Origin of the sequence: Cognatishimia sp. F0-27, from assembly GCF_020667845.1 — a bacterium.
GTDB lineage: Bacteria > Pseudomonadota > Alphaproteobacteria > Rhodobacterales > Rhodobacteraceae > JAFMPQ01.
Genome location: NZ_JAFMPQ010000002.1, coordinates 56,596 through 112,903 on the forward strand (window position 1 = coordinate 56,596; position 56,308 = coordinate 112,903).

Consider the following 56,308-nt stretch of genomic DNA (forward strand, 5'->3'; position numbering starts at 1 on the left):
AGGCGATTGGCATGTTCCAGCAGCCTGATGCGGTCCGCAACGGCGTGGTGGACATGGTCTATACCCCGGGCAGCTTCTATGCAGGCACCCTGCCCGAGAAGGATGCGCTTGTGGGGTCCAACCTCACCGCTGTGGAAACGCGCGAAAACGGCGGTATTGCCCTGATCGACGAAATTCACCAGTCCAAGATGGGTGTGAAATACCTTGGCTGGTTTGACAGCAATGTCTCCTACAACCTGTGGTCCGTGGAAGAGCCGCAAACGGATGAGAATGGCAACCTGCTGATCGAAGACTGGAAACTGCGCGGCAACGCGGTCTACAACGCATTCTTCACCGAGTATCTCGGCGCGCAGGTCATCGATTTGCCGACCACCGACGTGTATTCCGGCCTTGAGCGCGGTGTGGTCAATGCCACGGGCTGGACGCAGATCGGCCTGATCGACCTGAAGTGGAACGAGTTCCTGAACTGGCGCATCGAACCCAACTTCTTCTCGACCGACCTTGGCGTGATCGTGAATCTCGATACGTGGAACGGTTTGTCCGAAGAGGCCCGCACCATCCTGCAGGACGTGGCGATCGAGCACGAAGCGTCTTCGGCTGCCAAGCTTGGCGCGATGCGTGACGAACAATTCGCGGCGCTCGAAGAGGGCGGCATGCAGGTCTTCGAACTCGAAGGCGAGGCGCGCGACAATTATCTCGCCGCCGCACGCGAAAAAACGTTCGAGCGGATGCGCACGCAGATGGAAGCGCATCCGGACGGTCTGGCCAACTATGACCGTCTGATCGAACTCTTTTACGCGGACTGATCGCATAATGGGCAGGTGTCCGGAAGGTCGGTCATCCGCCGAAAGGGGTGGGGGCGCTGCCCCCGTCCCGTTGGGACTCCCCCGGGATATTTGAAGCCCAAAGAAACGCGCGGGCTCTCGGGCCTCGGAAGGCACGAGAATCTGCCTCCTGTTCGAGAGACCATGCGCGTCGAGGAAGGTGGAATGCAGGTATGAAAGCCGCGATCCGGATCTATGATGGGCTCATTCTTGCCATGGCGCTTGTCGCCGCCTTGATGCTTGTGTGGCTCATGGTGTCGATCGTGCTGTCGGTCACGATGCGAAACCTTGGTGTCCAGCCGTTTGCCTGGCTCTTCACCTCGTCTGAATATGCCTTGCTGTACATGACGATGCTGGGATCGCCATGGTTGGTCCGGGAAAAGGGCCATGTGCATATCGAGCTTGTCACGGCGGCGTTGCCGGGCCCGGCGCGGCGGGTGGTGAGCCGCTCGGTTTCCGCGCTTTGCGTTCTGGTCTGCGTGATCCTCGCATGGAAGGGCGGGGAGCTCTTTATGACCAATGTCGAGCGCAGGGATTTTGACGTGCGGGCCTATTTCACACCGAAATGGATCCTGACTATCGCCTTTCCGATCAGCTTTGGCCTGATGGCGGTCGAGTTCGGCCGCTATGTCTTTGGCCGGGAACTGCTGCATTCGGGTGAAGCGGGTATCCACGATTGAGACAGGATCGAAAACGCGCGTTCTGCGCCTGCGCAGCTGACGAGGGGTCATCGCATGGAGTGGTTTGAGGCGCTGGCTCTGCTTTTGGGCAGTATCGTGGTGCTCATGGCGATCGGGATGCCGGTCGCGCTTGCCTTTTTGGCGGCAAACATCATGGGCGCCTGGGTTTTCATGGGCGGTGCGGTTGGCATCACGCAGTTGCTCAACAACGGGTTCGGCTCGCTCACGACCTTTGCGCTTGTTCCGATCCCGCTCTTTCTCCTGATGGGAGAGATCTTCTTTCACACCGGGCTCGGGGCGCGGATGTTCAACGCCATTGACCGGTTGCTCGGGCGCCTGCCGGGGCGGTTGTCTTACGTGACGGTTCTGGGTGGCACGGGCTTTTCCACCCTGTCGGGGTCATCCATGGGATCCACGGCCTTGCTTGGCAGCCTGATGGTGCCGGAGATGACCAAGCGCGGCTACAAGAAGCACATGTCGATCGGGCCCATACTCGGCACCGGCGGGCTTGCGATCATCATTCCGCCCTCTGCCCTTGCGGTGCTTCTGGCGACGCTGGCCCAGATCGATGTGGGCGCGCTTCTGATTGCAGGGGTTGTCCCGGGTCTGATCCTCGCGGGGTTTTACATCGGGACGATCTGGCTGCAGACGCGGATCGATCCGGACGCGGCGCCCGCCTATGACGTGGACCCGATGACGCTCGCCGCCCGGTTGGGGCTTTTCCTGCGCGACGTGGTGCCGATGGTCGGGTTGATGATCGTGATCGTCATCATGATGATCGGGGGGATTGTCACGCCGTCGGAAGCTGCGGCCTTCGGCGCGCTCGGGGTGCTCATCCTCGCGCTTGTCTTTCGCTGCCTGACCTGGGAGGCGATAAAGCGCTCCGTCACCGGAGCGCTCAAGGTCACGCTGATGGCCTATCTCATCGTTTTCGGCTCGGCGACCTTCAGTCAGCTGCTCGCGTTCTCGGGCGCATCGCGCGGGCTGATTTCCTGGGCCACGGGCTTTGAGCTCGACCCTGTCATGATGCTCCTCGTGATGTTCGCGGTGCTGCTTGTGCTGGGCATGTTCATGGAGCAGATCTCCATCATGTTGCTCACCGTTCCGATTTTCTTCCCCTTGGCGGTGCAGCTTGGATTTGATCCGGTTTGGTTCGGGCTGATCATGCTGCTTGCGCTGGAGATCAGCTTCACGACACCGCCCTTCGGTTTGTTGCTTTTCGTGATGAAAGGGGTCGCGCCAAAGGAGACCACGATGCGCGACATTTATCTGTCCGCGATCCCGTTTATCCTGTGCTCGCTTTGTGTTGTCGCGCTGTTGATCCTGTTTCCGTCATTGGCGCTCTGGTTGCCGGGGCGCTAGGCGCGGCCCATGACGCGCGCCCGGCAGTCTTCGCAGAGCAAGGGCAGTCCGAAGCGGGAGGCCGTGGTCAGAAGCGGCAGCAACGCGGAGGGGCGGACAAGGAACGCGGCTTCGGACAACGCGACATCGCGCTGTTGTTCGGTCGCAGCCATGACAAAGCGCGCAACCGAGAGCTCATCTTCTGACCAGCCCTCCGCTGTTTCCGGCAGGATTGTCAGACAGCGCCAACCGTGACGGTCCATCAGCGCCAGCATCTCCTCGAAGGCGCGCAGGCAGCCGCGTGCGCGGGCGACTCCGAGGCTTTTGCACAGATCTTTCCACGCGGCGGCTTGGTGCGCTTCCCCGGCGTGCCAGGCGCGCAGCAGCGCGATCACCCGGCGCTCCGGTCCGCGCAAGGACGACGCGGTCGCGGTGATGGATGTCTGATGCACGGCGGACCTCCCTCAAGGGTTGGCCCTATCTGACTAAAACACTCAGAAATATGCAAGCCGTTTCTCGACACGCCGCGCGGCGCGGCGCTTGAGGGCATCGATCGCAGCGTCTCAGGAAGACAGGCCCGCTTCGGCTTCTATGGCGCGGCGCGATTTGCGCGCGCGTTCGGTTGCGGATTTGAGCTGCCCACAGGCGGCCATGATATCCTCGCCTCGCGGTGTGCGGATCGGCGACGCATAGCCCGCCTTGTGCACGATATCGGCAAAGGCTTCGATCCGGGACCAGTCGGACCGCTCATAGGGGGCACCGGGCCATTCGTTGAACGGGATCAGGTTTATCTTGGCCGGGATACCCTGGATCAGCTTCACGAGGCGGCGGGCATCGGCATCGCTGTCATTGACATCCTTGAGCATCACATATTCGAAGGTGATCCGCTCCGAGTTCGACAAGCGCGGATAGGCCCGCAGCGCGTCGAGCAGGCTTTCGATATTCCACCGCTTGTTGATCGGAACAAGCTTGTCCCGTACCGCGTCGGTCGTTGCATGGAAGCTGACCGCCATCAGGCAGCCGATCTCCTCGGCACAGCGCGCAATCTCCGGCACGACGCCGGATGTCGACAGGGTGATCCGACGCCGCGACAGCGCAATGCCTTCACCGTCCATCGCGATATTCATCGCGTCGCGCACATTGTCGAAGTTATAGAGCGGCTCGCCCATCCCCATGAGGACGATATTGCTCAGAAGCCGGGTCTCGTCTTTTGGCGCGCCGGGGGTCGGCCATTCGTCGAGGTCGTCGCGTGCGAGCATGATCTGGCCCACGATCTCGCCGGCCGTGAGGTTGCGCACCAGCTTCTGGGTGCCTGTATGACAGAAGGAGCAGGTCAGCGTGCAACCAACCTGGCTCGAAATACAAAGCGTGCCACGGTCGGTCTCGGGGATATAGACAACCTCGACCTCATGCCCGCCGGCAATCCGGACAAGGTATTTGCGCGTTCCATCGGCAGAAACCTGGCGCGAGACAACCTCGGGCAGGCTGATCTCGAAGCGATCCGCCAGAAGGGCGCGGTAATCCTTGGAAAGATTGGTCATCTGCGCAAAGTCACGCACGCCCCAGTGATAGACCCATTGCCAGACCTGGTTCAGCCGCATCTTGATCTGCTTTTCGGGCGTGCCCGCTTCCAGAAGGGCCGTGCGCATGCCGTCACGGGTCAACCCGACAAGGTTGGTCTTGTCGCTGTCCGGCAGTTTGCGCGGAATCGTCATCACGTCCTGTGTGATCGGTGCTGAGCTCGACATGGCAACTCTCTCGTCTGGGAAGCCTCGCCCATACAGGATTCGGCAGAAAAGACAAAGGGCGCGGCAATGACGCGCCCCGACCCTGTTTGGTGATGTATGGCGCGGCGACGGGGCCGCAAGGCCCGCGTGGTGGGCCTTTGCCATAGAAGCCTCGCCTGCGCCACGTCCGCACCATGCGATAAGCCTGATGGCAAATGCGCCTCCCGGCCTCAATCGCCAAGGGACAGGATCAGAACGGCAGCACGCCGCTGCTCCGCATGCCGCCTTGTGCTGGGATCAGCTCGAGCAGCGCCGTTCGGCGTCTTCTATCGCGGCGGTGAAGCCGAGCAGGGAGAACGTGTCCTTTGTCGTGGTGCCGCGCGACGATACCGCGGTCAGCACTGCATTCGCCCCGCGCTTCATGGCGGTCACGAGCTTGGCGTCATCCTGCGCTGTCGGCGGCCAGGCCCATTCGCCCTCGGTATAGAGCTCGAATTCCGTGCCACCGATATCCACGTTCACGGTAGACCCGTTTGCGAAGGGATACCCCCCGGTAAAGGCGACCTGCCCGCTCACGTTATCGCCCGGACGATAGAACACCATGAGAAGGATGTCGCCCCGGGTCACGGCAACGACCCGGCCATCCTTGGTGTTCACGCTTTCCTTGTAGGTCGTCACGGCCCAGCACTCGCGGGGGTTTTGCTCTTCGAAAACCGACCAGTCCGTCATGGCATCCACGCGCGATGTGCTCTCTTCCTGAGCCATTGCCACGCCGGCCATACACGCCAAACCAATCAGACCCGCGCCGATCGTCCGCCCAAGTCCTGTTGTCATTCCTGCAGCCTCCAGCTGTCCATGCCCCAAAAACATGCATCAATCCGTGACCCCGTTCCGAGCCTTATCAGGATCGATGTGTCATTTATCCTCGACGCGGGTAGAATACGCTGAAAAAACGGTGCTCTGAAAGCCCTGTTGGCAGATTATCGCTCAGACGTGAGGTATCCAATGACCCAGAGAGCCGCTCCCATGGTCGAGATCCACCGTGGCCCCTTCGTGGAAAGCCTGCATTGCGGTCATGCCGTCCTTTGGGACAGGTCTGCCGGGATGGTTGAAGCCTGGGGTGATCCGGGGGCGATCTGTCTGCCGCGAAGCGCGATCAAGATGATTCAGGCCCTGCCACTCGTGGCATCCGGGGCGGCGGACGCTGCGGGGCTGACATTGCGACACCTTGCGCTGGCCTGTGCCTCGCATGAGGGTGCCCCAATGCATGTCGGGCTGGTGCGCGAGTGGCTCGCGGATCAGGAGCTCGATGAAAGGGCGCTGGTCTGTGGGCCGCAGATGTCACGCGACAGGGATCTGAAGCTTCAGATGATCCGGGCCGGTGAAAGCGGTGAGCGGGTGCATAACAATTGCTCGGGCAAGCATGTGGGCTTTCTCACGCTGGCGCGGCACCTCGGGGCGGACCTGGACTATTGCGATCCGTCGCACCCGGTGCAGGTGGGGGTGCTTGAGATGTTCAATGCCCTGACCGACGAAACCAGCCCGGGATTCGGGATCGACGGGTGTTCCGCGCCGAACCACGCGGCCTCGATCGCGGGGATCGCCCGCGCGATGGCGTTCTTTGCCAGCGCGCACAAGCGCGACAACAAGCGCAGCCTTGGCGCAGCGCTTCTTGTGAAGGCAATGGCCACACATCCGGAGCTTGTGGCAGGCAAGGGCCGTGCCTGCACGCTTCTGATGCGGGCGGCGCGAGAGCCGCTGGTGGTCAAGACCGGCGCGGAGGGCTTCTTTATCGCGATCCTGCCGAAGCGGCAGCAGGGCATTGCCCTCAAGATCGCCGACGGCGCAACGCGCGCGTCCAATTGCGCAATCGCGGCGCTGCTTGTGCGCATGGGAGCGCTGGAGGCGGACCATCCGGATGTGGCCCGCTTCCTGAAACCGGAGATCCGCAATTGGGATGGCAAGGTAACCGGACACATGGCTCCCGTCGCGGGGCTGATCTGACCCCGGTTTGGCGGCCGCTGCGGTTCGGGTCGTTCAGCTCTGGAAATCCGCGCGGGCGTAGCCCTGAAGATAGAGCAGCGCGGTCAGATCGCCGTGGTTCACGCGCAAATCACATTGCGCCTGCACGGTCGGCTTGGCGTGCAGCGCGACGCCCAGCCCGGCGAGCCCCAACATCCCCAGATCGTTCGCCCCGTCGCCGACTGCGATGGCATCGTCGGGCGTCTTTCCCAGGCTGGCCGTGATCTCCTCGAGGGCGCTGACCTTGGCATCGCGCCCGAGGATCGGCATCCCGACCTGTCCGGTGAGAACACCGTCATCCGTCAGAAGCGTATTGGCGCGGTTCTCGTCAAACCCGAGCATGTCGGCAATCCGGCTGGTGAACGCGGTGAAGCCGCCCGATACAAGCGCGGCGTGGGCGCCATTGGCCTTCATGGTGGACACCAACGCCCGCCCGCCGGGCATCAGCGTGATCCGGGTGTCGATCACGCGCTGGATCACCGTTTCGGGCTGGTCCTTGAGCAGTGCCACGCGCTCCGTCAGCGCGCCTTCGAAATCCAGTTCCCCGTTCATGGCACGCGCGGTGATGTCCTTCACATGCGCGCCGACACCGGCTTCTTCGGCCAGCTCGTCGATGCATTCCTGCTCGATCATGGTGCTGTCCATGTCCGCGATAAGCAGCGCCTTGCGCCGGTTCTGTGCGGGCACGATGTTGAGATCCGCCTGTTCGGCTATGGAGCGGCGGATGTCTTCGATATTGCCCGGCAGCGTCTGGAGCGGAAACTCCGCCGCTTCATCAGGAGACAGCCAGTCGGCGGTGCCACCGCCAAGCGCGTTGCGCAGGGCTTCCACGAGCGCCGGATCGAGATGGCCGGGGCGAGCGATGAGCGAGGCGATATGCATGGATGTCTCCGCTGGGTCAGTTTGGCGGGCTTGTGGCATGTGAGGGGTTAAATGGCCAGAGGGGCATCCCGCGCCGGGATAGGCTGGAAGCCGCGATCACACGCGCCGGATGGCATGCTGGCTTGGGAGGGCGTTTGCCCGGCTGGCAAGTCCGCCGGGCTGGTGATGTGTTGGACAGTCTGTGCGCGGCAGGCCCTGCCGGGTCATGGATGGCGCAGCGCCGGTCTCTGGCGCACCCAGATCTGGGGCCGTTCCGGCGGTCATAGCGCAGTCCCCGGTGCCTCGCGCTTGCGGCGCCCGGTGTCGGGCGGGCGCGCGGCGGCGCCGGGTGACATGCAGGTAGTCCTGTAGAGCCGTGCGAGGCTTTCGGGGCGGTGGGGCCGGTTGTGGCCGTCCAAGGTCCGGTGGTGCCGCCTTTGTGGGACGGCAGCCCGATCCGGTGCGCGCCGACGGCACGGGAAAGAGCCGGGCCAGCGCGCTCAGGCGAAGAGGCCATGGCAGAACCAGCCCTCGGAGATCGCCGCGCCATGGGCGTAATAGAGCCAAAGCCGGTCACCCCGGTCGGTTTCCACCTGCCAGTAATCGCGCGCGCCCGAGCGCCAGTTGGGATCGTCGAGCCACCATTCCGGCGCGATGCGCTCGGGCCCTGTGGCATTCAGGCAGCGGAAATCCCGCCCGCGCCAGCGAAACCGTATTGGCGGGCATGTGCCACTTTCGGCAGTGACCGGTTCGGGCGTCCAGAGTGTCAGCGGGCGCGGGGCAACGGGGGCCGGCCAGTGCTCTGCGGGCTCTGACCAGGCCGCTGCCAACGTGAGGGCGGTTTTTTCGGGGATATGGCTTTGCCCCGGGTGACGGCGGGTGATGGCCTCCATGCCGATCCGGGCGCCGAGGCGGCCGATCAGATCCTCCATCGCGGCGCCTCTTGTGGCCCGGCTCTGTCCTCGTGCCGCGGCCTCAGCATGGCCGGCGCGGGTGCGTTGGTGCAGCGGTTCGTGCCCGGTGGCTTCAAGACGCAGCATGTCGATCCCGGGTCCTGCGTCGATCTCATCGATCTTCATGGCCAACAAGGGCAGCCAACGTTCCGGGTCGTGATGTGCCGTGGCGGCCGTCACGGTGAGCCATTGCATGCTGTGATCGCAGCGGTGGGCCTCGATGCGCAGGGTGCGTGCGCCGCGGGCGCGTGTCTCAAGCCGGGCGCAGAGCCGGTCTGTCATGCGCGCCAGCGCGGCTTCGGTATCTCCCGCGAGGCCAATCGGATCGGGGAAGGACAGCCGCACGGCGAAGCGGTCCGGTGGGGGTGTCGGGCTGATTGGCTCCGGCGCACTGCCTGTGGCTTGGTCGAGCCGGTCCACCAACCCCCGCCCGAACCGCCGCGCGAGCCCGGCCCGGGGCTGGCCCAGAAGATCGCCCACGCGGCGCAACCCGAGCCGGCCCAGCTGTGCCAGCGTGTCGGCGTCGAGCCGCAGGGCGGCAATGGGCAGATCGCTCAGCGCGTTGTAACTCTTGCCGATTGGCGCGATGTGATGCGCCACGGCCGGACCCGTGACCGTCAGCGGCGCCGCGCCACCGCGTTCCCAATGCCGGCGCTTGCCTGCCCGGGAGCGGGTTGCAGGCGCCTCGCTGTCGATTGCGTCCCCGCTGCGATGGGAGGCGATGCCCTGTTCGGTGTAGCGTGCCAGCGCCCAGGCGGTGCCCAGCGTGTCGGCGATTCCCAGCCGCGCTGTCAGGCCGAGATCGCTGCAATCCTCTATGACCTGACGACACAGCGCCTCTTCGCCGCCAAAGAGATGGGCACAGCCGGTCAGGTCAATCACCAGCCCGTCCGGCGGCTCTGCGGATACCCAGGGAGAAAATTTGCCGGCCCAGCGATGCAGCGCGCCGAGAAACGCCGCCTCGTGATGCGCCACACGCGGGCGTGTGACCAGATCGGCGCAGAGCGCATGGGCGTCGCGCAGCGGCTGGCCCAATGTCAACCCGGCGGCGGAGGCGGCCCGGCTCAATGAGGACAGGGTTTGTGCGGGCCCGTCACTGTCGACCACGGCAAAAGGGCGCTCGCCCAGAAGCGGGTCGATGCGGATCAGGCGTTCGGCGCCAAGGCGGGGAAACCAGAGCGAGAGGATTCGACGGTGGGGCATGGTTGGCAGCAGTTTGTTCACTTTATGTTCTAGTTTTTGCCGCGGGCGGAGTCGAGTCCCTCGCGCTGTCTGTGGATTTATTGCCGTGACGCTCTCTTGCGAGGACAGGTGGTTTGGCGCAGTGTTCGGCAAAAGAACATGTTCTACGGGGAGGAAACGGCGATGCGAACACGGGCTGCGGTAGCGCTGGAGGCGGGCAAGCCTCTTGAGGTGATGGAGGTCAATCTCGACGGGCCAAAGGAGGGGGAGGTCCTGGTGGAAATCAAGGCCACCGGGATTTGCCACACGGACGAATTCACGCTGTCCGGGGCTGATCCGGAGGGGCTTTTCCCCGCGATTCTGGGCCATGAGGGCGCTGGCATCGTGGTCGAGTGCGGGCCGGGCGTGACCAGCCTCAAACCCGGCGATCACGTGATCCCGCTCTACACGCCGGAATGCCGGGAATGCGAATACTGTCTGCATCCCAAGACCAACCTGTGCCAGGCGATCCGCACGACCCAGGGTCAGGGCGTGATGCCGGACGGCACTTCGCGCTTCTCGATGCTCGATGGCACGCCGATCCTGCATTACATGGGCTGTTCGACCTTTTCGAACCACACGGTGTTGCCGGAGATCGCGCTGGCCAAGATCAATCCGGACGCGCCTTTCGACAAGGTTTGCTATATCGGCTGCGGCGTCACGACGGGCATCGGCGCGGTGATCAACACCGCCAAGGTGGAAATCGGCAGCCGGGCAATTGTCTTTGGACTGGGCGGGATCGGCCTCAATGTCATTCAGGGCCTGCGCCTTGCGGGCGCGGACCAGATTGTTGGCGTTGATCTCAATGCAGACAAGAAGGCCATGGCGGAGCGCTTTGGCATGACCGACTTCGTGAACCCCAAGGAGGTCGAGGGCGATCTGGTGCCTTACCTTGTTGAGCTGACAAAGGGTGGCGCGGATTACACGTTTGACGCGACGGGTAATGTGCAGGTGATGCGCGACGCGCTGGAGTCGGCGCACAAGGGCTGGGGCGAATCGATCATCATCGGCGTGGCCCCGGCGGGTGCCGAAATCTCCACCCGTCCCTTCCAGCTCGTCACGGGCCGAAGCTGGCGCGGCACGGCCTTTGGCGGCGCGCGCGGGCGCACGGATGTTCCGAAAATCGTGGACTGGTACATGGAGGGCAAAATCGAGATTGATCCGATGATCACCCACACCATGAGCCTTGATGAGATCAACACCGGCTTCGACCTCATGCACAAGGGCGAGTCGATCCGGTCGGTTGTCTTGTTCTGAACTCCTGACCGGCAAGCAAACGGACGGGGTGAGGCGGTGCCTTGCCCCGATCGGCGGCACCGCGGCCGGAGCCCGTCGCGCAGAACGGGCCCGAACTTGATGAGGCACGGCGCAGCCATGCAGACAGAAATCACCATCAGACCCTATGCCGCGTCGGACGCGCAAGCCGTGACGGATATGCTGATTGCCGTGTTCCGCGCAGGCGACACCTATACCATCGACCCCGATATCACGCCGGATGATGCGCTGCGCTACTGGACCGGCGCAGAGCGCCGCGTGTTTGTTGCTGAGAGCGGCGGCGTCGTTCTGGGAACCTATTATATCGTGCGAAATCAGAAGGGTGGCGGATCGCATGTCTGCAATTGCGGATACGTGACCGCAGAATCGGCGCGTGGGCGCGGCATCGCAAGAGCGATGCTGGCGCATTCACTGGACATCGCGCCGACGCTGGGATTCCGGGCGATGCAATACAACTTTGTCGTGGCGACGAATACACGGGCCGTGGCCACCTGGGAACGCGCTGGGTTCGCCATTGTGGGGCGTTTGCCGAAGGCGTTCAGGCACCCGCAGGCGGGTTATGTCGACGCGCTGGTGATGTATCGGGATCTGATCACGGAGTAGAGCGTGGCAAATCCCGCGCCGCCCGACGGGCGGGATACCGGATTTGCGCGGCAGTCCCCGGAGCATTGGACCTTTCGTGGCATACAGACACGATGCAGGCTTGGCCGATGCCGCTCAACAGACAGACGCGCGCGCTGCGCTGCGGGGCTGTGGCGAGGCACCTGTTTCAGAGCGTCAAACGCCCCGCCTGATACGGATCAGAACGGGGCGTTTCGCTACCGCGAGAGTGGACGCAAGCGGTGACGATTCCAGAAAAAGGATCAGGCCTGTTTCGAGACCGGAGTGCCGGTATAGGCCGTGTTCCCCACCTTCACGACAATCCGCCCGTCAGGCAGATGACGCTCAAGAAGGCCTTGAACAGAAACGCAAGTTCCGAGTGAGATGGTACGAAGCATGAGTGAACTCCCCAATAAAGCTCACTATGAAGCTAGGGGCGAACCGTTAACAAATCGAGAAAAAAAACATCAATTATAGATAATTTTCGATCAAATTCGCGCCGTTTCACGAAACCTTTGCACAATGCCTCATCAAAGCCAGTCGCGCAGGATGGGAATCAGCGGGATATCGGCCGGTGGCATGTCGTAATTCCGAATCTCTTTGGCCCGCACCCATTTCAGCGTCTGGCCCTCGCGGGACCGCGGCACGCCTTGCCATTTCCGACAGGCAAAAAGCGGCATGAGCAGGTGGAAATCATCGTAGCTGTGGGAGGCAAAGGTCAACGGCGCAAGGCAGGAGGCCCAAGTGTCGATGCCAAGCTCTTCCTGCAATTCGCGGATCAGCGCGGCTTCGGGAGTCTCGCCGGGTTCGACCTTGCCACCGGGGAATTCCCAGAGCCCGGCCATGGATTTGCCTTCTGGGCGCTGGGCAAGCAGCACGCGGCCATCGACATCGATCAAGGCGACGGCGGAGACGAGGACGATCTTCATGGCGGGGCCTTTCGAAGGGATTTGCGCCGTTATTGAACGATGCACATTCCATGCACAACCCATGCACATTCCATGCGCATGCCATGCTGCCGCCGGCCCGCGGCGTGTGCGCCGGTCCCACTGCACCGTTGCCCGTCTCCGGACTGCGCAGAGGCTTATGGTAAGAGCGGAGCAAGGCGACGCCGGAGGCGCGCTCCGGCCCGGTCGCGCGCGGAGCGGTGACGGACAGGAACGGGGGGCAGGATCGGGAGAGTGGCGGCCGGACCCGGGTGTGGGCAGCAGAACCGGGCAGACGCAGGACGGGGAAGGGCGGCACTGGGAAGGGCAGGCTCGGGGAGAAGGCGGACGGGGAAGGCAGGACCGCGGAGGAGCAGGACGGGGAGGAGCGGCACGGGGATGGGTGGCACACGGAACGGCAGGCGCGATGATCGCAGAGCGGTCGCGCGCCCCCGTGGCCACGCAGATCGGCGGCCACGGGCAGGACGACGCGGCGCGATGCCGTCAGGAGCGATAATCGGCGTTGATCGAGATATAGCCGTGCGTCAGATCACAGGTCCAGACGGTGGCGCTGCCGCTGCCCAGCCCGAGATCCACGGTGATGTCGATCTCCTCCGCCTTCATCTGTGCGGCGCCCTGTTCCTCGCGATATTGCGGCGAGACCCAGCCCTGCTCGGCCACCAGCACGTCACCGAAGCGGATCGACAGCCGGTCGCGATCGGCCTGCGCGCCGGATTTGCCGATGGCCATGACGATGCGGCCCCAATTCGGGTCCTCTCCGGCGATCGCGGTCTTGACCAGCGGCGAGTTGGCGATGGAGAGCGCATGGGTACGCGCGTCGTCGTCGCTGGCGGCACCGGTCACGTTGATGGTGACGAATTTGGTTGCGCCCTCGCCATCGCGCACGACCTGATGCGCCAGGTCGCGCATGACGCCGTGCAACGCCTCTTCGAAAGCCATATCGCCGGTCACATCCACGCCGGAAGCGCCGGTGGCGGCACAGAGCAGCGTGTCGGAGGTGGAGGTGTCGCTGTCGACGGTGATGCAGTTGAAGGTGCGCGCATTGAGGCGCGAGACCATGGCTTGCAGATCGTCGCCGGCAATCCGTGCGTCGGTGAAGATATAGACCAGCATCGTGGCCATATCCGGCGCGATCATGCCCGAGCCCTTGGCGATCCCGGCAATCTGGACGGTGCCTTCGTCACGGGTGAGCGTGGCGTGCGCGCCTTTCGAGAAGGTGTCCGTGGTGCGAATCGCATCCGCGGCCTGCGCCAGCCCGTCGGGCGAAAGCGTGGCGGTCAGCGCGTCGATGTGGCGCGTGATGCTTTCGGGCGGCAGCGGCTGGCCGATGACCCCCGTAGACGCGGTGAAGACGCGGGTTTCGGGCAACCCGGTGGCGCGGGCCACGGCGGCGCAGACCGCTTCGACCGTGCCGGTGCCATGCGCGCCGGTAAAGGCGTTGGCATTGCCCGCGTTCACGAGGATCGCCGCGCCCGCATCGGAGTGATGACCGATCTTGGCCTGACAATCGAGCACCGGCGCGGAGCGCGTGGCCGACCGGGTGAACACCCCGGCAAGGACGCTGCCGGGATCGAGCACGGCGAGCATCACATCGGGCCGGCCGCGATACCTGATCCCGGTCTCGGCACAGGCAAAGCGGACGCCTGCCACCGTCGGCAGGTCGGGGAAGCGCGCAGGCGCAAGCGGAGAGCGGGTCGGCGCGGTTCCCATGGCTCAGTCGTCCAGAAGGTCGACGTTGGAGATCGCCGACATGTCGATATCGTCAGGATTGATCCGCGTGACAGCAGCATTTTCCGCAGCGGCTGCGATATAGCCTTCGACCACCTGCTGTTCGAGCTCGCCGCGCAGCGTGTCACGGACCTCTTCGAACTCCGGAGCGGATTGCTGGCGGGTTTCGTTGAGCCGGATCACGTGCCAGCCGAATTGTGTCTGGACTGGATCGGACACTTCGCCGACCGCCATCGCGGCCACGGCTTCCTGAAAGCTGGGCACCATCATGCCTTCGGCGAACCAGCCAAGCGCGCCACCATTGGGGCCGGACGGGCCGGTGGAGTGTTCGCGCGCGAGCTCTGCAAAATCGACCCCGGTATTGGCCTCATCGGACAGGCGCTGGGCCTCTTCCTCGGTTTCCACGAGGATGTGAGAGGCATTGTATTCAAGCGGCGCATCCTCGCCCGCCGTGGCATAGCGTTCCGCGTAAAGCGCTTCGACAGCGGCCTCGGTGACGTCGCGCATGATGATCTGGCGGATCACCTCGGAGGCCATGAGCGAGCGGCGTTCATTTGCCATCGCGGTTTCAACGCGGCGTGTCTCGGTTGCGAGCGGATCGTTGTTGAGGGCCTGTTGCTGGATCAGCTGATCGAGGATGCCGGTGAACAGCACGTCATCGGGCAATTGCTGATACTGTTCGGGCAAAGAGGCGCGGATCATGATCATGTGGCCAAGCGTGATATCGGTGCCGTTGACCGTGGCGACCACGGTATCGGCCGTGAGCGTCTCCTGCGCCAGAAGCGGCGTGGCGGTCGCGAGAGTGGCAGCGGTGATCAGGCCTGTGGCCAGTCGTTGAAACATGAATTTGTCCTTTTTGTCTGCATCCGGAGGGCCGGACGCGCGAATTTGAAAGCCCGCCGGCAGGGCGGTGGCGTTGACACTGTTGGGCCCGACCCTTACCTACCCGCAAAGGCTCTGCAAGGCCGATCGTTCCTTCCGACATATGGGCAGCGTGCGACACGGGCAAGCAGGAGCCCCGATTTTTGAACGCCGACATTTGCGCCGGGCGCTTGCCCTGCCGCATGATGGAGGCGAGCCGTCATCAGGCCCCGGGGATCGACCACCACCCCCCGCGCGGCGAGAGGAAAGAGATAAGGCAGGCCATGCTTGGAAAAATTGCACGCAAGGTGTTTGGCACGCCCAATGACCGCAAGGTCAAGGCTACGCGCAAGACCATTGAGGCGATCAACGCGCTGGAGCCGGAATTCGAGAAACTCGACGATGCCGGGTTGATTGCCAAGACCGAGGAATTCCGCAAGCGCGTGAAGGATGGCGAGAGCCTCGACGCGCTCCTGCCCGAAGCCTTTGCCAATTGCCGCGAGGCGGCGCGGCGGGCTTTGGGGCTGCGCGCCTTTGATGTGCAGCTCATGGGCGGGATTTTCCTGCATCAGGGCAACATCTCCGAGATGAAGACCGGCGAGGGCAAGACGCTTGTCGCCACCTTCCCCGCCTATCTCAATGCGCTGACCGGGCGCGGCGTGCATATCGTGACGGTGAATGACTACCTCGCCAAGCGCGACAGCGAGTGGATGGGCAAGGTCTACAACGCGCTGGGCATGACCTGCGGCGTGGTCTACCCGCGCCAGCCCGAAGACGAGAAGAAGGCGGCTTACGAGGGTGACATCACCTATGCCACCAACAACGAGCTCGGCTTTGATTACCTGCGCGACAACATGAAGTCTGACCTGAGCCAGATCAATCAGCGCGACCATTACTTTGCCATCGTGGATGAGGTGGACAGCATCCTCGTGGACGAGGCGCGCACGCCTTTGATCATCTCGGGCCCGGCGCAGGACCGCAGCGAGCTCTATGTCGGGATCGACAAGGTGATCCCGGAGCTGACCGAAGAGCATTACAGCATCGACGAGAAGACCCGCAACGTGACCTTCACCGACGAGGGCAACGAGTTTCTCGAAGAGGTGTTGCACAAGGCCGGGCTGCTGCCGGAAGAGCAGACGCTCTACGACCCGGAGAGCACCACCGTGGTGCACCACGTCAACCAGGCGCTGCGCGCGCACAAGCTCTTCCAGAAGGACAAGGACTACATCGTGCGCGACGGTGAGGTCGTGCTGATCGACGAGTTCACCGGCCGGATGATGGCAGGGCGGCGCTTGTCCGAGGGGTTGCACCAGGCGATCGAGGCGAAGGAAGGCTGCAAGATCCAGCCGGAGAACGTCACGTTGGCGAGCGTCACCTTCCAGAACTATTTCCGACTGTATGAAAAGCTTGGCGGCATGACCGGGACGGCGGCGACCGAGGCGGAGGAATTTGCGGAGATTTACGGGCTTGGCGTGGTGGAAGTCCCCACCAACCGCCCGATTTCGCGGATCGACGAAGACGACCGCGTCTATCGCACCGCGAAGGAAAAATACGAAGCCATCGTTGCAGAGATCAAGGAAGCCCATGAAAAGGGGCAGCCGGTGCTTGTGGGCACGACCTCGATCGAGAAATCCGAGATGCTGAGCCAGATGCTCACCCAGGCCGGGCTGACGCACAACGTCCTGAACGCGCGCCAGCACGAGCAGGAAGCGCAGATTGTCGCCGATGCGGGCAAGCTTGGCGCGATCACAATCGCGACGAACATGGCCGGGCGCGGCACCGACATCAAACTTGGCGGCAACCTCGAATTCCAGATCATGGAAGCCATCGCGGCCGATCCGGAGGCCCATCCCGACGAGATTCGCGCGCGGATGGAGAAGGAGCACGCCGCCGCCGAGGCGAAGGTCAAGGATGCCGGAGGCTTGTTCGTTCTGGCCACGGAGCGGCATGAAAGCCGCCGGATCGACAACCAGTTGCGCGGCCGGTCCGGCCGTCAGGGCGATCCGGGACGGTCGTCTTTCTTCCTGTCACTGGATGATGACCTGATGCGGATCTTTGGCTCCGAGCGGCTCGACAACGTGCTTGGCAAGCTGGGCATGAAGGAAGGCGAGGCCATTGTTCACCCGTGGGTCAACAAGTCTCTCGAACGCGCGCAAGCCAAGGTCGAAGGCCGCAATTTCGACATCCGCAAGCAACTGCTGAAGTTCGATGACGTGATGAACGACCAGCGCAAGGTGATCTTTGCGCAGCGGCGCGAGATCATGGAGGCCGAGGATCTGTCCGAGATCGTGCAGGACATGCGCTATCAGGTGGTCGAGGATCTGGTGGACACCTACGCGCCGCCAAAGGCCTATGCCGAGCAATGGGACATGCACGGGCTCTACGCCGCCTGTCTCGAAAAGCTGGGCTTTGACGAGCCGATCATCGGCTGGGCCGATGAGGACGGTGTCGATCAGGAGGTAATCCGCGAGCGGCTCGAAGCGGCGTCTGACAAGCTGATGGCCGAGAAGGCCGAGGCGTTCGGCCCGGAGACCATGCGGCAGGTGGAAAAGCAGATCCTGCTTCAGACCATTGACGGCAAGTGGCGCGAGCATCTGCTCACGCTCGAACATCTGCGGTCGGTCGTCGGGTTCCGGGGTTACGCGCAGCGTGATCCGCTCAATGAATACAAGTCCGAGGCCTTCCAGCTTTTCGAAGGGTTGCTTGACGGGCTGCGCGAAGAGGTGACGCAGAAACTGAGTCAGGTGCGTCCGATTTCCGAAGAGGAACAGCGCGCGATGATGCAGCAGATGCTCGCGCAGCAGCAGGCCGCCGCCGCTGCCGCAGGCGCGGCACGTCCCGCGCAACAACCGGCAGCCCCGGCGCCACAGGCACAGACCCCCGCACCCGCCTCACCACAGGCCGACATGGCCGCCGCACCCGGCGCGTCCGATGGGGATGTGCTTGAGGCCGAGGCATTTGAACCCTTGGTCGCGGGGTTCGACGAGACCGACCAGAGCACATGGGGCAATCCCGGGCGCAACGATCCGTGCCCCTGCGGGTCGGGCAAGAAGTTCAAACATTGCCACGGGCGCCTGTCCTGATCCTGACGGGCGCCTGACGGCGCCGCGCAGGCAGAACCAGGCGTTCCGCCGCCCGCAGCCCGCAGCCCGCAGCCCGCTGCCCGCTGCCACGCGGGCGGTGAGGCGACTGTATGCAGCCTGTTGCGTGGCTTTGCGCGGGTGCAAGTGCCGCAAAGGTTTCGCGGTCGCGTCGCACCGATGCCATGATTGCGGGGCATCACCGTGCCTGAACAAACAGGATCGGAGACAGCCATGCCCCGTCTCACACTGCCCAAATTTGATGTCTCGCGCCTTGCGGCCCTTCGGGATCTATTGCCGAAACGCGACGGATCGGACACGACCTCCGCAGTGCCGCCGAAAGGCAAGACCGGTGCAGGGTTTCACTCCACGGCGCTTGCGGCGCTGACGGTTTCGGTCGCGCTGGGCACCGGCTATGTCATGCAGTTTGGCTTCAGCCTGCCGGGCAGTGGCTCGGACCTGCGCGGCCCGATCGAAGTGACCGACATCCGGTTGACGTCGTCCTCGGTGATTGTGCCGCGCTTTGCGCCGGACGCGGCGCCCGAAGCGGTTGTCACACCGGCCGCGCTGGTCGATGAGGGAGGCGCGGAGACGCTTGTGCCTGAACCGGAAGCGCCCGCTCAGGCCAAGGATTGCCGTGTGACCATGCAGGCCGATACCACGGCCGGAGCCCTCGTGAACCTGCGGATTGCGGCGCCCTGTCACGGCGGCGATCGCGTAACCCTGCATCATCAGGGCGTCCGGATCACCGAAACGATGGATGCGGAGGGCCGGTTGCGGACCACGTTCCCTGCATTGGCGGAGACCGCGTTCTTCATGGCGTCCTTCCCGGACGGGACAGGGGCCACCGCGGTCACGGATGTGCCGGCGCTGCCGTTTTACGACCGTGCGGTGCTGCAATGGACGGGTGATGCCGGCATTGGCCTGCATGCGCGGGAATTCGGCACGGCCTATTTCGACGCGGGCCATGTCTGGTCGGGTCAGACCCGCAACGTGACGGATGCCGCCACCGGCGAGGCGGGGTTCATGATTGCGCTTGGAGACCCATCCGCCCCCGAGGCACTGCGCGCGGAGGTCTATTCCTTCCCCACGGGCACCGCGCGGCGCAGCGGTGACGTGTTGCTGACGGTCGAGACCGAGGTGACGGAGGCCAATTGCAACCGGTCGATCGAAGCGCAGATCATGCAGCTTCGGACCGGCGCCGATGTGCGGGCCCGTGACCTGACGCTCGATATTCCCGCTTGTGGCGGCACGGGTGACTTTCTTGTGTTGAAAAACGTGGTCGAAGACCTGACAATCGCCGCGAACTGAACGCAGGCGAAACACAGGCCCTTCATGACCAGCTTCCGTGCGGCGATCCTCGCCGCACTTTTTCTTTTGCTCCAGACAGTGAGCGTCCTGGCGGACGATGTAACCCTGCGCGCGCGCGACGGCTCGATCGCATTGTCGGGCACGTTGCTGGGGTTTGATGGTGAGTTCTACCGGCTGCGCACGGATTATGGCGAACTGACGGTCGACGGATCCGGGGTCCTGTGCGAGGGGCCGGGATGCCCCAACCTGATCGATTTTGTCGCCGAACTGTCGATTTCGGGATCGGCCACGATTGGCCGTGTGCTGATGCCCGCCCTGATCGAATCCTTCGCCTTGCGCAACGGGCTTGTGGCGGAGCGCGAAACGCTCGCGGAGCGGGAGATCCTGTATACCCTGCGCAATCGCGAGACCGAGAAGGTTGTCGGGCGATTCGCGCTGCGTGTGAGTAACACCGATGAAGGCTTCGCGGATTTGCTTGCGGATGAGGCGGATCTTGTCATGGCCTTGCGTGAAATCCGACCATCGGAGGTGACGCTTGCCAAGGAGGCGGGGCTTGGCGACCTGCTGAAGCCGAACCGGAGCCAGATCATCGCGTTGGATGCGATGGTGCCCATTGTCTCGGCGGCCAACCCGGTCAGCGCGTTGTCCCTTTCTGACCTGTTGCGGATCCTGTCGGGGCGGCTGACCAATTGGCGCGAGCTGGGTGGGCCGGATGCGCCGGTGGTGATTCATCTGCGCGACGCGCAATCGGGGTTTGCGCAGGCGGTCGAGGATCGCTTGCTGCGCCCGCGCGGCGCACGGTTGGCCGAGGACGTGACGCGGCACGGGGACAACACGGCGCTTGCGCGGAGCGTGTCGCGCGATCCGTTCGGTTTTGGCTTGGCGAGTTTCTCGGAAATCGGGACAGCCAAGCCGCTCGTGCTGACCGGGCCTTGCGGCTTTCGGCTGGCGGCAGAGCGGCGCACGGTCAAGACCGAGGATTTCCCGCTGACCGCGCCGATGTTTGTCTATATTCCCGCACGGCGTCTGCCGGCGCTGGCGCGGGAGTTTCTCGGCTTCACCCGCTCCGATGCGGCGCAGATCGTGATCCGTCGCGCCGGGTTTGTCGATCAGGCCCCGGAGGAGGTGCCCGTTGACCTCCAAGGGGATCGCTTCGCCAATGCCATTCGTGTGGCAGAGGGCGCCGAAGGGCTGGCGGCTTTGCAGGAGATGACACGGGCGCTGGCGGATATGCGGCGGTTGACGACAACTTTCCGCTTCGAGCCGGGCTCCGCAACGCTGGACGCGCAGTCGCGTTCCAACGTGCTGCAACTGGCGCGCGCGCTTGAAGCGGGCCTGTATGACGGCAGACGGCTGGTCTTTGTCGGGTTTTCCGATGGTCAAGGCGCGGCGGCGGGCAATCTCAAGATCGCGCAGCGCCGGGCGGATGCGGTGCGCAAGGCCGTGCTCGAATTCGCGGAGACCGCCGATCTTGATCGTCTGGTGATCGAAAGCCGGGCCTTTGGTGAAACAATGCCCATGGCCTGCGACGATACCGCGTGGGGCCGGGATGTGAATCGACGGGTCGAAGTTTGGGTCGAGTGAGCAGGTCGCGGCCTGGCGCACATCGCGCCGCCGGTGATCTCGCGGTGGAGCTTGCCCGGAGTGGCGGGCCCGGCTGCGGCGCACGTCTCGCCTCGTCGGAGGGGCGGGCGCCTAGGGCATGCTGTCGGGGTGGCTGCGGGGCCTTTTCGCGCCTTGCAGCGCTCAGAGCAGACCTTCTGCGCGGAAGCTGAGCTCTCGCGATTTGCCGATCACGAGGTGGTCATGCAGGGTGATACCGAGCGCGTCGGACGCGGTCTTGATCTGATCCGTCATGTCGATATCCGCCGCGGAGGGAGTTGGGTCTCCCGACGGGTGGTTATGGACGAGGATGATGGCCGAGGCGTTGAGTTCGAGCGCGCGTTTGACGACCTCGCGCGGATAGACCGGGACATGGTCCACGGTGCCGCGGGCCTGTGGCTCGTCTGCGATGAGCACGTTCTTGCGGTCGAGAAACAGGATGCGGAACTGCTCGATATCGTTATGGGCCATCGCGGTCTGGCAGTAGTCGAGCAGTGCGTCCCAGCTTGAGACAACATGCCGGTGGAGCACCCGGGACCGCGCCAGCCGATGCGCGGCGGCCTCGACGATCTTGAGCTCGGCGACAACGGCGTCTCCCACGCCGTCGCTTTCGAGCAACCGCGCGGGCGGTGCCGAGAGCACGGCGTTGAAGCTGCCGAAGCGGTCGAGGAGCGCGCGCGCGAGGGGTTTGACATCGCGCCGGGGGATGGCGCGGAACAGGACCAGTTCGAGCATCTCGTAATCCGGCAGCGCATCGGCGCCGCCAACCATGAACCGTTCGCGCAGCCGGGCGCGGTGATCCCGGATATAGGAGGGCTGCTGCGGCTGTCTTTGCCCGATGCTGCGCCGTTTTGCCTTGGGGCGGACTTCATCCTGGGCCGTGAACGGCGCCTTGAGGTCGGAAAACTGAAACCATCGCTGCATGGCCCGACTTTCGGGCGATTCTGGTTAGCGAGTGGTTAACAGGCCCGGTTGGTGGCGCGGCGGGGCGGGGATTGCGCCCATAGGAGGGGCGGTCGCCGCGAAAGCGGCGCCCTCTGAATGGTGTCAGGCCCAGCGACCAGGCCCCGGCACGTCACACACAAAAAAAAGGCCGCGCGGCGATGCGCGCGGCCCCTTGAAAGAGATCCGGCATCGGCTGTCAGCCTTTCATCGAATCCCAGAAGTGTTTGACCGAGGAGAAGAAGCTCTTTGACTCGGGGTTGTTGTCTTCGCTCAGTTCTTCAAACTCGCGCAGAAGCTCCTTCTGGCGGCTGGTCAGGTTTACCGGGGTTTCGACCGCCAACTCGATATACATGTCGCCATGCGCCCCGCCGCGCAGCGCGGGCATGCCCTTGCCGCGCAAGCGCATTTGCCGGCCCGACTGGCTTCCGCTGGGAATTTTCACCCGGCTGCGCCCGCCGTCGATTGTGGGCACCTCGATGTCGCCGCCAAGCGCCGCGGTGCTCATGGAGACCGGCACGCGGCAATGCAGCTCGGTCGCCTCGCGCTCGAAGATCTTGTGCGGCGTGACCTCTATGAAGATGTAGAGATCGCCCGGAGGTCCACCGCGCATGCCGGCTTCGCCCTCGCCTGCAAGGCGGATGCGGGTGCCGGTTTCGACGCCCGCCGGGATGTTCACGGACAGCGCACGTTCTTTTTGCACGCGCCCCGCGCCGCCGCATTTCGTGCAGGGGTTCTTGATGATCTGGCCCAGCCCGGAGCAGGTCGGACAGGTGCGTTCGACCGTGAAAAACCCCTGGGTCGCGCGGACCTTGCCCATGCCGGAGCAGGTCGGACAGCTGACAGGCTCTGCACCGCCCTCGGCCCCGGAGCCGCTGCATTCTCCGCATTGCACCGATGTCGGCACGTTGATCTGCTTTTGCAGACCGTTATAGGCCTCTTCGAGCGTGACACGGAGGTTGTAGCGCAGGTCGGATCCGCGCGCGGCGCGCTGGCGTCCGCCCTGCCGGCCTCCCATGAAATCGCCAAAGAGATCGTCGAACACGTCCGAGAATGCGGAGGCGAAATCGCCCTGACCGCCGGCACCGCCCATGCCACCTGGACGACCACCGCCGCCCATGCCGCCTTCGAAGGCCGCGTGGCCGTAGCGGTCATAAGCCGCTTTCTTGTCGGCGTCCTTGAGAACCTCGTAGGCCTCGTTGACTTCCTTGAATTGCGCTTCGGCCTCTGGGTTGTCGGCGTTGCGGTCGGGATGAAGTTCCTTGGCCTTCTTGCGGTAGGCTTTCTTGATCTCGTCCGCGGAGGCGCCTTTGGACAGGCCGAGCAGGTCGTAATAGTCACGTTTGGACATCATGCCCTCCTCGTGTTGCGTCTGCGCCGCGCGTTGCCTTGAATGACAAGGGCCGGCCCGGTGTCCGGACCGGCCCCCAGTCGGGTCCGCGCGGCCTTACATCAGGCGCGCTTGTTATCGTCGAGATCCTCGAAATCCGCGTCGACGATGGTGTCATCGTCATCCGGGCGCGGGCTTTCGTCGGCGGCTTGCGGTTCATCCTCGCCCGCTTCGGCCTGTGCCTTGTAGATCGCCTCTCCCAGACGCATGGCCGCTTCGGTCACGTTCTGGATGCCGGACTTGATCTTCTCCGCCTCGATGTCGTCCTTTTCGAGGTCGTCCTTCAGCGCGGCCACGGCAAGCTCGATGGCTTCGACGGTGGAGGGGTCGACCTTGTCGCCATGCTCCTCCACGGATTTCTCCGTCGAGTGAATGAGGCTTTCGGCTTGGTTGCGCGCTTCGACCAGCTCCTTGCGGGCCTTGTCGGCGTCGGCGTTTTCCTCGGCCTCCTTGACCATTGCTTCGATATCCTCGTCGGAGAGGCCACCGGATGCCTGGATCGTGATCTTCTGCTCCTTGTTGGTGCCCTTGTCCTTGGCGGAGACCGAAACGATGCCGTTGGCGTCAATGTCGAAGGTCACCTCGATCTGCGGCATGCCGCGCGGCGCGGGCGGGATATCCTCGAGGTTGAACTGACCGAGCATCTTGTTGTCGGCAGCCATCTCGCGCTCACCCTGGAACACACGGATCGTCACCGCGCCCTGGTTGTCTTCGGCGGTCGAGAAGATCTGGGACTTCTTCGTCGGGATCGTGGTGTTGCGGTCGATCAGGCGGGTGAACACGCCACCCAGCGTCTCGATGCCGAGGGAGAGCGGGGTCACGTCGAGCAGGACAACGTCCTTGACGTCACCCTGAAGCACGCCGGCCTGAATGGCCGCGCCCATGGCAACCACCTCATCGGGGTTCACACCCTTGTGCGGCTCCTTGCCGAAGAACTTGGTCACTTCCTCGATGACTTTCGGCATCCGCGTCTGACCACCGACAAGAACGACCTCGTCAATGTCGGAGGTGGAGAGGCCCGCATCCTTGAGAGCAGCCTGGCACGGCTTGATGGACGCCTTGATCAGATCCGAAACGAGGCTTTCGAGCTTGGCGCGCGTCAGCTTCATCACGAGGTGCAGCGGCTGACCGTCGGACCCCATGGAGATGAACGGCTGGTTGATCTCCGTCTGCGACGAACTGGAGAGCTCGATCTTGGCCTTTTCCGCGGCTTCCTTGAGACGCTGAAGCGCCATCTTGTCCTTGGTCAGGTCGACGCCGTTCGACTTCTTGAACTCGTCGGCGAGGTAGCTGACGATCCGCATGTCGAAATCTTCACCGCCGAGGAACGTGTCGCCATTGGTGGACTTCACCTCGAAGAGGCCATCGTCGATCTCGAGGATGGTCACGTCGAAGGTGCCGCCGCCGAGGTCATAGACCGCGATAGTGCGCGATTCTTTCTTGTCGAGACCGTAGGCCAGCGCGGCCGCGGTTGGCTCGTTGATGATGCGCAGCACTTCGAGACCGGCGATCTTGCCGGCATCCTTGGTCGCCTGACGCTGGGCGTCGTTGAAGTAGGCGGGCACGGTGATGACAGCCTGGGTGACTTCTTCGCCGAGATAGCTTTCAGCGGTTTCCTTCATCTTTTGAAGGATGAAGGCAGAGATCTGCGAGGGGCTGTATTTCTCGCCACGGGCTTCGACCCAGGCGTCGCCATTGCCGCCGTCGATGACGTTGAACGGCATGTTCTTGCGGTCTTTGGCGAGGTTCGGGTCGTCATTGCGACGGCCGATCAAACGCTTCACACCAAAGACGGTGTTTTCCGGGTTGGTCACGGCCTGCCGCTTGGCGGGCTGGCCGACGAGGCGCTCATCTTCGGCAAAGGCGACGATGGACGGCGTGGTCCGGGCCCCTTCGGAGTTTTCGATGACGCGCGGCTGCGAGCCATCCATGATGGCGATGCAGGAGTTGGTGGTGCCGAGGTCGATACCGATCACTTTGGCCATGTTTTCGATCCCTTTCTTAGGCGATGGAAAGGACGGACCCTTTTCGGCATCCGCCCCATGGATTTGGTCTTGGACTGCGGACAGCGCGACTATTCGCCCCGCTCGCCCGATCTGCACGGTATATAGGCAGGCCCCTAAGGCGCTGCAACCTCGTTGGCGCGCGGTTTCGATGGAATTTTCACAATCCGCATCCGAGCGACGGGACCTATGCGATAAAGGCCCTGCGGGTTAGGAAACGGGTAAGGATTGCGGATGCAGAAAGGGGCGTGACATGGAAAGGACCGTGCTGTCGATCCGTGGATTCGAGATCCATGGCGGCGCGCTGGACCGTGCCGAGCAGGAGGCGCTGGTTGCTGAGTTGCGGGAGATATTGCGCGTCGCGCCGCTGGTGCAGCCGGAAACGCCGCGGGGACAGAAAATGTCGGTTCGGATGAGCGCGGCGGGGCGGTTTGGCTGGGTCAGCGACCGGCGCGGCTATCGCTACGAGACCTGCCATCCCGGCACCGGGCAACCTTGGCCCGCGATCCCGGAGCGGCTGCTGACGCTGTGGCATGCGCTCATCGGTGCGGCGCGGCACCCCGAATGCTGCCTCATAAACTGGTATGGGGACGGCGCGCGCATGGGCATGCACCGCGATGCGGACGAGGCCGATTTTGCGCAGCCCGTGTTGTCGGTGAGCCTTGGCGATGATGGGCTGTTCCGGATGGGCAACGAGACGCGCGGCGGCAAGACCGAGTCCGTCTGGCTGCGGTCTGGGGACGTGGTGGTGATGGGGGGCAAGGCGCGTCTGTGTCACCATGGCGTCGACCGGATCCGCTTTGGCTCTTCGACGCTTCTGGCCAACGGGGGGCGGATCAACCTCACGCTGCGGGTCGTGACCTGACGCGGTGTGACCTGACGCGGTGCGGCTTGGCATGGCCGGCGCCGGGGTGTCGTCGCAGACACGGGTTTCAGGTCTAGCAGGCGCGTGGAGGATCGAAACGGCCGAGGGACCCGTTAAGCGGAGCAGCGGGCTTCGATGTCCTTGGTCAGCCGACAGCCGCCAGCCGACGGCACGCCGGTGACCGGCCGGGAGCACAACCGGGCAATCCGCGTCGCCGCAGGTCGGGGCTGAGATCGACCGGTCGCCGGGAGGGGACTAGCGGCGTGCGGACCACGAGGCGGAGGCGTGCTTGCGGGTATAGAACTCCCCCATCAGGCCGATCATGATCAATGCAAGCGAGAGGTAGAGCGCGTATTCCCAGTCGGAATTGCGCGGGTTGTAATTGACGAAGGCAAAGCCGCGCGACTGGTCGATCGTGTGGAACAGCGGGTTCCAGTCGAACATCAAGAGCATGGTCGGCGGCAAGGTGTTGGCCACGAACATCTTGCCGGAGGCGATCATGTTGGCGCGCTGATAGATCGTCGAGGCGATGCTGACGAAGGTCGGGAACCAGGGCTTGATCGCGAGGAAGACCATGCCGATCGCCGCACCGGAGAACCATGACAGGATCACCATGCCCAGACAGGCCATCGGATCCAGGATTTCGCGCAGCACGAACGGGTTGAATGCCACATCATAGATGAAAAGGATCGCAAAGAGCGACAGCACTTGGATGTAGAGCGTGCCGAGCATGGCCGAGGCGATTGCGATCGCGGTGTTCATCGGTGCGTGTTGCATCATCGGGCTTGCCGGTCCTTCGGAGCCAACCACCGCGCCCAGCGTCTTGGTGTGGGTCATGTAGAGAAACACGCCCGTCATGATGTAGAGCAGGAAATCGCCCCGGATCGCGACGCCGCGCAGGCCGAGGATCATGAACATGAAGTAGAAGGCCAGGACGAAGATAATCGTCTGGAGCATGTTCATCAGGATGGCAATCAGCGCATTGGAGTGGGATTTTCGCACCGAGCGGACGGCATTGTGGTAGACCAGCTCGGCAAGATAGATCGCCGACCCGAGGTGGGAGCGTTGTCGGGAGTCTTGTAACATCGCGCTGCCTCGTTGGCGGGGTCAACTGGTTTGGAGAGGCCGCTTGCGGCCGCCCCGATGGGCCTTTTTCGCGCCGCGGGGGGGCGCCGCGGTCTCTTATTTCCTCAATGTGCACGCGGAACGCGTCGGAAAAAGGGCGTTTGGCGGGCAAAAACCGCCCCGCCGCACGGGCGACCGCTTGCCGTTGACGGTCATGCCAACCATAAAGCGGGAAATCTTTCCGATCAATGAACACGCGCTTTGGCGCGGGAAGGTCTGCGATGAACTACTCCGCCCTGACACCGATCCTGCGGACGCTGGCGTTGGAGGCTGGCGACAAGATCATGGAAATCTACAACGCCGACGATTTTGACGTGCGCTCCAAATCCGATGACAGCCCGGTGACCGCCGCGGACGAAGCGGCGGACGCGATCATCTCCAAGGGGCTGCGCGAAGCGTTTCCGGATATTCCGCTGGTCACCGAGGAACAGGCCGACAGCCATGACATTTCCGCGACCACCTTCCTGATCGTGGATCCGCTGGACGGGACCAAGGAGTTCATCAAGCGGCGCGGGGATTTCACCGTCAATATCGCGCTGGTCGAAGATGGCGTGCCGACGCGCGGCGTCGTTTATGCGCCGGCGCGGGAGCGGATGTTCTACACCAACAGTGTCGGCCATTCGGTTGAGGAGGCAGGCCCGTTTGCCAAGGAGACCGCTGGCGAGACCACGGATATCCGGGTGAGCGCGCCCGACAACGACGCGCTCATGGTTGTAGCATCGAAATCGCACCGCGATCAGGCGACGGACGATTACATCAACAAATATGCGGTCAGGGACAGCCGCAGCGCGGGATCTTCGCTCAAGTTCTGTCTCGTGGCGACCGGTGAGGCCGATCTCTACCCCAGGCTCGGTCGCACGATGGAATGGGATACGGCCGCCGGCCATGCGGTGCTGGCCGGTGCGGGCGGGCATGTCGTGCGGTTTGACGATCACAGCCCGCTGGCCTACGGCAAGGCCGGTTTTGCCAACCCGTTCTTCATTGCCTATGCGCCGGGTGTCGATCTCAAGGAGAACTGAGCCCTGATGTATGCGCCCAACACCAGCGTCATCGTTGTCAGCCGTGGCCGTCCCGATGCGTTGATGGGGTGTCTGGATGCGCTGGCACAACAGGTCTGGCCCTCTTTCGAGATCCTGGTGGTGGCGTGCCCGGATGGGTGCAGCGCGGTAGAGGGGCGTTCCGATGCGGACTCGCTGCGGCTCATCCCGTTTGACCGGCCCAATATCGCGCAGGCGCGCAACCTTGGTCTGGCGCAAGCGGCGGGAGAGATCGTGGCGTTCATCGACGATGATGCCCGGGCCGAACCGCTCTGGCTCAGCCATCTGATCGCGCCCTTCGAGGATCCGGCGATTGCGGCGGCAACGGGCTTCGTGATCGGGCGGAACGGGATTTCCTTTCAATGGACCGCGCGCAGCGTCGATGCGCTGGGCGAGGCGCATCCGCTCGCGGTGGCCGGGCTTGACCCTATCACCCCGAAAGCCCCGCGAAAACAGGCCATCAAGCTCGAAGGCACCAATATGGCGCTGCGCCGCACGGTGCTGATGGAGATGGGCGGCTTCGATCCTGCGTTTCATTACTTCCTCGATGAAACCGACCTCTCCATGCGGTTGATGCAAGCCGGGCACAGCCCTGTCGTGGTGCCGCTGGCGCAGGTGCATCACCAGTTCGAGGCCAGCGCCGTGCGCGCCGCGGACCGCAGGCCGCGGGATCTGACGGAGATCGGGGCGTCCAAGGCCGTCTTTCTGCGCAAACACGCGGCCAAACGACACCGGCGCAAGGCCTGGAAGGCGTTTCGCGCCAATGAGCGCCGCCGCGCGCTGCGCTGGATGCAGTCCGGGCCGTTCGGCGCGGATGATGTGATCCGCCTGATGCGGGGGCTGACGCGGGGCTGGAAAACGGGGTTATATCGTGAGCTGGCCGAGGCGGAGCCAATCGCGGATGCGGGCGGGCGGTTCCTGCCCTATCCGGGCCGCCCCGGTGCCATGCATCGCGTCCTGTCCGGACCTTGGGCGCGGCGCGCGGCGCTGCGGGAAGCCGCGACCCGGCTGAGCAAAACGGGCGCCATCGTCACACTGATCCTGTTGCGGCGTGGCGCCCGCGCGCACCGGGTTGGCTTTACCGAAGGTGGCTTCTGGGAGCAGAGCGGGGGTCTGATGGGACGCGCAGACCGGGATGCGCCGCGCGTGGCGCTCTGGCGCAGGAGCAAGCGGATCCGGACCGAAGCCAGCCGTGTTGCCCCGGTGCGCGGGGCGTTTCACCGTGTCGAACACCCGGCAATTCAGGGCTGAGTCCGGGCGGGGGAATACCCTACCGGTCTTCAGTTTTAGCTTTATACCTAGTGACGCCTGCGGGATCATGCGGTAGTTGGGAGAAAGATGCTAAGCGGGAGCGGGTAATGCGAAGCAAAGTGACCAAAGCCATTTTCCCTGTTGCGGGCCTTGGGACGCGGTTTCTTCCGGCGACGAAATCGGTGCCGAAAGAAATCATGACTTTGGTCGACAAGCCGTTGGTGCAATACGCCATCGACGAAGCGCGTGCCGCAGGTATCAAGGAATTCATCTTCGTGACCTCGCGCGGCAAGGGCGCGCTTGAGGATTACTTCGACCACGCGCCGACGCTCGAAGCGGAACTGGTGCGAAAGGGCAAGACCGACCTGCTTGAAATCCTGAAATCCACGGACATGGAATCCGGCGAGGTCGCGTATATGCGGCAGCACAAGGCGCTTGGTCTCGGGCACGCGGTCTGGTGCGCGCGGAACCTGATCCACGATGAACCTTTTGCCGTGATGCTTCCGGACGATGTGATCGCCGCCGAAAAACCCTGTCTGCAACAGATGGTGGAGGCCTACGAGGAAACCGGCGGCAGCATGGTCGCAGCGATGGAAGTCCCGATGGAGAAGACCTCGAGCTATGGCATTCTCGATGTCGAAGAGGACATGGGCTCCCGCGTGTCGGTGAAGGGCATGGTCGAAAAGCCCAAGGTGGAGGATGCGCCGTCCAACCTCGCCGTGATCGGTCGCTATATCCTGTCGCCGAACGTGTTGCGCAACCTCGACGATGCTGGCACCGGCGCGGGCGGAGAGATCCAACTGACCGACGCGATTGCCAAGGAAATCGGCGAAGGCGGCGACGGTGTCTACGGCTACCGCTTCCGCGGTCAGCGCTTCGACTGCGGCAGCAAGGCAGGTTTCTTGCAGGCGACCGTGGCCTTTGGCCTCGCCCGCGAAGAGCTGCGCGACGATCTGGAAAGCTTCCTCAAGTCGCTGGACTATTCGCGCAAAGCCGCCGAGTAACCGCGCGTGACGCATGTCCTCGTGACCGGTGGAGCGGGCTATATCGGTAGCCACGCCTGCAAGGCGCTCCGCGCGGCCGGCTACACGCCCGTCACCTATGACAGCCTTGTGACCGGCTGGGCCGATGCGGTGAAGTTCGGGCCATTCGAGCAAGGCGATCTTCTGGATCGGGCGCGGCTCGACGCGGTGTTTCTCGAATACAGACCGGTTGCCGTGATGCATTTTGCCGCCCTGAGCCAGGTCGGCGAAGCGATGTCGGAGCCGGGTCTCTACTGGCGCAACAATGTTTGCGGCTCGCTTACTTTGATTGAAGCGGCCGTGGCGGCGGGCTGTCTGGATTTTGTCTTTTCCTCCACCTGCGCGACCTATGGCGAGCATGACAATGTGGTGCTGGATGAGGCCACACCGCAGGAACCGCTCAACGCCTATGGCGCCTCGAAACGCGCGGTGGAGAATATCCTACGCGATTTCGAAGCGGCACACGGGCTGCGCGCGGTGATCTTCCGCTATTTCAACGTGGCCGGTGCCGATCCGGAAGGCGAGATCGGCGAGCATCACCGCCCGGAGACGCATCTTGTGCCGGTCATGCTCGAAGCAATTGACGGCACGCGTCCGGGGCTGACGATCCACGGAACGGACTATGACACGCCGGACGGAACCTGTATCCGGGATTACGTGCATGTGTGCGATCTGGTGGATGCGCATATTCTTGGGCTCGAATGGCTCAAGGCGGACAAGGGCAGCCGGGTCTTCAACCTTGGCACCGGTCAGGGGTTCTCCGTGCGCGAGGTGATCGAGGCGTCGCGCAGCGTCACCAATCGCCCGGTGCCCTTCGAGGAAGGGCCGCGTCGGGCGGGAGACGCGACAAAGCTTGTTTCCGGCTCGACACGCGCGGGGGCAGAGCTTGGCTGGAAACCGCATCGCTCCACCATGGAAACGATGATCGCGGATGCCTGGCGTTGGCACAAGAATGGCCACTACGAGCGCTAGACCCTCCGCACGATTGCTGGACCTGACGCGGCTGGTGCGTCGGGTCGGCCAGCTGCCGACAGGCATTGACCGGGTGGAGCGGGCCTATCTTGAGGCGCTTCTCGGAGAGCAAGAGCCGCTCTGGGCGCTGATCCGCTCCTCCTTGGGATACGTGCTTCTGGATCGCCAAGGATGCGCGGGGCTTCTGGAGCGGGTGCGGTCGGGGCAGTGGGGCGCGCGCGATCGGCTGTCGCGCATGACGCGCGGGGTTGAAGAGCCGCGCGGGCAGGCCGAGAGTGACCTGCGGCGCATTTGCGTTGCGCGCTGCCTTCCGATCCGGCTGGGGCGCATGCTGGCGCGATACCTGCCCGCCGGGACGGCGTATCTCAATGTCGGCCACAGCAGCGTGTCAGACAGGGTGATCACGGCGGTGCGGCGCATTCCCGGCTCGCGGATCGCGGTCATGGTGCATGACACCATCCCGCTTGACCTGCCCCGGATGCAGCGCCCGCGGAGCGTGACGCGGTTTGCGGCATTCTTCAATCGTGTGATACATCGCGGCGATCTGGTGATCTGCCCTTCCGAGACGACCCGGCAGGCCGTGCTGCGCCATGCGGCTCCGGTTGTTCCACAGGTGGTGGTGGCGCCGCTTGGTGTCACACAGACGAAGCCGGGCGTGGCCCTGCGGGGGCCATGGGATGGTGCGCCGTTTTTTGTCACCGTGGGGACGATCGAACCGCGCAAGAACCATGCGCTCCTGCTGGATATCTGGCCGGAGATCCCAAAGGCGCATCTGCTCATCTGTGGGCATAGAGGATGGCGGAACGACGCGGTTTTTGCCACGCTCGATGCGCGGCCGGAGCGGGTGCATGAGCTGTCCGGACTGGATGACGCGACGGTTTCTGCGCTGATCCGGGACGCATGCGGGTTTCTGTTTCCGAGCATCGCGGAAGGCTATGGCTTGCCACCCTTGGAGGCGGCCGCGCAGGGGGGGCCTGTCATTGTCGCGGATCTGGCCGTGTATGACGAGGTGCTCGGCGCCGCGGGAACGCGGTTGGACCCGCATGACCCGGCAGAATGGCGCGCGGCGATCATGGCGCTTGCCACGGCAAAGGCGCCGCACCGCGCGCGCATTGCCTTTCACCCGCCGGATTGGCCTTCGCATTTCAAGACAGTCTTAACTCTGACCTGATAGCCCGCTGTGTCAGGACCGCAGAAAGGCGGTCGGCAAAGGGCGCGCTTCTTGGGTATCTGGACCTCCTACAGGCTGCGATGGCAACGGCGGATTTTGCGTTGGCGGGCTTTGGGCAAGCGCGCTGAGCTTGCGCCCGTGGCGGATCGGACGAAGCGTATCCGGCGGTCCGATCTGCTGGTTTTTGCCACCCAGCGCAACGAGGCGCGGCGTCTTCCCTATTTTCTGGAGCATTATCGCCGGATGGGGGTGGGGCATTTTCTGATCGTCGACAATGACAGCACCGATGGCGGGGATCGCTTTCTTGCCGCGCAGCCGGATGTCTCGCTCTGGCGCAGCACGGCCAGTTATCGCCGCGCGCGGTTCGGCATGGATTGGATGAACGCGCTCTTGACGCGGTATGGGCACGGGCATTGGTGCCTGACGGTTGATCCGGATGAGCTTTTTGTCTTTCCGTTTTGTGATACGCGCCCGCTGCGCGCGCTCACCGACTGGCTGGACGCGTCGCGGATCCGGTCTTTTTCAGCGATGTTGCTGGACATGTATCCCAAGGGGCCGCTTGACGCATGCCGGTATCAGCCGGGGCAGAACCCGATGGAGATTGCGTGCTGGTTCGATGCTGGCAATTATGCAATGACGCGCAACTCGGCGCTGGGGAACCTCTGGATCAGGGGCGGTCCGCGCGCGCGGAGTTTTTTTGCCGACGTGCCGGAACAGGCGCCTGCGTTGAACAAGATCCCGCTGGTCCGCTGGCATCGCCGCTTTGCCTATGTGAGCTCGACCCACATGCTTTTGCCGCGCGGGCTGAACGCGGTTTATGACGAATGGGGCGGTGAGAAAGCGAGCGGGATCCTGCTGCACACGAAATTGCTGGACGGCTTTGCCGCGCGGGCGGAGGAAGAGGTGCGACGTGGCGAGCATTACGGTGCCGCACGGGAATACAGGGCCTATGCACGCGAAGCTGCGCGCAATCCGGATTTCTGGTGCCCGCATTCGGAGCGGTTCCTAAATTGGCGCCAGCTGGAGGTGCTGGGGCTCATGTCCAAGGGCAATTGGGCGTGAGCGTCGGCATCGTTCTTCTGGCGCATACCGCACTGCGCCGCGTCGAGCAGGTCGCGCGGCATTGGGCGCAAGGCGGCTGCCCGGTTGTCATTCACGTCGATGGCACCGTGCCCGATCCGCGATACGCGGCCCTGCGTCGCCGGCTTGAAGGCCAGCCCCTGATCGGCTTCGCGCCGCGGCATCGGTGTGAGTGGGGCGGGTGGGGCATCGTCGCGGCAAGCCGGGATGCCGCGCAGATGGTGCTCGATGGGTTCGAGGATGTGACCCATGTCTATCTCACCTCCGGGGCTTGCCTGCCCCTGCGCCCTGTCGGAGAGCTTCGGGCATTTCTCGCGCGCCATCCAGAGACGGATTTCATCGAAAGCGCGCGCCCTTCGGACGTGCCCTGGACAGTGGGCGGGTTCGAACAGGACCGGTTCGACCTGTATTTTCCGTTTTCGTGGCAGCGGCAGCGCTGGTTGTTCGACAAGGCTGTCACGCTGCAGCGCAGGCTTGGAATAAACCGCGCCAGGCCGGTTGGGCTGCACCCCCATATGGGCAGCCAGTGGTGGTGCCTGACGCGTGTAACCTTGCGCAGGATCCTGACGGACCCGAAGAGGCCGGCCCATGACCGGTATTTCAAACGGGTCTGGATTCCGGATGAATCCTATTTTCAGACGCTTGCGCGCCGTCATGCGCGCCGGATCGAGAGTCGGTCTCTGACCCTGAGCCGGTTCGATTCTCAGGGCAAGCCGCATGTTTTCCACGATGACCATCTGGAGCTGTTGCAAGAGAGCGGCAGCTTTGTTGCGCGCAAGATCTGGCCGCATGCGGACCGGCTCTACGATACCTTCCTGTCGCCCGCGCGGCGCCCGGCAAGGGTGGCGAGCGACCCTGCCAGGATTGACCGGCTGTTCGAAAAAGCCGGGAGGCGGCGGACACGGGGGCGACCCGGTCTCTACATGCAGAGCCGGTATCCGCATGACGGATGGGAAAACGGTGCGACGGCGGGGCCCTATTCGGTGTTTCATGGCTTCACCGATCTTTTCGACGGGTTTGAAGCATGGCTGGCCAAAACCACCGGGACGCGGGTCCATGGCCACCTTTTTGCGCCGGACCGTGCGCAGTTTTCGAACGGGCAACGGTTTGTGTCCGGGGCGCTGAGCGACCATGCGGGGCTGCGCGATGCCAATCCGAAAGCCTTTTTGACCAGTCTGATCTGGAACACCCGGGGTGAGCGACAGTGCTTTCAACACGGGCCGCGCGACACACCTGGCGTGATGACATTCATGGCGCCCGATCCGAACGCGCAGATCTCGGTCATCACCGGTGCCTGGGCCGTGTCACTGTGTCGTTCGGGGATATCGGTTGAGGCTTGTGTTGCAAAAGCGCGGAGATTGCAGGCGCGGGAGCATAAGGCGGTTGCCCACCTGCGCGCCCGGACAGCCCGCGCGCAAATCCGGATCTGGTCACTGGCCGATTTCATGCGCAACCCGGTCCCGAACCTTCTTGCGGTCACGCGCGAGATTGCCACCGCGCCACAACAGCACCTGAATGAAGCCCCCGTATTGCAAGACCTTGAAGGCCTTGCGGCCTTTCTTCAGGCGTTGCGCAACCATGGCCTGCATTTGCCGTCAGTGGGCCCGTTTCCTCAAGACGGCGGGGAGGCGTCTGAAGACATTCACGCCCGCGCAGTGGGCGGCCAGGGCGCATGAAAACAGAGACGAGATCCGGACCGTTCGATTGCTTTGTCATTCTTGGTGCGATGCGCACAGGGTCGAATTTCCTTGAAGCCAACCTCAACCGCTATGAGGGGATCGCCTGCCATGGTGAGGCTTTCAACCCGCATTTCGTCGGCCATCCAAAGACGGCCGACTTGCTCGGCATCGACAAGGCGACGCGCGACGATGACCCGTTGCAGCTCCTCAACGCCTTGCGCGCGGGCGGGCCGGCTTGTCTGCGCGGGTTTCGCTATTTCCACGACCATGATCCACGGATCTTGCGCCCGCTGCTCGATGCGCCGCAGATCGCCAAGATCATCCTCACGCGCAATCCGCTGGACAGCTATCTCAGTCAGAAGATCGCCCGCACCACCGGGCAGTGGATGCTGACGCGCGTGACACGCCGCAAGTCCGCGTTGGCGCATTTCGACGCGCAGGAATTCGAGGCGTATCTTGCCGCAATACAGCGGTTCTATCGTGGCGTGCAGACTGGTTTGCAGCACCGGGGGCAGGTGGCATTCCACATCGCCCATGAGGATCTGGCGGATGTGTCGGTGCTTAACGGGCTGGTGCGCTGGCTTGGCAAGGACGCCACGCGCGACAGCCTCGACCGATCTGTGAAACGGCAAAATCCACAGCCAGCCGTGGCCAAGGTCTCCAATCCGGGCGACATGCGCACCGCGCTCGCCCGGCTCGATCCGTTCGCCCTTTCCACGGTGCCGAATCTGGAGCCGCGCCGCGGACCCGTGGTGCCGAGCTATCTTGCGGGGGCGCGGACCCCTTTGCTCTACATGCCGATCCGGTCAGGGCCCGAGGCGGCCGTGACCCGCTGGCTGGCGCAGCTCGACGGGCAGCCTGCGGCGGCGTTGCGGGGCGGGTTCACCCAACAAACCTTGCGCGCGTGGAAGGCTCAACATCCCGAGCACCGTTCGTTTACGGTCATTCGCCATCCGCTCGCGCGGGCGCATCGCGTTTTCTGCGACAAGATCCTGTCGACCGGGCCCGGGCGTTATGCGCGAATCCGCAAGATGCTGATTCAGAGCTTTGACGTGCCGTTGCCTGAGACGATGGATGGGTCCGATTGTGATATTGACCGGCACCGCGATGCGTTTGCCGGCTTCCTGCGGTTTCTCAAGGCGAACCTCTCGGAGCAGACCGCGGTCCGGGTGGACGCGCATTGGATGTCGCAAGCCCAGTGTTTGCAGGGTATGGCGGAGTTCGCCTTGCCGGACATGATCGTGCGGGAGTCCGAGATGGCCGGCTATCTTCCTGCCCTCGCGCTTCAGGTTGGACATGTCGATCCTTGCGATCCGATCGCGGAGCAGAGCGGGGACAGTGTGCCACTGAGCGCGATTTATGATCCGCAGCTCGAAGCGCTCGCACGCGAGACTTACGCGCGGGACTACCTGATGTTCGGCTTTGGCGACTGGGAGCCGGAGCTCTGCGCGACGGAGGGCGGTCTTTCCTGACGGGGTTGGCAGGGGCGTTGGCCCAGGTGCTGAAACGGCAAGAGGCCCGGGCATGTGCCCGGACCTCTCGAAACGGGGCCAAAGACTGCCACGCCTGTCAGGCGGCCTGTTCCCGCTCCGCCTCCGTCAGGATCGTATACAGCGTTCCGGCGTCGGGGTTCGCCCGTAGCTTGCTGCACAACGCGGTGTCACGCAGCGTGCGGCTGACGAGAGCAAGCGCCTTGAGATGTTCCACACCGGCTTCTTCCGGCGCGAACAGCGCAAAGACAATGTCCACGGGCTGCCGGTCCACCGCTTCGAAGTTGATCGGTTTTTCCAGTAAGATGAAGGCGCCCACAACACTGGACAGCTCCGCGAGCCGGGCATGAGGCAGCGCAACCCCGTTGCCCACGCCCGTGGGTCCAAGCGACTCCCGTTCCATCAACGCTTCGACCGTCCGTGGCGCGTGCAGACCGTGGGCCTGCTCGGCCAGATCGGCCACGTCGTGCATCAGACGTTTCTTGCTGGATGCCGCGGTGACAACCTTCACGGCATCCGGTTTCAAAAGATCCACGAATTTCATGCTCTGCCCAACTCTGGCACCTTGGCGAAAGGTGCCTTTGCCTCGCTTGCGGTTCGATCAGGGATCGATCCACCCGATGTTTCCGTCATCGCGACGATACACGACGTTTACGCCGTCCTTCTTCTCGTTGCGGAACACAAGCACCGGTGCGCCGGCGAGTTCCATTTGCATCACCGCTTCGCCCACTGTGAGAGACGGGATCTTGGTCTCCATCTCGGCCACGATAATGGGTTGTAGCGTTTCGGGTTCGGGCTCATCCGCCCCCGATTCCGATGCGAGGATATAGGAGGCGGCACCGGAAAGTGCAACGGGTTCCGTTCGGTCTTTGTGGTGGTCCTTCAACCGCCGCTTGTAGCGCCTGAGCTGTTTGTCCATTTTTTCGACACACGCGTCGAGCGCGGCGTAGATTTCAGTGGCATGCGCCCGGGCGGCGGCGTTGAGCCCGGTCGACAGGTGGACGTTGGTTTCACAGACGAATTCATGCGCATTCTTGGAAAAGATGATCGTCGCGTCGGTCGGGCGCTGCGAATATTTCTCGAGCACGGACCCCAGTTCGGTGCGAACATGGGTCTGTAGGGCTTCACCGATATCGATATGTTTTCCTGTAATTTGGTAACGCATGTTTGTTCCTTTTATTACGTCTGTTGCGTCGATCCCGGACCACCCGCCCCGCACACGGATCGCGCGCAGGGACAAGAGAACACTGCCGGGTCAGGAAAGACCGCGCCACGTCAGGATCGTATGCTGCCGACCCCCGGTTTCGGGGAGGCTTCGACGAAAACCTGCATGCGTGCGCGTGGTCATGGCTCTATTTGACGAGAGGAAGCATGACTCTGTCAATGAAAACCGACACACTTTATGCGTGTGTCCGAGGAAACCTGGGCCAAACCGGCACAATCGCTCAACCGAAGCGGAAATTGTCGCCCAGATAGACCCGCCGGACATTTTCATTTTCGACGACTTCTTCGGGCGTCCCGGACATCAGCACACGACCGTCATGCAGGATGTAGGCACGGTCCACGATTTCGAGGGTTTCGCGCACGTTGTGATCGGTGATCAGCACGCCAAGCCCGCGCTTCTTGAGCTCTGCCACCAAATGGCGGATGTCCCCGACACTGATCGGGTCGACACCGGCAAAGGGTTCATCGAGCAGGAGATATTTCGGGTCAGCGGCGAGACAGCGTGCAATTTCGACGCGTCGGCGCTCTCCACCGGACAGGGCCAGAGCGGGCGCGCGGCGCAGATGCTCGATGGAAAACTCGCCCAGCAACTCTTCGAGCCGCTCGCGCCTGCGGTGCCTGTCAGATTCGGAAATGTCGAGCACGGCGGAAATGTTGTCCTCAACCGACAGGCCGCGAAAGATCGACATTTCCTGCGGCAGGTAACCGATGCCCATGCGCGCGCGGCGATACATGGGCAGGTATGTGGCATCGCGCCCGTCGATCAGAACCTGTCCGCCTTCCGGGTTCACAAGTCCGGCAATCGCGTAGAATGATGTGGTCTTGCCACAGCCATTGGGTCCGAGCAGCGCAACAACCTCGCCCCGGTCAAGGCGCATGGACATGTCGCGGATCACCACTTTCTTGCGATAGCTCTTGCGCAGGTGCCGCACTTCGAGACCGCTGGTCCCCTCGGTGACCGTCAGGTTGGGACGCGCCATCGGGTCAATTCCCGCCCTGGGTCAGAACCGTGCGCACGCGACCCGACATCTGGGCGGTGCCATCATCGAGATTGACGATCATGCTTTCGGCCGTGAGGGCGTTGCCCCCCTGTGTCAGCAGCACATTGCCCGACATGGTCACGGTTCCGCGCTCGATATCGTAATCGGCCCGCGCGGCCTCTGCGGCTTCTTCGCCGGAAACAAGGGTGACGCCGCCGGTCGCTTCAAGCCGGTCTATCCGGCCGCCACCTTCCGTATAGATGACAACGACGCGCGGAGCGGCAAGGCGCATGTCCCCCTGCGCAATGATGACGTTCCCGGCATAGATGGCGCGGCCATTGCCCTGATCGACGGACAGGCTGTCGGCGGTTACCTCGACGGGGGCATCGGTATCCTGCTGCATGCTGCCAAAGGCAACCTGCGCGCCCTGCGCGACGGCACACAAGGGGATCACTGCGACGGCAGCGGCAATCAGAGCGTTGCGGATCATGGGCAGCATCAATCCTTTTGGGGTTCGTATATCAGCTTTACACCCTCGGTGAAAAGCAATTGCACGTCGCCGTTTTCCCCTTGCGGCACGATGCGCATGCGCCCGGCTTCGAGTGTGCCTGCAGGGCTGGAGCCCGAGACGGGTCCGCGGCTCTCTGCTTCGGTCCTGTCCAGTGATGCAGTGAGCGCTTCGGTTGTGAGTGTGTAGCCGGTTGAACTGTCGATGCGCACACCTTCGCCAAGCTCGGCGGCGCGGGTCTGGTTGGAAATCATGGCCGAGCCAGCGTTCAACGCGATGTGGCTGCCATCCTTGAAGGAGAGCGTCGCGCTCAGGGTATCGGCGCGGATCCTGTCATCGGTATCCGGGATCACGGTAAGCGCTGTCATGGTCAGCACGTCGCCGCGATCGGTCGTGCCACTGTAATACGGTGCGCTGACCTGTTCGCGGGCGGTCTCGCCCGACCCGAGCGCATCGGCAAACGGCACATCGGGCAAATCGGCCCGGTCGGTCGCGAAGAGAAACAGGGTCGACAGCATCGCCAGTGCCGCCAGGGGGAGCAGAATCTTGAGCCACGCGATGATGCGGGAATAAAGCCCGTCAGGCCGCGCCATGCATCCCACCCTGTCGCGGCACCCGGTCATGCATGGGCGAAGATATCCGTATCCGGCCAGCCGGCGAGATCGAGGCGCGCGCGTGTCGGCAGGAAATCAAAGCAATGTTGCGCAAGATCGGTGCGGCCTTCGCGGGCGAGCATGGCGTCCAGCGCCTCGCGGAGCCTGTGCAGATAGAGCACGTCTGACGCGGCATAGCTGCGCTGCGCATCGGTGAGGCTTTCGGCCCCCCAGTCGCTCGACTGCTGCTGCTTCGAGATGTCGACGCCAAGCAATTCCTGCGTCAGCGCTTTCAGCCCGTGCCGGTCCGTATAGGTGCGCACGAGGCGGCTTGCGATCTTGGTGCAGTATACCGGGGCCGCGAGCGCACCAAAGGCACGATACATGGCGGCAATGTCGAAGCGTCCGAAGTGGAACAGCTTGAGCACCGAAGGATCGGTCAGCAGCCGTTCAAGATTGGGCGCGGTCGTCTGTCCGATGGCCACCTGGACGAGATGTGCGTTGCCATCCCCACCGGACAGTTGTACCACGCAAAGCCGGTCGCGATGCGGGTTGAGCCCCATGGTTTCGCAGTCGATGGCAACGACAGGACCAAGGTCCAGCCCGTCGGGCAGATCGCCTTTGTGAAGAGTGATGGTCACGAAACCTCCCATGGGACGCAGCTTTGGTCCGCGTCCCATATCTGTGCCTTGCGTCCGTTTCAACTCCACCAGCCACGCCGCCGCGTCACAATTGGCGGTTCCGCGCCGCAGCAATGGGGCGCGATTCGGGTAGAATCGGGCAAATCTGAGGCCATCGCGTCAAATTGACAGGCGCCGATCTGACGGATTGGGTCGAATTGTAACGTTTCGTGATCACCGCCGCTCACCCGGAGATTGCGCTGTGGAGTTTGGTCGGATCATGATCGAGAAAATTGCGCAGATTTTTTTCGATCTCGGTCCGGGCTGGGATCCACCCATTTCAGCCGCGCAGTGCCAGCTTTTGACTGTCGCTGAATCCTGAACAATATGATGCCATATACGCGGGGAAACTGCGGCGGACTTTCCCATATGGCAGCATAGATCGCCAAAATCGCGCGAAGTGTTTCTGAATTTCAGACAGTGAGGCGCGACCGGCGGGGTTATTGTTTCGGTGTGCTCCGACCGAAGAGTTCGCGTTTAAGGCTGTGAAATTGCTTTATTTTTTGTGCAGATCTTGTCCTTGTTGCCATCTGCGTAGCGCAGGATCGACTGCATTGGTGCTGAATTTGTTGGGTTGCGGTTTGGCATTTACCAAAATGGCTTCACCTTAGGGTTGCAAGCTTCTGTTTAAGTTGACGCAAACCGATTTGAACGGGCATAAAAGCCATGTCGCGGATTTGGCCATTTTCCTGTCTGAATTCGCATAATGGCACTTGGGGGTTGGTGCTTCCACACTGGGAGTAACGGGATGTCTGCCGCGTTGTTTTAACGCGCTGTGTAGGTTGGTCTGCTTTTCATTGGGTCTGAGAGCCTGAGCGGGGCGCGTTGCGTTTCCGCACCGGAAAAGCTGTGTCTGTAAAGACGAAGATCGGCTGCGAGAGACGTTGCCTTGCCTTCCGTCACGCATGACTCATGGGAGGTCATCTTGACACTGCATCTTCGTCAGCCGCTGCCAACGGCGGAGTTCGACACACTGATTGACGAGGCGCTGTCTGCGCGCTCGTCCCGCGTCGTCTACGCGGCTTATGCAAAGCGCGCGTTCGATTTGTTGATCGTGCTGATCCTCGCCATTCCAGTCGCATTCCTCGTGCTTGTTTTCGCGTGGTTGGTTTCGCGGGACGGCTTCTCGCCGTTCTATCGCCAAAAACGGGTGGGTCGGAACGGGACGGTATTCAGCATGTGGAAATTGCGGTCCATGGTGCCCAACGCCGATACGCTTCTTGAGGCCTATCTGGCGGACAACGCGGACGCCCGCGCGGAATGGGCCTTTCATCAGAAGCTGCGGCATGATCCGCGGATCACGAAGATCGGGCGGTTCATACGGAAAACCTCCATCGACGAGCTGCCGCAGCTGTGGAACGTGCTGCGTGGCGACATGTCCATCGTGGGCCCGCGCCCCATGCTTGAGAACCAGCGTGCGATCTATCCCGGCACGGCCTATTATGCGCTGCGGCCGGGGATTACTGGCTATTGGCAGACGTCTGTGCGCAACGAGTCGAGTTTCTCGGAACGCGCGGGGTTCGATACCGATTACCTGCGCGACATGTCCTTCCTGACGGATATCCGCATCCTTCTCAAAACCGTGCGGGTTGTGGCGGCGGGAACGGGATACTGATCCCCTGCATTCGCAGGGAAACCCTGTGCATCCCTCAGACAAAAAAGCCCCGCCTTCCGGTGGGGCTTTTATGCGTAGAGCGGCCGGTCAAATACCGTCTGCCGCGCGCTGGTTCAGGCCGCGCGTGCGCGCATCCATTCGGCTTCCTTGCGCAACAGCGCCATGAGGTCGTCCAGCGCCTTGGCATTCATCTCGTTGGTCAGACGGCCATTCTCATCCCATTGGTTTGACGTCTGGGCCACCATCAGCTCCGGCCCGTTGATGATGCGTGGCTGGAACGGCGCGAGGCAAAGCCGGGTCATGTTCTGTGAGCGTTCACCGCCGGCGCGGCCCGCTGCCGCCGACATGAGCGCCACCGGCTTGTCTTTCCACGGGGCGACGCCCGTGCGGCTGATCCAGTCGAGCGCGTTCTTTAGCGCACCGGAGATGCCCTTGTTGTATTCGGGTGTCGAGACGATCACCGCATCAGACGCGGCGATCTGGTGGGCAAGGGACATGACCTCTTCGGGAATGCCGGGATCGTCCTCGATATCCTGATCGAACAGGGGAAAGCGAATATCGGCTTCGGTGAACTCTGCTTCTCCGAAGCGGCGCGCTGCTTCGCGCACCAACAATCTGTTGGTGGACTCCGCGCGCAATGCACCGCTGATGCCGAGCAGGGATAGTTTGGTCATGGGTTTTATCTCCGAAAGACTGTTTGCGTTTCTCAAGGAGCTACAACGCGAAAGCGCCGCGACAAGGGCTGTCGCGGCGCTTGGCTGGATCGTGAAGGCCGGAGCCGGTCAGGCGTTCGGCAGGATGATGATCTCGACCCGGCGGTTCTGGAGACGGCCTTCCGGTGTCAGGTTGGACGCGATGGGTTGTGCCTCGCCGCGTCCGAAGGTCGAAACGCGGGACGCCGGAACGCCTTGCCCGGTGAGGATCGCCGCGACCGATTGCGCCCGACGCTCGGACAGGCCGAGATTATACGCCGCATCCCCGGTGTTGTCGGTGTGGCCGACCACCTGAACGGTGGTGTTCGGGTAGGCCAGCAGGCTCTGGGCCACGGTCCGGATGTCGGACTGCAAGTCGGGACGGAGCGTGGCGCTGTCGGTTGCAAACAGGATGTCCTGCGGCATGGTCACGATCAGACGGTCGCCGGTGTTGCGAATGGACGTGTCGGAGCCCAGCTGCTGGCGCAGTTCGGCTTCCTGTTTGTCGAGCTGGTTGCCGATGGCGGCACCGGCAGCGGCGCCCACAAGCGCGCCCGCGATGGTCGCGCGGTTGCGCTCGCCCACATCGTCACCGCCGGCCAGTCGGCCCGTGAGAGCACCGGCTGCCGCCCCGATCAGTGCGCCTTGCTTCGCCTGCCGGTTCGGATCGTTTTCATTGAACATCCCGCCTTCGGCACAGGCGCTCAGGCCCAGCACGGCAGTCAAAGACAGAATCAGGGGAGTATTGGCCCGCATATCGAAAAACCTCATGTTTTGGTTGCCCCGTCTATAGGGGGATTGGAGCGTGTTATCCAAAAACAACGCAGTGGAACACGCCCTATTCCCCTAGATTCGGCAGTTTTCCGCCAAGAACAAGGGGAATTCGGTTCCTGTCTCCGCGAGTCATGCGTGTTCCGCAAGCAGCAGACCGAAAGCGGGTCACTCAGGCATCGGCCCGCGCGGCCTCCCAAGCGAGCAAGGCGCGTTTGACGGGCAACCCCCAATGATAGCCGCCAAGGCCGCCGGATTTGCGCAAGGCGCGATGACAGGGGATCAGATAACTGATCGGGTTGCGCCCCACCGCGGTGCCTACGGCCCGCACGGCCTTGGGATGGCCAATCGCTCCGGCAATCTCGGAATAGGTAGTCACTTCACCGGAGGGGATGCGCATCAGCGCTTCCCAGACCTTGATCTGGAACGGCGCCCCGATGAGATAGAGCGGCACCTCGCTTCGGGTCGCGCCAAAGGCGCCCGCGACCCAGGGTGCCAGCGGATCGGGATCCTCGATATAGCTTGCCTTGGGCCAACGAGAACACAGATCTTCCATTGCCTCGGCGCGGGTTGTCTCTGCCACGAAGGCGATCCCGGTCAGGCCCTTCGCGGTGCCCATGACCAGCGCCTCGCCAAACGGGCTGTCGAACCAACCATAGCGGATTTCGAGCCCTGCGCCGCCACGCGCGTAGTCGCCGGGGCTCATGGCTTCCCAGCGCAGGAAGAGGTCGTGCAACCGTCCGCCGCCGGAGAGGCCGGTCGCATGGGCGGTTTCGAGCGTGGTAAACCGCTCGTCGAGCAATGCCTTTGCGTGGCCGAGCGTGAGGTATTGCTGATACCGTTTTGGCGAAACGCCGGCCCATTTGCTGAACAGGCGCTGAAAATGCGCTGGGCTCATGCCCATGTCGCGCGCGAGATCGTCGAGCGTTGCCGCAGGGCCGAGCCGGTCCACGGCATCGATGGCGCGGCGCATGACGTGGTAATGGTAGCTCTGCTCCATGGTGTCCTTGGGCATCGTGTTTCTCCTTTGGCGCCAGATTACGCGCGACGTGGCGCGCAGACGACCCGAATGTTGCGCAACTTCTTGCGGGCCGGGGCCATTGGCCCGGGTCCTGCGGCATGTCACGACCCTCCCCGGCCCGTCTTTGCACACGCAAGGCGCGCAGCGGGCTTGCCCGCGCCCCGCGGACGCTGCATAGGAGCATCATGGCAAAACAGCTCGATTATCACACGATCCGCGAGATCTTCACCCGGTTTGCTGACGCGGAGGCCGAGCCCAAGGGGGAGCTCGACCACGTCAACGCCTACACGCTTGTGGTGGCCGTCGCGCTATCGGCGCAGGCGACCGATGCAGGCGTGAACAAGGCGACCAGGGGCCTCTTTGCAGTGGCCGATACGCCCGAAAAAATGCTCGCTCTTGGTGAAGAAGGGGTCATCGAGCACATCAAGACCATCGGGCTGTATCGCAACAAGGCCAAGAATGTCATCAAGCTCAGCCGGATCCTGGTGGAGCAGTATGGCGGCGCCGTGCCGTGTTCGCGCGCCGCGCTGGAGAGCCTCCCCGGGGTTGGCCGCAAGACCGCGAACGTTGTGCTCAACATGTGGTGGGGCCACCCGGCGCAAGCGGTCGACACGCATATCTTCCGCGTCGGCAACCGGTCTGGGATCGCGCCGGGCAAGGATGTGGTTGCGGTCGAACGCGCGATCGAGGATCACGTGCCCGTCGACTTTCAGCGCCACGCCCATCACTGGCTCATCCTGCATGGGCGCTATACCTGTGTGGCGCGCAAACCGAAATGCCAGGCCTGCCTGATCCGCGACCTGTGCCGATACGAGGACAAGACCCCATGAAGAAGTACCAGGTGGCGGGCATCGGCAATGCCGTAGTAGACGTGATCGCGCGTGCGGAGGACACGTTTCTCGACCTGATGGGGATCCAGAAGGGAATCATGCAGCTTGTGGACCGGCCCCGTGCGGAGACCCTTTACGGGGCGATGGCGGAGCGCGTTCAGGCCCCCGGTGGATCGGTGGCCAACACGCTGGCCGGGTTGGGCAATCTTGGTCTGCGCACCGCCTTTATCGGCCGTGTCCATGACGATGCGCTGGGCCGGTTCTATGCCCGCGCGATGGAAAAGGACGGTACGGATTTCGTCAACGCGCCGGTGGCCGATGGTGAATTGCCCACGTCTCGCTCGATGATCTTCGTGTCGCCGGATGGCGAGCGATCCATGAACACGTATCTTGGCATCTCGGCGGAGCTTGGCCCGGACGACGTTCCGGAGGCGGTTGCGGCCGAAACGGAGATTGTCTTCCTCGAGGGCTACCTGTTTGACAAGGACAAGGGCAAAGAGGCGTTCCTGCGCGCGGCGCGGGCATGTCGCGGCGCCGGCGGGCGCACAGGGATCGCCATCTCCGATCCGTTCTGCGTTGAGCGGCATCGCGAGGATTTCTTGCAGCTCATCGCAAACGAGATGGATTTTGTCATCGGCAATGAAGATGAGATCCGCTCGCTCTATCAAAATGACGATCTTGAGGCGGATCTTGCGGCGGTGTCTTCCGTGTGTCCGCTTGTGGTGTGTACGCGGTCCGGGGATGGGGTGACGATCATCCATGAGGGCACGCGCACGGACGTTCCGGTCGAGAAGGTCGTTCCGGTCGATGCGACGGGCGCGGGGGACCAGTTTGCGGCAGGGTTCCTGTACGGGTTGGCAACAGGGACGGATATCCGCACAGCGGGCCTGATGGGCTGCGCTGCTGCCGCCGAAGTCATCTCGCACATTGGTCCGCGCCCGGAGGCGAGCCTCCCGAAGCTCTTTGAGCGCAAAGGGCTTCTCTGACGGTGGCACTGTTGCCGGGCACTCGCCCGGCGTCACCATGACGTCACGGCTCCATCCACTCTACATGGCTGCAATCCTGGCGGGTCGCACAGGCCAGCCGTTGCGGCGGCTGAAAGCACAAGCGCCTTGTCGATGGTGCCGAGGAGAGCCGCGCCCGGACGGCGTGACGCTGCAGCGGACCGTCGGCGCCGGGACGCTTCATGCGGGGACCACAGCACAAGCGCTTACGGATCTCGGGCGCTCGAGCCGGCATTTGGGGGGCGGCTGCCTTTGCTTTGCGGCCATGCGGGGCGATGCGGGCCGACGTCGCCATCGCTCGCCCGCGTAGTGACGGCAAATCTCGCAACGACGGGCGTGACGGGCATGGTGTCATCCAGTGTCGCGCGAGGGGGCGTGCTTGGGCTGCCTGTATAAGGGCGTCGGCGCGCGATCAGCCCCGGATGATGCGGTTGACATGCCCCATCTTGCGGCCCGGTTTGACCTCAGCTTTCCCGTAGAGATGCAGCGCGACAGAGGTATCGCGGGCGAGCGCCGGAACCCGGTCGAGATCATCGCCGATCAGGTTCTCCATCACCACATCCGCATGCCGGCTGCCATCGCCAAGCGGCCATCCCGCCACCGCGCGGATATGTTGTTCGAACTGGTCCACGACGCATCCGTTCTGGGTCCAGTGCCCCGAGTTATGCACCCGCGGGGCAATCTCGTTCACGATGAGCCGACCTTTGGAGACAAAGAGTTCAACTCCCATGACGCCAACATAATCGAGCGCATTGAGAATTTTCGCCGCCAAAAGCACAGCATCCGTCCGGAGACGCGGCGGGATCATGGCAGGCACGGTGGTGGTCCGCAGGATTCCCCCCTCGTGGACATTGGCGCCGGGGTCAAACGCCGAAACCTGCCCGTCCGGCGCACGGGCGGCGATGACAGAAATCTCCATCTCGAAATCGACAAACCCTTCAAGGATCGCGGGCGCACCGGACATGGCGACAAAGGCTTCATCGGCTTCCTCTGCGGTCATGATCCGCGCCTGCCCCTTCCCGTCATAGCCAAAGCGGCGTGTCTTGAGAATGCCGGGAAGGCCATTCGTTTCCATCGCCCGATCGAGAGAGGCGCGATCGGTAATATCGGCAAAGGGGGCCGTTTGGAGGCCAAGATCGGTGAGGAACCGCTTTTCGGTGAGGCGATCCTGGCTGACGCGCAGCGCTTCGCGCCCGGGCCGAATGTTGCGATGGTGTTCAAGCAGGTCGAGCGCGTCGGTCGGGATATTCTCGAACTCGTACGTGATCACATCGACGGAGTCCGCGAAGGCTTCGAGCGCAGTTTTGTCGTCATAGGCAGCGGTGGTCACACGATGCGCAACATCCCCCGCCGGCGGGTTGGCACCGGGCTCGAAGACATGCGTGCGCAAACCGAGACGACTTGCGGCGACAGAAAGCATGCGGCCAAGCTGACCGCCGCCGAGAATGCCGATGGTGCTGCCGGAGGGAAGAGGTTCCATGTCGATCCTTGCCGCTTGGTCGTCACACTGCACCGGTTGAATGCGCCGCAGGCTCCGGTCGTTCAAGTGGTTTTGTGGAAATTTGCCGATTTGACGGTCGGCTTATCCCGATCCAAGGGTGTTCGAGGGGGTCTTGGGCGTCATCCGCGCCAATTGCCGGCTGCATCTGCACAGCGTGGCTGCACCCTCAGCCGCGCGTGGGCTCCTCGGCAATCGAAGCGGACAATGCCGCGCGCCACGCGTCGAGGCGTTGCGCAAGCGCGGCGTCCTGCAAGGCAAGAATTCCGGCGGCCATCAACCCGGCATTGGCGGCCCCGGCGGCACCGATGGCCATGGTCGCGACGGGAAAACCCCGCGGCATCTGGAGAATCGAATAAAGACTGTCGACCCCGGAGAGGGCACGGGTCTGGACAGGCACGCCGATCACCGGAACCCGTGTCTTGGATGCCATCATGCCGGGCAGATGCGCCGCCCCGCCCGCACCGGCAATGATGACCTGCAGGCCGCGCTCAACGGCCTCCTTCCCGTAGCTCCAGAGTCGGTCGGGTGTGCGATGAGCGGAGACGATACGCGTCTCGTAAGGCACGTCGAGCGCATCGAGCATGTCAGCCGCTTCCTGCATGGTGGGCCAGTCGGATTGGCTGCCCATGATGATGCCAACCTTGATTTCTGACATGGCTTGTCTCCGCGCCGTTCCGATACGTCGTTGGCGGAACTATACAAGTGCGGCCTGCGGGGGCAATCGCCAACGACGACACAGGGCGCGGACATGGCGAGGCGCGCCGGGCGCGGGCGGCTTGTGCAAAGCGCGCCGGGGCCGGTCTGGGTCCGGGCTGAGCGAAGATCCAGGCGGCGCGATGAGCGCGCGCGTCAGGCGATGATATCGGGCAGCAGCCGGTCCTCGATCTGGGCGATCCTGTCTTTCAGACGCAGCTTCTTCTTTTTCAACCGTTGCATTGTAAGCTGGTCGGCGGTGCCGGTGGCCTGCATCGCGCGGATTGCCTCATCGAGGTCACGATGTTCGCGGCGAAATACCTCAAGCTCCACCCTGAGCACTTCCTCGGTCTTCATCGAAAGCTCGGTCGGGGCGTTCATGCAGCAATCCTCACTCGAAACCCGGTGCAGACCCTTCTTTTAGCAGCCAAACCTCTTTTGGCAAAGCCTTGCCATGGCTGAAACGCCTCCCCATATTGGAAGGGTGCTGCGGTTGCCAGAACGGGATCGTCGCGCCACGTCGCTTTATTGCAAAGGACACCACTATGACAAAACTGACTCTTGGGTCCTACCCGCACATGCTTGGCTTCGAGCAGCTGGAACGCTTGCTGGAGCGGACGGCGAAATCGGCCGAAGGGTATCCTCCATTCAACATCGAACAGACGTCTGAAAGCTCCTACCGGATCACGCTTGCGGTGGCCGGGTTCTCAGATCGTGATCTGTCGATCACGGTCGAGGATCGCCAGCTCGTGATCCGTGGCCGCCAGCGGGACGACCAGTCTGACCGGGTCTTCCTCCATCGCGGCATCGCCTCGCGCCAGTTTCAGCGCAGTTTCGTGCTGGCTGATGGGGTGGAGGTTGGTGAAGCCGAGATCGAAAACGGTTTGCTGCATGTCGATCTGACCCTGAGCCGCCCGGAAACGGTGGTTCAGACAATCGCAATCAGGAAAGGGTGAGGACATGAACACACGTCATACATTCGCGAATACGGAATCGGATCGGATCGTTTACGTAAAACCCGTTGCGGTGGCTGATCTACCCGAAGAGGTGCAAAGCCAGGTCATCGGGCATGACACGCTTTATGCGGTTCACAACGCGGACGGGGAGCGCCTTGCGCTGGTCAAGGACCGGAACCTGGCCTTCATGCTTGCGCGCCAAAATGACATGTCACCGGTCACGGTGCACTAAGCCGAGGAGCGCTGAAATGACGGGGCCTCCGGCGATACGGGGGCCTTCAATTTCTCCGATCAGCGCGGTCAGCTGATCCCCAAAATCCGCCGTGAATCATGGCATCGGCCACCACAGGCCGAGATCCGGATAGACGCCCAAACGGCCCGAACGGTCATTGGCCCGACCCTGCGTCATGCTGGCCCTTCCGTGTGGCTCCATATGTCTGCCGTTCTAGGGCGCCAATGATGGCCGCGAATGCCCGATTTGGGATCCCCGGCGCGTTCGCCGCACTGCATATGACAATGGGCAGAACGCCTCGAAAAAAACGCGGCATATGCGGTCCTGCCTGCGTCGCCCTTCTGCCGCCGTGCAAAGGTTGGTCCGATCAGGACCCGCCCGGCGTTTGACGCCGTCATCGACAGCAGATGCGCAGATTGCGGCATCGGGCAGGATCGTCCCCATATCGCGACAGGCAGGACCGGTCGCTTGGCGGCAACAAAAAGGGCTGCGCACCACCTGCGCAGCCCCTTGGCGGTGAAAAAAGGCGATGCGTCACTCGCCGGAGATAAGACCCATGCTTTCGAGCTTCAGGAGCACCTGATGGGCGCAGTTGTCGACATCCACGTTTTCGGTTTCGACGCTGAGTTCGGGGTTCTGCGGCACGTCATAGGGGTCGGAAATGCCCGTGAACTCCTTGATCTTCCCTTCGCGCGCCAGCTTGTAGAGCCCCTTGCGGTCGCGGCGCTCGCACTCCTCGATGGATGTTGCGACATGCACCTCGATAAAGGCACCGAATTGCTCAACTTCTTCGCGCACGGCCCGACGGGTTGCTGCATAGGGTGCAATCGGCGCGCAAATCGCGATCCCGCCATTCTTGGTGATCTCGGAGGCCACATAACCGATGCGGCGGATGTTGAGGTCGCGGTGCGCCTTGGAGAAGCCCAGCTCGGAGCTGAGGTTCTTGCGCACGATGTCGCCATCAAGGAGCGTCACCGGGCGCCCGCCCATCTCCATCAGCTTGACCATCAGCGCGTTTGCGATGGTTGATTTGCCCGAGCCGGAGAAGCCGGTGAAAAACACCGTGAACCCTTGCTGCGACCGCGGTGGACGGGTCTTGCGCAATTCGCTCACCACCTCGGGGAAAGAGAACCACTCCGGGATTTCGAGCCCTTCCTGGAGGCGGCGGCGCAGTTCGGTGCCGGAGATGTTGAGGATGGTGACGTCGTCCTTGTCCTTGATCTCGTCCATCGGTTCGTACTGGGCGCGTTCCTGCACATAAACCATGTGCTTGAAGTCGACCATTTCGACGCCGATTTCGTCCTGGTGTTCGCGGAAAAGCTCCTGGGCGTCATAGGGGCCGTAGAAATCCTCTCCCGCCGAGTTCTTGCCCGGTCCGGCATGGTCGCGGCCCACGATGAAGTGGGTGCAGCCGTGATTGGCGCGGATCAGCCCGTGCCAGACCGCCTCGCGCGGGCCGGCCATGCGCATCGCAAGGTTGAGCAGCGACATGGTCGTGGTGGCATTCGGATATTTGTCGAGCACGGCTTCGTAGCACCGCACGCGGGTAAAGTGGTCGACGTCTCCGGGCTTCGTCATGCCGACGACCGGATGGATCAGTAGGTTCGCCTGTGATTCCCGTGCGGCGCGGAATGTCAGTTCCTGATGGGCGCGGTGCAGCGGGTTCCGCGTCTGGAACGCGACGATCTTGCGCCAGCCGAGCTTGCGGAAATAGGCCCGCAGTTCGTTTGGTGTGTCACGGCGGCCGCGGAAATCGTAATGCACCGGCTGCTGGATCCCGGTGACCGGGCCGCCGAGATAAACCTTGCCCGCCTGATTGTGCAGGTAATTGACTGCGGGGTGCGCCTCGTCATTGGCTCCAAAGACCATTTCGGCTTCGCGTGCCTTGTTGGGCACCCACTTGTCGGTGACGGTCATCGTCGCGAGGATAACACCTTCCTGATCCCGAAGCGCGATATCCTGGCCGTCTTCGATGGCCTCCGCAAATTCCTCGGACACGTCCAGTGTGATCGGCATCGGCCAGAGCGTTCCATCGGCAAGGCGCATGGTCTCGACCACGCTGTCGTAGTCTTCTTCCGACAAGAAGCCCTTGAGCGGGTTGAAGCCGCCGTTCATCAGGAGTTCCAGATCGCAGATCTGACGCGGGGTGAGGTCGTGGCTCGTAAGCTCTGCGGCTTCGACCTTCAGCTTGAGGGCGCTTTCATGCGACACGAAGAGTTCGGGGATGGGGGCCAGGTTGTTTTGCATCGGGCTATTCCTGTCTGACAAAAGGGGGAGAGTGCTTTTCGCGCCAGTCAATTCTGCGTGTAAAGCATTGTATTCGTTTAGCTTGTTTTTGAGAAAACGATCGACAAGGCGGGATTTCTCTGTCGCGCCGCGCCGGGTCAGCGCGTAGGCAAAGCGCTGTCGGCGGTCGCTGCCTTCACGCTGCGAAACCTGGACAAGGCCGGCTTCGGTGACTGCGCGCAAAAGCGCATTGAGACGTCCGAGTGAGATGCCAAGCGCTTCTGCCGTCACGCGCTGCGACGCGGCGGGAGCGGCGTCGAGTTGGCGCAGGAGACGAAACAGCAGGTCGTCATCTGGCAGGGGCGGTTTGGTTGTTGCGGCGGGCATCGTTGCGACTCAAAGTGTGTTCATGCGTGAACACATCGCAGAAAATGCTGCGCCTGCAAAGAGGAAAATTCGGGTGCAGCGGGATGTTGCCTCTCGGCGACAGGTTAGGGCGCGAAATCCCAAGGCGCCGCGGCCAAATGCGGAGCGTGGGCGCGAAGCGATTATCTCTGGTGAGGGGGGTATTGACGAGACTATCGCCCAACCGTGCGCTGGGCCCGCAATCAAAAAAGCAGTGCCATTTGGCACTGCCTTGTTTTTGCGCTGTGAGAAGAAGCAGGCAAAACACCAAAGCGCCCGGTTGCGCCTCGGTCCCTCGCCTGTCTTCTGCGTCAGGCGTCTTCCTGAGCCTCTGCGCCGTAGCCAAGGGGTTCGGAGACATCCTTCCCCGCGTCTTGCCCTTGCTCGGCCAACCAGCGCTCGGCTTCGAGGGCGGCCATGCAGCCCATACCCGCGGAGGTCACCGCCTGGCGATATTTGTGGTCCGTGAGGTCACCTGCCGCAAAGACACCAGGAATGGAGGTTTCAGTGCTGTCCGGTTTGGTCACCACGTAGCCGCCCATATGCGTTTCCAGAACGTCCTTCACCAACTCGTTGGCGGGCGCGTGACCGATGGCCACAAAGACACCGGCGCAGGGCAGAACCTGGGACTCGCCCGTCTTGGTCGATTTTACGCGCACACCGGTCACGCCCTTGGGCATCTCGTCGCCCAGAACCTCGTCAAGCTGGTGGTTCCACAGAACGTCGATCTTGGGGTGGTTGAGCAGGCGGTGCTGAAGGATTTTTTCGGCGCGCAACTCGTCCCGGCGATGGATCAGCGTGACCTTGGAGGCAAAATTCGTCAGGAACAGGGCTTCTTCCACGGCGGTGTTGCCGCCGCCAATCACCACGATTTCCTTGCCGCGGTAAAAGAAACCGTCGCAGGTGGCGCAGGCTGACACGCCGAAACCCTTGAACGCTTCCTCAGACGGCAAGCCCAGCCATTTTGCCCGCGCGCCGGTGGCGAGGATCACGGCGTCGGCCGTATAGACCGTGCCGCTGTCGGATTGCGCCACAAACGGCCGGCTGTCGAAGTCGATCGATGAAATGATGTCGCCAACGATTTCACAGCCCATCGCGCGCGCATGGGCTTCCATGCGCACCATGAGGTCTGGTCCCTGCACCTCGGTATCGCCGGGCCAGTTCTCGACCTCGGTGGTCGTGGTCAGCTGGCCACCCGGTTCCAGACCCTGGACCAGCAGAGGCTCAAGCATGGCGCGGGCGGCATAAACGCCAGCGGTATAGCCGGCCGGTCCGGATCCAACGATCAATACCTTGGTGTGACGTGTCTCGGCCATGTCGTCTCCTCCGCACAACGTGCTCGTGATTTGCGCTCTCTGACGCGCGTTGAGGTGATATAGCCATCCGCAACGCCGGGGAAAAGGGGCCAGAGGGTGGGCTCCTGCCTTGCACTTCCTGTCGCAACGTCCGATATGCAGGCCGAGCGGAGCTGATCGTCATGCGCCCGCGCAGGATACGGATGGTGAAGCCTGTTCTGCGGCGGATGCCTCCGGTCCGAATGCCGCCCCGATCGGGCGGAGAGCAGGGTCAGTAAGACAGGAAACGGCTGCCGAAGGTGGTGCACCTGTGCTGAAAATTCGGGCGCAAAAGGCAAAGATTATTGCGCACTCTTGAAATAATATTGCGCATGTTCTGTATTTTGCTATAACAATCGCCAATCGAAGGGGAGGAAACTTGGATGGCAAGCCATAGGCTCGATCCGATCGACCGGCTGATCCTGGCTGAGCTACAGGCGGATGGACGGATGACCAATGTGGAACTGGCGCGGCGCGTCGGTATCTCGGCGCCACCCTGCCTCCGCCGGGTCCGGGCGCTCGAGGAACAGGGCTACATCAAGGGGTATCATGCCGATGTGGATGCCCGCGCGCTGGGTTTCGAAGTGCAGGTTTTTGTTCAGGTCGGGTTGCAAAGCCAGGCGGAAGCCGATCTCCAGGCTTTCGAAGCGCAATGCCGTGACTGGCCGCTGGTGCGTGAGTGCCATATGCTGAATGGCGAAGTGGACTTCATTCTGAAATGCGTCGCGCCGGACCTTGGGACGTTTCAGAGCTTCCTCACGGGATCGTTGACCTCGGCTGAAAACGTCGCAAGCGTGAAGACCTCACTTGTGATCCGTGGCGCGAAAGATGCGCCCGGAGTGCCTTTCGACGTTCTTGAGGAGCGGCTTAGTCGCAGCGCCTGAGGGTGCTGCGCCCGTCATGCCCAAACAGACGGGCGGCGCCGCTGGCACAGCGCCTTTCTACGCTTTCCATTCGGGTCTTTACCGAGCAATGAGGTTCTCAATCACCTGACGCGTGGTGCGGGTCAGCGTGACTTCACCGAATTCCTCCAACTGAGAGAGGTGCGGAAACAGCGACAGGAAGAGCGGTCGTTGACCGGCCTCGAGGGCACGGGCGACGGCGGGACCGGGGTGATAGGTTTCCATGGCGATGCCACCGATATCAATCAACCCATGGCGGTGTGTCATCAGGTGGTAGAGCTGCACCGGGCCTCCGGGGACGATCTCGATCAACCGGTCGCCGTCCGCATAATCGATAACCGGCGCAAGCACGGCATCCTGACCGATCAGCCGCTCGAGGCAGGGATGGCGCACCGTCATGCGCGCTGCCGGGCCGACAAGCACATCCATGGTCGGTTTGGCAGGGCCGTAAGCCTCGGCCGTGATCCGGGTCAATCGTGTCAGGCTGCTCTGCATTTCACAGACACCGGGCAGGTAGGTCGTGGACCCAATCCATGTGACCGGTTCGTAGCCCTTGTCGGTTGCAATCAAATCGCCGGGGATCAGGTCTTCGATCGCCATCGGACCCCGCGATGTGGGCACAAGCGTGCCGCGCGCAAAACCGGAGGCGCAGGCTTCGAAAAGATCGGCCGCAGGTGCGGTGATCGTGCGGAACTCAAGATCGCCGTCCGGCATCATCGCAGCAATCTCGTAGCGTCGGCGTAGAGCCGGCGCGCGTTTCGGAGCCTGGACGGGACGCGTTGGGGCGTCGGGCTGCGGCGTTGCGGTAGCCTGAGCGGCTTCGGCATAGGCAGGCGTGGCCGGCGTGAAGCCGGGGCGGAACGACGTCATGTGATCCCCCATACGGGTTGGTCACAAACGTGTTGGCCCCCACCAACAACGACGAAAGGACTGTTGAACAGATCATGCCCGATACCGCGCGGAGCGTCGCGGCGTCAAATCCTGCCGCTGTTTTTGACCGTCCCGGGCGTCAATTCAAAGCATGCCGCCAGATTGTTGATGGATCGCGGTCAACTCCGGCCACAATTTGACCTTGGCTCGA

The 56,308-nt window shown here is 63.1% G+C and carries 52 protein-coding genes (1 of these 52 cut by a window edge); 24 read left to right on the forward strand and 28 right to left on the reverse strand.

The genetic code is table 11. The features are described from left to right. From dctP to J1C49_RS01465, 3 genes are all read left to right on the forward strand, one after another. Positions 1–806 carry the 3' portion of a TRAP transporter substrate-binding protein DctP gene (gene dctP / locus J1C49_RS01455; protein ID WP_227444190.1) on the forward strand. 196 nt of this gene lie to the left of the window's left edge, so the window shows 806 of its 1,002 coding nt (coding positions 197–1,002); its start codon lies off the left edge, out of view; its stop codon occupies positions 804–806. A gap of 191 nt (positions 807–997) precedes the next feature. Continuing rightward, entirely contained in the window at positions 998–1,504 is a 507-nt protein-coding gene (locus J1C49_RS01460) for a TRAP transporter small permease (protein ID WP_227444011.1), read from the forward strand. Between the two features lie 54 nt (positions 1,505–1,558). Next, positions 1,559–2,866 (forward strand): TRAP transporter large permease subunit, encoded by a 1,308-nt coding sequence (locus J1C49_RS01465; RefSeq protein ID WP_227444012.1) that lies wholly within the window; start codon positions 1,559–1,561, stop codon positions 2,864–2,866. Here the strand turns inward: J1C49_RS01465 and J1C49_RS01470 are convergent. The 3 genes from J1C49_RS01470 to J1C49_RS01480 all read right to left on the reverse strand — a co-directional run bounded on the left by J1C49_RS01470 (position 2,863) and on the right by J1C49_RS01480 (position 5,406). Further along, positions 2,863–3,297, reverse strand: coding sequence for a hypothetical protein (locus J1C49_RS01470; RefSeq protein WP_227444013.1), 435 nt, complete (start codon positions 3,295–3,297; stop codon positions 2,863–2,865). The genes J1C49_RS01465 and J1C49_RS01470 overlap by 4 nt on opposite strands. A gap of 111 nt (positions 3,298–3,408) precedes the next feature. Continuing rightward, positions 3,409–4,593, reverse strand: a complete 1,185-nt coding sequence (gene rlmN / locus J1C49_RS01475; protein WP_227444015.1) for a 23S rRNA (adenine(2503)-C(2))-methyltransferase RlmN — start codon at positions 4,591–4,593, stop codon at positions 3,409–3,411. A gap of 276 nt (positions 4,594–4,869) precedes the next feature. After that, the gene (locus J1C49_RS01480; protein WP_227444017.1) at positions 4,870–5,406 is read right to left on the reverse strand and encodes an invasion associated locus B family protein; all 537 of its coding nucleotides are present in this window, start codon (positions 5,404–5,406) and stop codon (positions 4,870–4,872) included. 171 nt (positions 5,407–5,577) lie between these two features. Here J1C49_RS01480 and J1C49_RS01485 point away from each other — a divergent pair, with 171 nt between their 5' ends. After that, the gene (locus J1C49_RS01485) at positions 5,578–6,576 is read left to right on the forward strand and encodes an asparaginase (protein ID WP_227444018.1); all 999 of its coding nucleotides are present in this window, start codon (positions 5,578–5,580) and stop codon (positions 6,574–6,576) included. A 33-nt stretch (positions 6,577–6,609) separates the two neighbouring features. On the opposite strand, the gene serB is transcribed toward J1C49_RS01485, so the two are convergent. Both serB and J1C49_RS01495 read right to left on the reverse strand, forming a co-directional pair. Further along, complete coding sequence (gene serB / locus J1C49_RS01490) at positions 6,610–7,476, reverse strand: phosphoserine phosphatase SerB (protein WP_227444019.1); 867 nt, start codon at positions 7,474–7,476, stop codon at positions 6,610–6,612. 479 nt (positions 7,477–7,955) lie between these two features. Further along, the gene (locus tag J1C49_RS01495) at positions 7,956–9,611 is read right to left on the reverse strand and encodes a DNA polymerase Y family protein (RefSeq protein ID WP_227444020.1); all 1,656 of its coding nucleotides are present in this window, start codon (positions 9,609–9,611) and stop codon (positions 7,956–7,958) included. A 162-nt stretch (positions 9,612–9,773) separates the two neighbouring features. Between J1C49_RS01495 and J1C49_RS01500 the strand changes: the two genes are divergently transcribed. Then, positions 9,774–10,886 (forward strand): S-(hydroxymethyl)glutathione dehydrogenase/class III alcohol dehydrogenase, encoded by a 1,113-nt coding sequence (locus J1C49_RS01500; RefSeq protein ID WP_227444021.1) that lies wholly within the window; start codon positions 9,774–9,776, stop codon positions 10,884–10,886. A gap of 117 nt (positions 10,887–11,003) precedes the next feature. Then, on the forward strand, positions 11,004–11,507 hold the full coding sequence (locus J1C49_RS01505; RefSeq protein WP_227444022.1) for a GNAT family N-acetyltransferase: 504 nt from the start codon (positions 11,004–11,006) through the stop codon (positions 11,505–11,507). Between the two features lie 260 nt (positions 11,508–11,767). On the opposite strand, the gene J1C49_RS21660 is transcribed toward J1C49_RS01505, so the two are convergent. From J1C49_RS21660 to J1C49_RS01520, 4 genes are all read right to left on the reverse strand, one after another. Further along, entirely contained in the window at positions 11,768–11,902 is a 135-nt protein-coding gene (locus J1C49_RS21660) for a hypothetical protein (RefSeq protein WP_255670558.1), read from the reverse strand. A gap of 132 nt (positions 11,903–12,034) precedes the next feature. Continuing rightward, a complete protein-coding gene (gene mutT, locus J1C49_RS01510; RefSeq protein ID WP_227444023.1) occupies positions 12,035–12,433 on the reverse strand; it encodes an 8-oxo-dGTP diphosphatase MutT in 399 nt (132 codons plus the stop codon). Between the two features lie 501 nt (positions 12,434–12,934). Continuing rightward, entirely contained in the window at positions 12,935–14,161 is a 1,227-nt protein-coding gene (gene argJ, locus J1C49_RS01515) for a bifunctional glutamate N-acetyltransferase/amino-acid acetyltransferase ArgJ (protein ID WP_227444024.1), read from the reverse strand. A 3-nt stretch (positions 14,162–14,164) separates the two neighbouring features. Then, on the reverse strand, positions 14,165–15,022 hold the full coding sequence (locus tag J1C49_RS01520; RefSeq protein ID WP_227444025.1) for a peptidylprolyl isomerase: 858 nt from the start codon (positions 15,020–15,022) through the stop codon (positions 14,165–14,167). Between the two features lie 302 nt (positions 15,023–15,324). On the opposite strand from J1C49_RS01520, the gene secA reads away from it, so the two are divergent. The 3 genes from secA (at position 15,325) to J1C49_RS01535 (ending at position 21,015) form a co-directional block, all read left to right on the forward strand. After that, on the forward strand, positions 15,325–18,123 hold the full coding sequence (secA, locus tag J1C49_RS01525; protein WP_227444026.1) for a preprotein translocase subunit SecA: 2,799 nt from the start codon (positions 15,325–15,327) through the stop codon (positions 18,121–18,123). Between the two features lie 231 nt (positions 18,124–18,354). Continuing rightward, a complete protein-coding gene (locus J1C49_RS01530) occupies positions 18,355–19,431 on the forward strand; it encodes a translocase (protein ID WP_227444028.1) in 1,077 nt (358 codons plus the stop codon). Positions 19,432–19,455: 24 nt separating this feature from the next. Then, complete coding sequence (locus J1C49_RS01535; RefSeq protein WP_227444029.1) at positions 19,456–21,015, forward strand: substrate-binding domain-containing protein; 1,560 nt, start codon at positions 19,456–19,458, stop codon at positions 21,013–21,015. Between the two features lie 162 nt (positions 21,016–21,177). On the opposite strand, the gene radC is transcribed toward J1C49_RS01535, so the two are convergent. The 3 genes from radC to dnaK all read right to left on the reverse strand — a co-directional run bounded on the left by radC (position 21,178) and on the right by dnaK (position 25,350). Next, complete coding sequence (radC, locus tag J1C49_RS01540) at positions 21,178–21,957, reverse strand: DNA repair protein RadC (protein WP_227444030.1); 780 nt, start codon at positions 21,955–21,957, stop codon at positions 21,178–21,180. A gap of 217 nt (positions 21,958–22,174) precedes the next feature. Next, the gene (gene dnaJ, locus J1C49_RS01545) at positions 22,175–23,326 is read right to left on the reverse strand and encodes a molecular chaperone DnaJ (protein ID WP_227444031.1); all 1,152 of its coding nucleotides are present in this window, start codon (positions 23,324–23,326) and stop codon (positions 22,175–22,177) included. A 101-nt stretch (positions 23,327–23,427) separates the two neighbouring features. Next, positions 23,428–25,350, reverse strand: a complete 1,923-nt coding sequence (dnaK, locus tag J1C49_RS01550; RefSeq protein WP_227444032.1) for a molecular chaperone DnaK — start codon at positions 25,348–25,350, stop codon at positions 23,428–23,430. A 271-nt stretch (positions 25,351–25,621) separates the two neighbouring features. Here dnaK and J1C49_RS01555 point away from each other — a divergent pair, with 271 nt between their 5' ends. Then, positions 25,622–26,233, forward strand: coding sequence for an alpha-ketoglutarate-dependent dioxygenase AlkB (locus J1C49_RS01555; RefSeq protein WP_227444033.1), 612 nt, complete (start codon positions 25,622–25,624; stop codon positions 26,231–26,233). A 255-nt stretch (positions 26,234–26,488) separates the two neighbouring features. On the opposite strand, the gene J1C49_RS01560 is transcribed toward J1C49_RS01555, so the two are convergent. Further along, the gene (locus J1C49_RS01560; protein WP_227444034.1) at positions 26,489–27,319 is read right to left on the reverse strand and encodes an ABC transporter permease; all 831 of its coding nucleotides are present in this window, start codon (positions 27,317–27,319) and stop codon (positions 26,489–26,491) included. A gap of 260 nt (positions 27,320–27,579) precedes the next feature. Here J1C49_RS01560 and cysQ point away from each other — a divergent pair, with 260 nt between their 5' ends. The 8 genes from cysQ to J1C49_RS01600 all read left to right on the forward strand — a co-directional run bounded on the left by cysQ (position 27,580) and on the right by J1C49_RS01600 (position 37,042). Beyond that, a complete protein-coding gene (cysQ, locus tag J1C49_RS01565; RefSeq protein WP_227444035.1) occupies positions 27,580–28,377 on the forward strand; it encodes a 3'(2'),5'-bisphosphate nucleotidase CysQ in 798 nt (265 codons plus the stop codon). A 6-nt stretch (positions 28,378–28,383) separates the two neighbouring features. Continuing rightward, positions 28,384–29,646, forward strand: coding sequence for a glycosyltransferase family 2 protein (locus tag J1C49_RS01570; protein WP_227444036.1), 1,263 nt, complete (start codon positions 28,384–28,386; stop codon positions 29,644–29,646). 107 nt (positions 29,647–29,753) lie between these two features. Continuing rightward, positions 29,754–30,650, forward strand: coding sequence for a UTP--glucose-1-phosphate uridylyltransferase GalU (gene galU / locus J1C49_RS01575; protein ID WP_227444037.1), 897 nt, complete (start codon positions 29,754–29,756; stop codon positions 30,648–30,650). A 6-nt stretch (positions 30,651–30,656) separates the two neighbouring features. Further along, positions 30,657–31,640 carry a UDP-glucose 4-epimerase GalE gene (gene galE / locus J1C49_RS01580; RefSeq protein WP_227444038.1) on the forward strand — a complete coding sequence of 328 codons (984 nt, stop codon included), beginning with the start codon at positions 30,657–30,659 and terminating at the stop codon, positions 31,638–31,640. Continuing rightward, positions 31,621–32,811 (forward strand): glycosyltransferase family 1 protein, encoded by a 1,191-nt coding sequence (locus tag J1C49_RS01585; RefSeq protein ID WP_227444039.1) that lies wholly within the window; start codon positions 31,621–31,623, stop codon positions 32,809–32,811. Before galE ends, J1C49_RS01585 begins: the two co-directional genes overlap by 20 nt. Before the next feature lie 51 nt (positions 32,812–32,862). Further along, positions 32,863–33,873 carry a glycosyltransferase family 2 protein gene (locus J1C49_RS01590; protein WP_227444040.1) on the forward strand — a complete coding sequence of 337 codons (1,011 nt, stop codon included), beginning with the start codon at positions 32,863–32,865 and terminating at the stop codon, positions 33,871–33,873. After that, the gene (locus J1C49_RS01595; protein ID WP_227444041.1) at positions 33,870–35,567 is read left to right on the forward strand and encodes a beta-1,6-N-acetylglucosaminyltransferase; all 1,698 of its coding nucleotides are present in this window, start codon (positions 33,870–33,872) and stop codon (positions 35,565–35,567) included. The genes J1C49_RS01590 and J1C49_RS01595 overlap by 4 nt, the downstream gene beginning before the upstream one ends. Beyond that, entirely contained in the window at positions 35,564–37,042 is a 1,479-nt protein-coding gene (locus J1C49_RS01600) for a nodulation protein NodH (RefSeq protein ID WP_227444042.1), read from the forward strand. Before J1C49_RS01595 ends, J1C49_RS01600 begins: the two co-directional genes overlap by 4 nt. A 97-nt stretch (positions 37,043–37,139) precedes the next feature. On the opposite strand, the gene J1C49_RS01605 is transcribed toward J1C49_RS01600, so the two are convergent. From J1C49_RS01605 to J1C49_RS01630, 6 genes are all read right to left on the reverse strand, one after another. Then, positions 37,140–37,604 carry a PTS sugar transporter subunit IIA gene (locus J1C49_RS01605; protein ID WP_227444043.1) on the reverse strand — a complete coding sequence of 155 codons (465 nt, stop codon included), beginning with the start codon at positions 37,602–37,604 and terminating at the stop codon, positions 37,140–37,142. A 57-nt stretch (positions 37,605–37,661) separates the two neighbouring features. Next, a complete protein-coding gene (hpf, locus tag J1C49_RS01610) occupies positions 37,662–38,225 on the reverse strand; it encodes a ribosome hibernation-promoting factor, HPF/YfiA family (RefSeq protein WP_227444044.1) in 564 nt (187 codons plus the stop codon). Between the two features lie 280 nt (positions 38,226–38,505). Beyond that, positions 38,506–39,264, reverse strand: coding sequence for an LPS export ABC transporter ATP-binding protein (gene lptB / locus J1C49_RS01615; RefSeq protein WP_227444045.1), 759 nt, complete (start codon positions 39,262–39,264; stop codon positions 38,506–38,508). 4 nt (positions 39,265–39,268) lie between these two features. Beyond that, on the reverse strand, positions 39,269–39,754 hold the full coding sequence (gene lptA / locus J1C49_RS01620; RefSeq protein WP_227444046.1) for a lipopolysaccharide transport periplasmic protein LptA: 486 nt from the start codon (positions 39,752–39,754) through the stop codon (positions 39,269–39,271). 8 nt (positions 39,755–39,762) lie between these two features. Next, positions 39,763–40,365: an LPS export ABC transporter periplasmic protein LptC gene (gene lptC / locus J1C49_RS01625; RefSeq protein ID WP_227444047.1), complete on the reverse strand. Its 603-nt coding sequence runs from the start codon at positions 40,363–40,365 to the stop codon at positions 39,763–39,765. A 26-nt stretch (positions 40,366–40,391) separates the two neighbouring features. Beyond that, positions 40,392–41,006, reverse strand: coding sequence for a ribonuclease D (locus tag J1C49_RS01630; RefSeq protein WP_227444048.1), 615 nt, complete (start codon positions 41,004–41,006; stop codon positions 40,392–40,394). Between the two features lie 964 nt (positions 41,007–41,970). On the opposite strand from J1C49_RS01630, the gene J1C49_RS01635 reads away from it, so the two are divergent. Beyond that, positions 41,971–42,660 carry a sugar transferase gene (locus J1C49_RS01635; protein ID WP_227444049.1) on the forward strand — a complete coding sequence of 230 codons (690 nt, stop codon included), beginning with the start codon at positions 41,971–41,973 and terminating at the stop codon, positions 42,658–42,660. 113 nt (positions 42,661–42,773) lie between these two features. Here J1C49_RS01635 and J1C49_RS01640 read toward each other — a convergent pair whose 3' ends face one another. The 3 genes from J1C49_RS01640 to J1C49_RS01650 form a co-directional block, all read right to left on the reverse strand. Continuing rightward, positions 42,774–43,334, reverse strand: a complete 561-nt coding sequence (locus J1C49_RS01640; RefSeq protein WP_227444050.1) for an NADPH-dependent FMN reductase — start codon at positions 43,332–43,334, stop codon at positions 42,774–42,776. 108 nt (positions 43,335–43,442) lie between these two features. Continuing rightward, complete coding sequence (locus tag J1C49_RS01645) at positions 43,443–44,123, reverse strand: OmpA family protein (protein ID WP_227444051.1); 681 nt, start codon at positions 44,121–44,123, stop codon at positions 43,443–43,445. 172 nt (positions 44,124–44,295) lie between these two features. Next, on the reverse strand, positions 44,296–45,138 hold the full coding sequence (locus J1C49_RS01650) for a bifunctional helix-turn-helix domain-containing protein/methylated-DNA--[protein]-cysteine S-methyltransferase (RefSeq protein WP_227444052.1): 843 nt from the start codon (positions 45,136–45,138) through the stop codon (positions 44,296–44,298). Positions 45,139–45,329: 191 nt separating this feature from the next. On the opposite strand from J1C49_RS01650, the gene nth reads away from it, so the two are divergent. Both nth and J1C49_RS01660 read left to right on the forward strand, forming a co-directional pair. Next, positions 45,330–45,974 (forward strand): endonuclease III, encoded by a 645-nt coding sequence (gene nth, locus J1C49_RS01655; RefSeq protein WP_227444053.1) that lies wholly within the window; start codon positions 45,330–45,332, stop codon positions 45,972–45,974. After that, positions 45,971–46,960, forward strand: coding sequence for an adenosine kinase (locus J1C49_RS01660; RefSeq protein WP_227444054.1), 990 nt, complete (start codon positions 45,971–45,973; stop codon positions 46,958–46,960). Before nth ends, J1C49_RS01660 begins: the two co-directional genes overlap by 4 nt. A gap of 430 nt (positions 46,961–47,390) precedes the next feature. Here J1C49_RS01660 and J1C49_RS01665 read toward each other — a convergent pair whose 3' ends face one another. The 3 genes from J1C49_RS01665 to J1C49_RS01675 form a co-directional block, all read right to left on the reverse strand. Beyond that, positions 47,391–48,458: a 5-(carboxyamino)imidazole ribonucleotide synthase gene (locus tag J1C49_RS01665; protein WP_227444055.1), complete on the reverse strand. Its 1,068-nt coding sequence runs from the start codon at positions 48,456–48,458 to the stop codon at positions 47,391–47,393. Positions 48,459–48,645: 187 nt separating this feature from the next. Further along, a complete protein-coding gene (gene purE / locus J1C49_RS01670; RefSeq protein ID WP_227444056.1) occupies positions 48,646–49,134 on the reverse strand; it encodes a 5-(carboxyamino)imidazole ribonucleotide mutase in 489 nt (162 codons plus the stop codon). Between the two features lie 194 nt (positions 49,135–49,328). After that, positions 49,329–49,553, reverse strand: a complete 225-nt coding sequence (locus J1C49_RS01675) for a YdcH family protein (protein ID WP_227444057.1) — start codon at positions 49,551–49,553, stop codon at positions 49,329–49,331. Between the two features lie 164 nt (positions 49,554–49,717). Here J1C49_RS01675 and J1C49_RS01680 point away from each other — a divergent pair, with 164 nt between their 5' ends. Both J1C49_RS01680 and J1C49_RS01685 read left to right on the forward strand, forming a co-directional pair. Continuing rightward, positions 49,718–50,128 carry an Hsp20 family protein gene (locus J1C49_RS01680; RefSeq protein WP_227444058.1) on the forward strand — a complete coding sequence of 137 codons (411 nt, stop codon included), beginning with the start codon at positions 49,718–49,720 and terminating at the stop codon, positions 50,126–50,128. A 4-nt stretch (positions 50,129–50,132) separates the two neighbouring features. Further along, positions 50,133–50,360 carry a DUF1150 domain-containing protein gene (locus tag J1C49_RS01685; RefSeq protein WP_227444059.1) on the forward strand — a complete coding sequence of 76 codons (228 nt, stop codon included), beginning with the start codon at positions 50,133–50,135 and terminating at the stop codon, positions 50,358–50,360. A gap of 534 nt (positions 50,361–50,894) precedes the next feature. Here the strand turns inward: J1C49_RS01685 and J1C49_RS01690 are convergent. Together J1C49_RS01690 and trxB are read right to left on the reverse strand one after the other, a co-directional pair. After that, positions 50,895–52,973: a bifunctional sulfate adenylyltransferase/adenylylsulfate kinase gene (locus tag J1C49_RS01690; protein WP_227444060.1), complete on the reverse strand. Its 2,079-nt coding sequence runs from the start codon at positions 52,971–52,973 to the stop codon at positions 50,895–50,897. 329 nt (positions 52,974–53,302) lie between these two features. Beyond that, positions 53,303–54,307, reverse strand: coding sequence for a thioredoxin-disulfide reductase (gene trxB / locus J1C49_RS01695; protein WP_227444061.1), 1,005 nt, complete (start codon positions 54,305–54,307; stop codon positions 53,303–53,305). Positions 54,308–54,708: 401 nt separating this feature from the next. On the opposite strand from trxB, the gene J1C49_RS01700 reads away from it, so the two are divergent. Next, positions 54,709–55,209: an Lrp/AsnC family transcriptional regulator gene (locus tag J1C49_RS01700; protein WP_227444062.1), complete on the forward strand. Its 501-nt coding sequence runs from the start codon at positions 54,709–54,711 to the stop codon at positions 55,207–55,209. Between the two features lie 78 nt (positions 55,210–55,287). Here J1C49_RS01700 and J1C49_RS01705 read toward each other — a convergent pair whose 3' ends face one another. Continuing rightward, entirely contained in the window at positions 55,288–56,097 is an 810-nt protein-coding gene (locus J1C49_RS01705; protein ID WP_227444063.1) for a Hint domain-containing protein, read from the reverse strand. Between the last annotated feature and the right edge of the window lie 211 nt (positions 56,098–56,308).

What these genes read in the sequence shown, in the direction of transcription:
- J1C49_RS01640 (WP_227444050.1), bottom strand. Translation starts at nt 43,334, where the DNA reads ATGACCAAACTATCCCTGCTCGGCATCAGCGGTGCATTGCGCGCGGAG.
- J1C49_RS01700 (WP_227444062.1), top strand. Translation starts at nt 54,709, where the DNA reads ATGGCAAGCCATAGGCTCGATCCGATCGACCGGCTGATCCTGGCTGAG.
- J1C49_RS01600 (WP_227444042.1), top strand. Translation starts at nt 35,564, where the DNA reads ATGAAAACAGAGACGAGATCCGGACCGTTCGATTGCTTTGTCATTCTT.
- mutT (WP_227444023.1), bottom strand. Translation starts at nt 12,433, where the DNA reads ATGAAGATCGTCCTCGTCTCCGCCGTCGCCTTGATCGATGTCGATGGC.
- serB (WP_227444019.1), bottom strand. Translation starts at nt 7,476, where the DNA reads ATGCATATCGCCTCGCTCATCGCTCGCCCCGGCCATCTCGATCCGGCG.
- J1C49_RS01705 (WP_227444063.1), bottom strand. Translation starts at nt 56,097, where the DNA reads ATGACGTCGTTCCGCCCCGGCTTCACGCCGGCCACGCCTGCCTATGCC.
- J1C49_RS01500 (WP_227444021.1), top strand. Translation starts at nt 9,774, where the DNA reads ATGCGAACACGGGCTGCGGTAGCGCTGGAGGCGGGCAAGCCTCTTGAG.
- dnaJ (WP_227444031.1), bottom strand. Translation starts at nt 23,326, where the DNA reads ATGTCCAAACGTGACTATTACGACCTGCTCGGCCTGTCCAAAGGCGCC.
- J1C49_RS01505 (WP_227444022.1), top strand. Translation starts at nt 11,004, where the DNA reads ATGCAGACAGAAATCACCATCAGACCCTATGCCGCGTCGGACGCGCAA.
- J1C49_RS01495 (WP_227444020.1), bottom strand. Translation starts at nt 9,611, where the DNA reads ATGCCCCACCGTCGAATCCTCTCGCTCTGGTTTCCCCGCCTTGGCGCC.
- nth (WP_227444053.1), top strand. Translation starts at nt 45,330, where the DNA reads ATGGCAAAACAGCTCGATTATCACACGATCCGCGAGATCTTCACCCGG.
- J1C49_RS01685 (WP_227444059.1), top strand. Translation starts at nt 50,133, where the DNA reads ATGAACACACGTCATACATTCGCGAATACGGAATCGGATCGGATCGTT.
- lptC (WP_227444047.1), bottom strand. Translation starts at nt 40,365, where the DNA reads ATGGCGCGGCCTGACGGGCTTTATTCCCGCATCATCGCGTGGCTCAAG.
- J1C49_RS01585 (WP_227444039.1), top strand. Translation starts at nt 31,621, where the DNA reads ATGGCCACTACGAGCGCTAGACCCTCCGCACGATTGCTGGACCTGACG.
- J1C49_RS01530 (WP_227444028.1), top strand. Translation starts at nt 18,355, where the DNA reads ATGCCCCGTCTCACACTGCCCAAATTTGATGTCTCGCGCCTTGCGGCC.
- J1C49_RS01480 (WP_227444017.1), bottom strand. Translation starts at nt 5,406, where the DNA reads ATGACAACAGGACTTGGGCGGACGATCGGCGCGGGTCTGATTGGTTTG.
- dnaK (WP_227444032.1), bottom strand. Translation starts at nt 25,350, where the DNA reads ATGGCCAAAGTGATCGGTATCGACCTCGGCACCACCAACTCCTGCATC.
- J1C49_RS01535 (WP_227444029.1), top strand. Translation starts at nt 19,456, where the DNA reads ATGACCAGCTTCCGTGCGGCGATCCTCGCCGCACTTTTTCTTTTGCTC.
- hpf (WP_227444044.1), bottom strand. Translation starts at nt 38,225, where the DNA reads ATGCGTTACCAAATTACAGGAAAACATATCGATATCGGTGAAGCCCTA.
- J1C49_RS01665 (WP_227444055.1), bottom strand. Translation starts at nt 48,458, where the DNA reads ATGGAACCTCTTCCCTCCGGCAGCACCATCGGCATTCTCGGCGGCGGT.
- J1C49_RS01570 (WP_227444036.1), top strand. Translation starts at nt 28,384, where the DNA reads ATGTATGCGCCCAACACCAGCGTCATCGTTGTCAGCCGTGGCCGTCCC.
- trxB (WP_227444061.1), bottom strand. Translation starts at nt 54,307, where the DNA reads ATGGCCGAGACACGTCACACCAAGGTATTGATCGTTGGATCCGGACCG.
- J1C49_RS01465 (WP_227444012.1), top strand. Translation starts at nt 1,559, where the DNA reads ATGGAGTGGTTTGAGGCGCTGGCTCTGCTTTTGGGCAGTATCGTGGTG.
- secA (WP_227444026.1), top strand. Translation starts at nt 15,325, where the DNA reads ATGCTTGGAAAAATTGCACGCAAGGTGTTTGGCACGCCCAATGACCGC.
- radC (WP_227444030.1), bottom strand. Translation starts at nt 21,957, where the DNA reads ATGCAGCGATGGTTTCAGTTTTCCGACCTCAAGGCGCCGTTCACGGCC.
- galU (WP_227444037.1), top strand. Translation starts at nt 29,754, where the DNA reads ATGCGAAGCAAAGTGACCAAAGCCATTTTCCCTGTTGCGGGCCTTGGG.
- J1C49_RS01690 (WP_227444060.1), bottom strand. Translation starts at nt 52,973, where the DNA reads ATGCCCGCCGCAACAACCAAACCGCCCCTGCCAGATGACGACCTGCTG.
- J1C49_RS01645 (WP_227444051.1), bottom strand. Translation starts at nt 44,123, where the DNA reads ATGAGGTTTTTCGATATGCGGGCCAATACTCCCCTGATTCTGTCTTTG.
- lptA (WP_227444046.1), bottom strand. Translation starts at nt 39,754, where the DNA reads ATGATCCGCAACGCTCTGATTGCCGCTGCCGTCGCAGTGATCCCCTTG.
- J1C49_RS01650 (WP_227444052.1), bottom strand. Translation starts at nt 45,138, where the DNA reads ATGCCCAAGGACACCATGGAGCAGAGCTACCATTACCACGTCATGCGC.
- J1C49_RS01605 (WP_227444043.1), bottom strand. Translation starts at nt 37,604, where the DNA reads ATGAAATTCGTGGATCTTTTGAAACCGGATGCCGTGAAGGTTGTCACC.
- J1C49_RS01520 (WP_227444025.1), bottom strand. Translation starts at nt 15,022, where the DNA reads ATGTTTCAACGACTGGCCACAGGCCTGATCACCGCTGCCACTCTCGCG.
- J1C49_RS01660 (WP_227444054.1), top strand. Translation starts at nt 45,971, where the DNA reads ATGAAGAAGTACCAGGTGGCGGGCATCGGCAATGCCGTAGTAGACGTG.
- lptB (WP_227444045.1), bottom strand. Translation starts at nt 39,264, where the DNA reads ATGGCGCGTCCCAACCTGACGGTCACCGAGGGGACCAGCGGTCTCGAA.
- J1C49_RS01485 (WP_227444018.1), top strand. Translation starts at nt 5,578, where the DNA reads ATGACCCAGAGAGCCGCTCCCATGGTCGAGATCCACCGTGGCCCCTTC.
- rlmN (WP_227444015.1), bottom strand. Translation starts at nt 4,593, where the DNA reads ATGTCGAGCTCAGCACCGATCACACAGGACGTGATGACGATTCCGCGC.
- J1C49_RS01680 (WP_227444058.1), top strand. Translation starts at nt 49,718, where the DNA reads ATGACAAAACTGACTCTTGGGTCCTACCCGCACATGCTTGGCTTCGAG.
- purE (WP_227444056.1), bottom strand. Translation starts at nt 49,134, where the DNA reads ATGTCAGAAATCAAGGTTGGCATCATCATGGGCAGCCAATCCGACTGG.
- J1C49_RS01460 (WP_227444011.1), top strand. Translation starts at nt 998, where the DNA reads ATGAAAGCCGCGATCCGGATCTATGATGGGCTCATTCTTGCCATGGCG.
- cysQ (WP_227444035.1), top strand. Translation starts at nt 27,580, where the DNA reads ATGAACTACTCCGCCCTGACACCGATCCTGCGGACGCTGGCGTTGGAG.
- J1C49_RS21660 (WP_255670558.1), bottom strand. Translation starts at nt 11,902, where the DNA reads ATGCTTCGTACCATCTCACTCGGAACTTGCGTTTCTGTTCAAGGCCTT.
- J1C49_RS01555 (WP_227444033.1), top strand. Translation starts at nt 25,622, where the DNA reads ATGGAAAGGACCGTGCTGTCGATCCGTGGATTCGAGATCCATGGCGGC.
- J1C49_RS01560 (WP_227444034.1), bottom strand. Translation starts at nt 27,319, where the DNA reads ATGTTACAAGACTCCCGACAACGCTCCCACCTCGGGTCGGCGATCTAT.
- argJ (WP_227444024.1), bottom strand. Translation starts at nt 14,161, where the DNA reads ATGGGAACCGCGCCGACCCGCTCTCCGCTTGCGCCTGCGCGCTTCCCC.
- J1C49_RS01675 (WP_227444057.1), bottom strand. Translation starts at nt 49,553, where the DNA reads ATGAACGCCCCGACCGAGCTTTCGATGAAGACCGAGGAAGTGCTCAGG.